The sequence below is a fragment of the Streptomyces sp. NPDC045956 genome (assembly GCF_056430705.1).
In genome coordinates this window covers 1-54,248 of record NZ_JBWKKZ010000011.1, presented here as the reverse complement: position 1 = coordinate 54,248, position 54,248 = coordinate 1, and the positions used below count along the sequence as shown (strand labels likewise).

Genomic DNA, 54,248 nt, shown 5'->3' with positions numbered 1-54,248 from the left:
CCTGCTCACCGTGGGCATCAAGGCGAAGAGCCCCTCCGTCAGCTCCGCCGGAGCGGTGGTGCTGGCCCTCCTGGTCGCGGGCCCCGCGCTGTGACCGGGAGGTGATCACGCCGTGAGCAGCAGCTCCGAACTGATCGTCTCCCACAGCGCGTCGAACCACTCCCGCGACTGCCGCACGAACGCCCCGTCGCGCAGACCACCGGTCCGCTCGAAGGCGAACAGCGTCGAACGGATGCCCTCCGCGTCGTACGTCTCCATCGGCTCGTGATCGATCTCCTGCTCGCGCCGGCCGACGGTGTAGTACGCGAGGAGGGCTTCCGTGCGGTTGAGCACGTACAGCTTCACGGGCGGCGTGAAGGGCAGCGCCCGGAAGGTCACGCGCACGTCGATGCCGTGCGTGGCCCGCAGGCTCAGCAGGTTGTGCCGGAGCACCTGCCCCTGGGCGTTGCGCATCGCCAGCCACCGCTCGTGCACCGGGTCCCCGTCCCCGCGGCCGCTCACCGCCACCGGGAACGCCAGCTCGATGTCCCGGCCCGGCAGCAGCACGCGCACGTCGATCTTGGCCGGTTTCCGTCGCCCCGCGTGGACCTCGCGCATGGCCTCGCCGAGGGCGAGGGTGAGGGAGACCGAGGTCAGGCACAGGGCGTCGATCTCGACGTGGGGGGCGGCGAAGGCCTCGGCGATCCGGGGCGCGAGGGCGGCCGTGGTGGGCATCGGCGGCGCCTCGGACCCGGTCAGGGCGCCGCGCGGGTCGGGCGCGACGGTCGCGGGGCTCCCCTTGGACACATTGGTGAGCAGACGTTCCGACTGGAGCACGCGCAGGGCCTGGCGGACGGTGCCGCGCTCCACGCCGAACTCGTCGGCCAGCTGGGCCTGGGTGGGCATGCGCCGGCCCGGCCGCAGCTCCCCGGACCTGATCCGGGCGCGCAGCTCGTCGGCCACCTCGCGCGGCGTCACCTGTGGCCGCTGCGGTCTCTTCCGTCCGTTGACGGGGGCATGTTCCGGCTCCACGACCAAACACTACAACTTCCCGCCATCTTTGGGCAGTTCAAGCGAAGGTGGTTATGAGTCGCTTCCAAGCGGAGATAAGTACAGTGAAGTTGGCAGCCAACTTGAGCAACGTGGTCGAACCTCCCAAGGGTTGGCCACCACGGTGAACAGGGGGTCCACCATGCCGCTCATCGCCCTCGTCGTCGCCGCTCTGGCCATCGGGTTCGAGCAGCTCGTGCAGTGGAAGTACGGGCCGATGGGAATCATCGCGTTCGTCGCGCTGTCCATCGGCATCAAGGCGAAGAACACCATGATCGGCGGTGTGGGCGCGGTGATCCTCGTGATGCTGCTCGCACAGTCCGGCTGAACCGGCGTACTGCTGTCCGGGCCCCCTTCCGGAGGGGAGCCGGGAGCCCGGACAGTCAGTCGGCACCACCGCACGACCGGTACCACCGCACAACCGGTACCACCGCACAACCGCACAACAACCACAACTGAAGAGCACGCGCTACGGATGCGCGCACCCACCCGTCACCGGCAGAAGGGAGCAGCTCAGAACATGTCCGGGCACCAAGGCCGCCTGGACGTACGCAGCAGGGCGTCGGCCACACGGGCGGCGCCCGCTCGTATCTCCCGGACCCGGCCCAGCGCGGCCAGCCGGACGGCCGACTCGTCGCCCAGCCACAGCGCCGCCAGCTCGGCCACGTCGAGCCCGAGGTGGGCGCTCTCGGTGGTCGGCGTGCAGGACGCCCCGTCCTCTCCCGCCTCCAGCCGCCACCGCCCGCCGGTCAGTCCCGCCCGGTCCTCGATCTCCAGCACCAGCGAACCCGACCCCTCGTACGTGCGCGCCTCCAGCGCCCGGACGACGTCCAGGATCCGCACCCACAGCCAGTCGGCCTGCGTGGTGATCCTGGCCGCGCGCGGGTCCGGCAGGAGGTGCGGGAGCAGGTCGTCGGGGGACCGCCAGCCGCTCTTCACCGTGGTGACCCAGTCGATCGAGCACAGGTAGCCCCACAGGGCGCGCTCGGCGGCCGGTGTCACGGCCAGCAGCCACAGCACGGTCGCCGTGTTCAGCGGCTGCTTGGCGTCGCCCCAGTGGTCGTCGGCCTTGTAGGCGACCATGCCCTCGACCTCGCCGTCCGCCGAGCGGTACACGGCGAAAAAGGGCTCGGTCCACGGGGAGCCGTAGGTGTTCAGCACGCCGGTCTGGATCTGCCACCACAGCTCCGCCCGGCTGACCGCGCCCGGCTGGGCCCGGCGCAGCCGCTCGTGCAGCTCGGGACCGAGCTTGCGGACGTCCTCGCCCTCGACGAGGTCGATCCGGCCGCCGTCCTCGGGGGCCGACCAGCGGGCGTCGAGTCCGGCGCGGGGCACGTCGACCGTCCACTCGGTCATGGTGGTGGCGGGGCCGAAGCCGTACCGGCCGTAGATCGGGTACTCGGCCGCGATCAGGGTCGCGAGGACGTCCCCGCGCTCCTTCGCCGCCGCCAGGTCCTGGGCCATCATGCGGGTGAGCAGGCCACGGCGGCGGTGGGTCGGGGAGACGGTGACGTTGGAGATCGCGTCGGCGGGAACGCGGGCGCCTCCGACGGCGGTGACCTCCTGGTCGAAGGACCGGAAGGTCGCCACACAGCGCTCCCCGTCGAAGGCGCCGAGCGAACGGCCGGGCACGAACAGGTGACGGCGGGCCTCCAACTGCTCCGGCGCGACGGCGGGCGGCATCAGGAACCCGGTGTTCAGGGCCCGCTGCCAGTCGGCGAACTCGGCCTCGGTGATGGGGCGTACGTCGATGTCGATGCGGCTGGTCATGCCCTCACGGTAGGTCGGCCACCCCGCCCGCGTCGCGGGCATTTCGGCCCGCCCCGGTTCTCTCAGAACGCCGCCCGGATCTCCCCCACCTCGCGCCCGCCGCCGAGCAGGGGCGCACGGCCGATGCGGTCGACCACGGGGCCGTCCACGCCCATCAGCGTCAGCGCGCGGCCCAGGACCGGTCCCAGGGCCCGGGTCGCGCCGTCCTCCACCTTGAAGGCGAGCGCGCGGCCGTCCGGCAGGGCCACCGCCTGGACGGCCTCCGCGCCCATCTTGGACAGGGTGCCGGGCACCTCGCGCATCAGCCAGGTGTCGGGGCGCCGGGTGCCGGCCACGTACTCGGGGTGGGCGCGCATCGCGTCGGCGACCCGGCGCTCCGCCGTGCCGGGCTCGGCGCCGACGAAGGAGCGGAAGGCGCGGGCCAGCCCGACCAGGCTGATCGCCATCAGCGGCGCGCCGCACCCGTCCGTGCCGACGGCGGCGACCGGCTCGCCCGCCGCGTCCTCCACGACGCCGTGGATGATCCGCTGCAACGGGTGCTCCGGGTCGAGGTACGACTCCACCGGCCAGCCCCGCTGGACGCAGACCGCCAGCATCGCGGTGTGCTTGCCGGAGCAGTTCATGGTGATCCGGTCGGGCGACGCGCCCGACGCCAGGTAGGTGTCCCGTTCCTCGGGGTCCAGGGGGAGGTCGGCCGGGCACTGGAGCAGGGCCGGGTCCAGGCCGTACTCGTCCAGCATCTTGCGGACCAGATCCCGGTGAAACGATTCTCCGGAGTGGCTGGCGGCAGCCAGCGCCAGCCGCTCCCCCGAGAGGTCGAGCCCGGCCCGCAGCACCCCCGCCGCCTGCATCGGCTTGCTGGTGGAGCGCGGGAAGACCGGCGCCGTCACGTCCCCCAGCGCCAGCTCCACCGCCCCGTCGGCGCCCAGCACGACCAGCGCGCCCCGGTGCCGCCCCTCGATGAAGCCGGACCGGACGACCTCGGCGAGGACGGGCGGTACGACGGGCGGTACGACGGACGGGGGCCCGGGCCGACGGACGTCCCCCCGCTCGGACTCCACCGGGAGCGAGGACGGGTCGGTCGGCTGGGGCGAGTGGGGGGCGGGCATCGGCGGTGGCCTTCCGGACGGGTGACCCGCCGCGGCGACGGCCCGGGGTCACCGGGCCTGCGAGGGGCGGCGTTCCGGCCGCCCCTCGTGTCACACCAGCAGGTCGTCGACTTGTGCTTCCCCCTCACGGTACCGGCGTGCGATCTCCGCGCTGCACTCGTCCGCGGTGCGCTGGAGCCGCTGCCGCCGCCGGGACACCTGCTGCTCGTAGCGCACGAGCCGGCCCGTCCCGGTGGTCAGCTCGGCGTCGGTGCGGGCCGTCAGGTCGGACAGCTCCACCTCGCCGAGCATCTCCGCGGCCAGCCGACGGCACTCCTCGCTGCGGGGCGTGCCCAGCGTCACGTGGCGCGCGGAGGACCGTTGCCGGGCCGGGGCGTCGGCCAGGATCTCCGACAGCCGCTCGACGACGGACCCCGTCGCCGCCGTGGTCACCACGGATGTGGGACCGCGCCGGGCCAGCTCCGCGCGCAGGATGTCGATCCGCCCTTGCAGCAGCCGGCGCACATAGCTGAGATCGGCCTCCTCACGCTGGGCGTCCCGGCGCAGGGTGCGCAGTTCGGGCAGGCTCAGCGCGGTCAGGTCCTGCCCGGCAGGAGCCGCGGGCAGCTCCGGGCTGTCCGTGCGCTGCACGGGTGGCCGGGGCGCCTCCAGGCCCCCCGGATATGTCAACGCGACAGTCCCAAGCGGCTGCCCCGTACTCGGTGTGCTCATTCGCCTCAACCGTCCCCTCGACCGGCGTCTGGGAGCATCGTGCCACCCCAAGTGGCCGCTATGTGACCGAGTGCCCACGATCGGCCCCAGATGGGGGGTTAGGGAGCGAAAAAAACCCCGTACGGGCCCGCGTGCCCACACCCTGGGGGCGCACGGCATCATGACGGGATGCGTGCAGTGGTACAGAGGGTGGACGGCGCGAGCGTCGTCGTGGACGGCGAGACGGTGGGGGCGATCGAGGGCGAGGGCCTGTGCGTCCTGGTCGGCGTCACGCACGAGGACACCGTGGAGGAGGCGGAGCGGCTGGCCCGCAAGCTGTGGTCGGTGCGGGTGCTGCACGACGAGAAGTCGTGCAGCGACGTGGACGCCCCGCTGCTGGTGATCAGCCAGTTCACCCTTTACGGCGACGCCCGCAAGGGCCGCCGCCCCACCTGGAACGCCGCCGCGCCCGGTGACGTGGCCGAGCCGCTCGTCGACGAGGTCGTGGCGCGGCTGCGCGCGCTGGGCGCCACCGTGGCGACGGGGCGCTTCGGCGCCCACATGCGGGTGTCACTGACGAACGACGGCCCGTTCACGGTGCTGCTGGAGGTCTAGCGCCGCGCCGGGCCGTCCGGGCACTGCGTCCTACGGCTGGACGACCGTCTCCTGTGCGGCGGCCGTGTCCTCCGCCATCAGCCGGGCGTCCACCGGGACGTTCCGCTTCACCAGGGCGAGGGCGACCGGGCCCAGCTCGTGGTGGCGTACGGACGTGGTGACGAAGCCGATCTTGCGGCCGTCCGGCCCGTCCTGCGCGAGGCGCACCTCGGCCCCGGCGGGCGGCAGGTGGACCTCGCTGCCGTCCAGGTGCAGGAAGACCAGGCGGCGCGGCGGCTTGCCGAGGTTCTGCACCCGGGCGACGGTCTCCTGCCCCCGGTAGCAGCCCTTCTGCAGGTGCACGGCGGTGCCGATCCAGCCCAGCTCGTGCGGGATGGTGCGGTGGTCGGTCTCGAAGCCGACCCGGGGGCGGTGCTGCTCGACGCGGAGCGCCTCGTGGGCGAGGATCCCGGCCGGCGGTCCGGCCTCGGCGGCGTACGCCTCCAGCTCCGCGCGCGGCAGGAAGAGGTCGCGGCCGTACGGCGTCTCCCGGACGACGGCGCTCGCGGGGGCCGCCGCGATGGAACCGGCCGGCAGGTGGACGACCGCGGTGTCGGCGGTGCGGTCGGCGACCTCGACCCGGTAGAAGAACTTCATCGACTCCAGGTAGGCGATCAGCGCCTCCTGGCTGCCGGGCTCCACGTGGGCCCAGACGGTCGTGCCGTCGTCGACCAGGTACAGGGCGTGCTCGATGTGGCCGTTGGCGGAGAGGATCAGCGCCTCGGCGGCCTGGTGGGCCGGCAGGTCGCTGACGTGCTGGGTGAGCAGCAGGTGCAGCCAGCTCAGCCGGTCGTCGCCGGTGACGGCGACCACACCGCGGTGCGAGAGGTCGACGAATCCGGTGCCGTCGGCGAGGGCACGCTGCTCGCGGAACAGGTCGCCGTAGTGGGCGGCGACGCCTTCGTCCACGCCCTCGGCGGGGACGGCGCCGGGCAGGGACAGCAGGGGACTCTTCATACGCCTAGCCTACGACTCGGTAGTTGAACCCTTACGGGAGCAGTCCTGGCACCGGCCGAAGATCGCGAAGTGCTTCATGTCGGTGTCGAAGCCGAACTGCTCGCGCAGCTTGGCGGTGAACTCGGCGGCCACCGACAGGTCGGCCTCGATCACGTGGGTGCAGTCCCGGCAGACCAGGTGGATGTGGTGGTGCCGGTCGGCGAGGTGGTAGGTGGGCGCGCCGTGCCCGAGATGGGCGTGGCTCACCAGCCCGAGCTCCTCCAGGAGCTCCAGCGTGCGGTAGACGGTGGAGATGTTGACCCCCGACGCCGTCTTCCTCACTTCGCCGAGGATGTCGTCGGGGGTCGCGTGTTCCAGATGGTCGACGGCTTCGAGCACCAGCTGCCGCTGCGGGGTCAGCCGGTAGCCGCGCTGCCTGAGGTCGCTCTTCCAGTCGGTGCTCACCACACCCAAGAGTCTAGGACTACTTGAAGAAAGCGATCCCGTCGTCCGGCATGTCGTCGGGCAGCGCCTTGGCCCAGCGCTCGACGTCCTCCGGGGTGACGACCTTCTTCAGGTGCGCCGACATGTAGGGGCGCAGCTCGACCTCGGGGGTCTGCTTCTCGCCGACCCACATCAGGTCGCTCTTGACGTACCCGTACAGGCGCTTGCCGCCGGTGTAGGGCCGGGAGGCGGCCGTGCGGGCCACCGCGTCCGTGACCAGGTCGATCTGCGGCTTCTGGTCGGCCAGCTCGCCGTACCAGATCTCGATGACGCCGTCGTCGCGGGTCATCGTGGCCTCGACCTTGCGGTTCGCGTCGATGCGCCAGAAGCCGTACTCGGACTCCAGGGGGCGGACCTTGTTGCCGTCCTGGTCCAGGACCCAGGTGTGGGACCGGTACTCCAGGAAGTCCCGGCCGTCGTGGGTGAAGGAGACCTCCTGCCCGAAGTTGCACTTCTCGGCACCGGGGAAGTCGTGCACGCCCGCGCCCGCCCAGTCACCGAGCAGGAAGACGAGCGGGACGAGGTCCTTGTGGAGGTCGGACGGGATCTCGATCATGAGCAGAACTTCCTGGCGTGGGGGATCAGCGCTGGCCCTGGTACAGCTTCTTCACGGTCAGCCCCGCGAAGGCGAGGACGCCGACGCAGACCAGAACCAGCAGGGCTTCGAAGAAGATCTCCACGGGGTGCTCCTCGGTGATGCGGAGTGCGGTGCGTGCGCTGCACGCACAGGGCCGGCCCCCAGCTTACGCGGCCATGCCCTGGCCCACCGGGCGAGGTGGGCCCGCGGTGCGGCCGTACCATGCGGCCATGGCGAAGAAGCTCGTGATCAAGGTGACGGCGGGGGCCGATGCCCCCGAGCGGTGCTCGCAGGCGTTCACGGTGGCGGCGGTGGCCGTGGCCAGTGGCGTCGACGTCTCCGTGTGGCTGACCGGCGAGTCCGCGTGGTTCGCGGTGCCGGGCCGGGCGGCCGAGTTCGAGCTGCCGCACGCGGCGCCGCTGCCCGACCTGCTGGACTCGATCCTGGCCGGCGGCCGGGTGACCCTGTGCACCCAGTGCGCGGCGCGACGGGACCTCACCGAGCAGGACGTGATCGAGGGGGTGCGGATCGCGGGCGCCCAGGTCTTCGTGCAGGAGGCGCTGGCCGACGACACCCAGGCCCTCGTCTACTGACCCTGCTGAGAAGCGTGGGCGAACGACGGAGAAGTGTCCTCGGGGCGTTCATTTGAGCGCCCCGAGGACAGCTGAGGCCGAGATGCTCACGCTCTCCAGGGGCGGTGCCGTGGGGCTCGGGTTCCCGGCACCCGTGACGGCGAGGCGTTCGTACGCGACCGCCCCGAGGCCGAGGCGCACACCTGGCGCTGTGCTCACGGTGCGCGGCCCGGGCGCGACGGGGTGGGCTCCGTTACCGGGAGTGCGGGCGTTTCTTCCCGTCCAGCTCGTCCCACCACTCGTCGGAGCGGGGGTCGCCGGAGGGATCGTCCCACCAGCGGTCGTCGGGGCCGCGGCGGTTGGCGACGATCGCGGCGAGCGGAGGGATGACCATGGCGACCAGGCACATGCCGACGGCCGCGGGGACCGACCAGAGGCGGACGACACCCCAGGCCAGGACGAACAGCGCGATGCAGATCCCCATCATCACGAAGTAGCGGTGCCGCCGCCGCGCGTACATACCTCCAGCGTAGGTCCGGGCACGGCGAAGGGCCGCACCCCGGGCGTCCAACCCGTGGGGTGCGGCCCCTCGCCGCTCGGTCGCCGTCAGACGGCGATCGCGACCTCCGCAAGTCCGCCCTGCTGGGCGACGACCGTGCGGTCGGCGCTGGCGCCCGGGACGAGTGCCCGCAGCGTCCAGGTGCCCTCGGCCGCGTAGAACCGGAACTGGCCCGTCGCGGAGGTGGGGACCTCCGCCGTGAACTCACCGGTGGAGTCCAGCAGACGGACGTAGCCCGTCACCGGCTCGCCGTCGCGGGTCACCTGGCCCTGGATCGTGGTCTCACCGGGCTTGATCGTCGAGGCGTCGGGGCCGCCGGCCTTCGCTCCGCACATGTCGTACTCCTGAGGGGTTGGGAAAGGTCGGTCGGGTGGCTTACTTCGCGGCGCCGAGCTCGATCGGCACGCCGACGAGGGAGCCGTACTCGGTCCAGGAGCCGTCGTAGTTCTTGACGTTCTCCACGCCCAGCAGCTCGTGCAGGACGAACCAGGTCAGGGCCGAGCGCTCGCCGATGCGGCAGTAGGCGATGGTGTCCTTCGCCAGGTCGACCTGCTCGTCGGTGTAGAGCTGCTTCAGCTCGTCGTCCGACTTGAAGGTGCCGTCGTCGTTGGCGTTCTTCGACCACGGGATGTTGCGGGCGCTGGGCACGTGGCCCGGGCGCTGCGACTGCTCCTGGGGGAGGTGGGCCGGGGCGAGGAGCTTGCCGGAGAACTCGTCGGGCGAGCGGACGTCGACCAGGTTCTGCGCGCCGATCGCCTGGACGACGTCGTCGCGGAAGGCGCGGATCGAGGTGTCCTGCGGCTTGGCCTTGTAGTCGGTGGCCGGGCGCTCGGGGACCTCGGTGCCGTCGACCAGCTCGCGGGCGTCCAGCTCCCACTTCTTGCGGCCGCCGTCGAGGAGCTTGACGTTGTCGTGGCCGTACAGCTTGAAGTACCAGTAGGCGTAGGACGCGAACCAGTTGTTGTTGCCGCCGTAGAGGACCACGGTGTGGTCGTTGGAGATGCCCTTCTTCGACAGGAGCTTCTCGAAGCCCTCCTGGTCGACGAAGTCGCGGCGGACCGGGTCCTGGAGGTCCTGGGTCCAGTCGATCCGGATCGCGTTCTTGATGTGGTTCTTGTCGTACGCGGACGTGTCCTCGTCCACCTCGACGATCGCGATGCTCGGGTCGTCCAGGTGGTCCTGCAGCCAGTCGGCGTCGACCAGGACGTCGCTGCGGCTCATGTTTTCTCCTCCGGGGCAGGTGCGGCGGGGCGTGCGGCGAGAGGGTGCGCGCTCATGCCGGGGCGGCGCGCGGGTGCCCTCGACGGCAGGGCGGTGAGGGGGACACGGACGGCGGCGTCGCCGTCCGCTCAGAAGGTGCGACAGAGCATGGCGGCAACGCGGCACAGGTCCACTGCCCGCCGCTTCGTGAGGTCCGCCTGTCGCTCCATAGGTCCCGATCGTAGGGAGGGTCGGCGGGCGATGTCACCGGCGTGTCGTCATATGAGACGGGATCGTCCGCAAGGTGGGACGCGAGCGGGCTTCGGGGTGGAGCCGGGCGGCGTCCGGACGGGACTTCCGGGCCGGCATCTGCGGTACGGACAGCGCTGTCTCGCCTGTCGGACGCGGGGCGTCGCGAGGGCGGACGCTCGACGTCCTACCCGGCCAGCTGGATGTTCGAACCCCGCACCGTGATCTCGACGCCGTCCCGCGCCGCCTCGACCTTGTCCAGCTCGATGCCGCCGGGCTGCTCGTCGATGCCCTGCTGGAAGTCGGTGATGGCCCGGATCCGGGACTCGGCGAGCTGCCTGCCGCCGACCGTCGGCAGTCCGTCGGCGACGACGTCGACGCGGTTGTCCTCGACCGTGACCGAGCTGAGCACGTCGACCGGCTCGGGCAGTTCCACGCCCAGCACCGTGGCCCGGAGCGACACCTTGATCTTGCCGTCGCCGCCGTCGGAGAGGCCCACCACCTTGGCGGTGATGCCGGGGCCGATGTCCGTGGGCTCGGACTTGGTGGCCTTCATCAGCTCGTCGTAGCCGACGGTCGCGGTGCCGGTGGCGGTGGCCGCCGTGGCGGAGCCGAAGCCGCTGGAGAACTCGACGCCCCGCATGGTCGCGTGCAGCTCGTCGATACGGATCTTGCCGGCGCCGTCGCCGGTGGCCGCCTCGTAGTCGCCGATGCCGATCTCGACCTCGTCGAGTTCACCGGCCGCGGCCTGGGTGAGGAAGGGGAAGCCGTTGATCGAGACGTCCGGCGTCGAGGCCAGGTTCTCGGCGGACCGGATCCTGTCCGCCGCCTCGCCCTCGGCGAAGTTGACCGCCACGCGGTCCGCGATCACGAAGAGCCCGCCGAGGATCACGACGACGATCAACAGTATTCGCAGTGCACGCATGCGGTGTTCCCCACCTGGGCGGTCGACGACGGTCCCCGACGACCGGCGGCCGTCCAGCGCGAGGGTAACGCGACCGGAACGGGCCGCCGGGGTTTTGTCGATCAGCTGTGACAGGAGGACCGGAGACCTCGGGACGGCTCAGCCGAGCGCCCTGCCGAGTACGTACACGGCGGGGGCCGCGGCCGCGAGGGGCAGCGCCACGCCCGCCGTGAAGTGCACGAACCGGGACGGGTAGTCGTAGGCCGCGGCCCGGTGCCCGATCAGCGCACACACCGCCGCGCCCGCGCCGAGCAGCGCCCCCGAGGTCCCGAAGTCCGTCATCGAACCGACCGCGATGCCCGCTCCGGCCGCCGCGAGCAGCGCGACGACCAGGGAGGCGGGCGTCGGCAGCGGCAGGGCGCGGGCCACGACGGCGACCGCCACCGCGACCGCGCCGACGGTCACCGCGTCCGCGTCGGCGGCGAGGTAGCCGCCCGCGAGGACGGCCAGGGCCGCCGCCGCGACGGTCGCCATCAGGCCGTGCATCCGCTCGTCGGGGTCGGCGTGCGAGCGCAGTTGCAGGACGAGGGAGAGCAGCACCCAGACGCCGAGCGTGCCGAGGATCGCCGCCGGGGAGCGGTCCGACACCAGCATCGCCGCGTCGGCGGCGAGGGCGCCCGCGAAGCCCAGCGCGATGCCCTGCCGGGCCGGCCACATGCCGTTCAGCCGGAACCAGCCCGCCGCGGTGACGGCCTGGAGGGCGACGAGCGGGACGAGCAGGGCGTACGTGCCGAGCGCCGCCGCGCCGGCCAGCAGCAGCCCGAGCAGCGCGGTGAGCCCGGCCGGCTGCATCCCCGGGTCGATGATGGGCGAGCGCCCCTCGGCCCGGGCGCGCTGAGCGTCGGTGACCCGCGTGTTCCCGGCGAGGGTCGCGGGGCCGTACCCGGCGGCGGGAGCCTGCGCGGCGGGCTCGTGCCGGGCCGGGGGCTCGGGTGAGGGCTGCTGCTGGGGCTGGGGCTGGGGCTGAGGAGAGTAGGCGTGCGGCTGCGGCTGTGACGGGTAGGACTGCGACGGGTACGGCTGCGGCTGGGACCCGTCCGCGTACGGCTGCGACGGATACGGCTGGGGCTGCGGCGCGTACTGCTGCGGCCCGGGCGCGTGGCCACCGGCCGTCCCGTACGGCGTGCCCGTCGGCTGCGGCTCCTGGTAGCCCTGCGGCGGCAGGTACGCCGTCTCCTCCGCGGAGACCGGCGGCTGCACCTGGGTCTCCCAGGTCTGCCCCTGCCACTGCTGGGTGTACTGGGCGGCGTCCGGGTCCTCGTACGCCGGCCGGCCCTGGTACCCCTGCTGTCCCTGGGCCTGCTGGTGTGCGGGCCACGCCTGGGCGGCGCACCCCGTCTGTCCCTCGTACCCCTCATGTCCCCCGTACGGCTGGTTCTGCCCCTGCCCGTACGAGGGGTCGTACGGCTGGTCGTACGGCTGCTGCGGCTGGTCGGTCATGCTCACCCTCCTGCGAACGGCGGGAGCACCTCGACCGTGCCGCCGTCGGCCAGCCGTACCGTCTCATGCCCGCGGGTGCCCACGGGGTCGCCGTCGACGAGGAACGAGCAGCGCAGCAGGACGCGCGTGAGTTCGCCGGGGTGCCGCTCGCGCACCGCGCCGAGCGCGTCGGCGAGCGTCGCCGCCTCGTACGGCTCCTCGGCCACCCCCGCCGCGGCCTTCGCGGCGGCCCAGTAGCGCACCGTGACCTTTGCCATCTGGATCCTTCGTCGCCGGTGCCGATCGGCGTCCGTGCCGATCGGCGGTGAACACCGCCAGGCTAGCCCGCCCGGGCCACGGCCCAGTCGCCGATCCTGTGCAGCAGCTCCTCGCCGGACGCGTGCTCGGCGTGGCCCATCCCCGGTTCCACCCAGAGTTCCCCGTGGTCACCGGCCGCATCGGCCAGCATCCGGGGGTGGTCGAGGGGGAAATAGCCGTCCCGGTCCCCGTGCACGACCAGCAGCGGCGTCGGCGCGATCCGCCCCGCGGCCTCCACCGGCGACAACGGCACCGGGTCCCAGTCCCGGTGGTGGATGCGGGTGCGCAGGCCGTAGCGGCCCACCAGGCGCCCTGTGGGCCGCATCACCAGCCAGTGCAGCCGGCGCATCGGCGCCGTCCCCCGGTAGTACCAGCGGGCGGGGGCGCTCACCGACACGACGGCGTCCGGGCCCGGCCCGCCGTCGTCGCCGGACAGGGCGGCGTGGCGCAGCACCACCGAGCCGCCCATGGAGAAGCCGACGGTCACCACGCGCGCGTGCCCGAAGCCGCGGGCCCAGGCGACCGCCGCCGCCAGGTCCAGCACCTCGCGGTCGCCGACGGTCGACCGTCCGCCGGAGGCGCCGTGCCCGCGGAAGGAGAACGTGACCACCGCGCCGTGGTGCGCGAGGGCCTCGGCGATCCGCCGAACGTGCGGGCGGTCCGCGTCCCCCGTGAACCCGTGCGCGACGACGAAGACCAGGTCGGGGGCGTCGCGACCGGCCGCGCCCGGCGCGTACACGGCGTCGATCGGCACCCCGTCGGAGGCGCGGAGGAAGGTGCGTGCGGACGTGCGGCGCGGGGTCCCGGAAAGCCCCTCGGAGGACGCCCCGGAGGGTGTCTCGGAAGGCGTCTCGGGATGTGGACGAATGGTGGGACGCGCCACATGTCCCGCCCGGCGGTTGCTCATGTCGGCTATTCTGCTGGGCAGAGGACTCGGGCAACGTAGCCCCCGGGTCCTTTTGTGCTTCCGGGAGCGTTGCACGGCGGTCGCCGAGCGATCGCCGAGCGTTCACCTCCCGGCCGTGCAGCGGGCCCCACGGGCACGGGATCCGCACCCGTACGAAGCAGTGCCGTAAACGTCCTCGCAGGGACCGAGGAGGAACCAGACGTTATGGGCGAGCGAACCGTGCACGACCGTGAGACGACCCAGGCAGGTGGGGCGCGATGAGTTCTCTGCTGCTCCTGACCAACGCCCTCCAGCCGTCGACGGAGGTGCTTCCCGCCCTCGGCCTGCTGCTGCACAACGTGCGGGTGGCACCCGCGGAGGGCCCCGCCCTCGTCGACACCCCGGGCGCCGACGTGATCCTCGTCGACGGGCGCCGTGATCTTCCCCAGGTGCGCAGCCTGTGCCAGCTGCTGCGTTCCACGGGGCTCAGCTGTCCGCTGGTCCTCGTCGTCACCGAGGGCGGCCTCGCCGCCGTCACCGCCGACTGGGGCATCGACGACGTACTGCTGGACACCGCAGGCCCGGCCGAGGTCGAGGCCCGGCTGCGCCTCGCCATGGGCCGCCAGCAGATCGTCGGCGACGACTCCCCCATGGAGATCCGCAACGGCGACCTGTCGGTCGACGAGGCCACGTACTCCGCCAAGCTCAAGGGCCGGGTCCTGGACCTGACCTTCAAGGAGTTCGAGCTGCTGAAGTACCTCGCCCAGCACCCGGGCCGGGTCTTCACCCGCGCCCAGCTCCTCCAGGAGGTGTGGGGGTACGACTACTTCGGCGGCACCCGCACGGTCGACGTGCACGTCCGGCGGCTGCGCGCCAAGCTCGGCCCCGAGCACGAGTCGCTGATCGGCACCGTCCGCAACGTGGGCTACCGCTTCGTCACGCCGGAGAAGCCCGAGAAGGCCGACAAGGCAGACAGGGCAGACAGGGCAGACAGGGCAGACAGGGCAGACAGGGCAGACAAGACGGAGAAGGCGCAGGCGGACGCGACGGCGGGAGCGGCTTCCACCAAGGTATGAACCAAGGGGTGATACGCCCTGCCCGGGGCGCATCCATCCGCGTAGACTCCGCGCGTGGCCAAGGTGACTCGGGATGACGTGGCGCGGCTGGCGGGGACTTCCACCGCCGTCGTCAGCTATGTCATCAACAACGGACCCCGGCCGGTCGCCCCGGCCACGCGCGAGCGTGTCCTCGCCGCGATCAAGGAACTGGGGTACCGGCCGGACCGGGTCGCCCAGGCCATGGCGTCGCGGCGCACGGACCTCATAGGCCTGATCGTGCCGGACGCCCGCCAGCCCTTCTTCGCGGAGATGGCGCACGCGGTCGAGTGGGCCGCCTCCGAGCGCGGGAAGATGGTCCTCGTCGGCAACTCCGACTACGTCGGCGAGCGCGAGGTCCACTACCTGCGCGCCTTCCTCGGCATGCGGGTGTCCGGCCTGATCCTGGTCAGCCACGCGCTGAACGACCTGGCCGCGGCCGAGATCGACGCCTGGGACGCCCGGGTGGTCCTGCTGCACGAGCGGCCCGAGGCCATCGACGACGTCGCCGTCGTCACAGACGACCTCGGGGGCGCCCAGCTCGCCGTGCGCCACCTGCTGGAGCACGGCTACGAGTACGTCGCCTGCATGGGCGGCACCGCCGAGACACCGTCCGTCGGCGACCCGGTCTCCGACCACGTCGAGGGCTGGAAGCGGGCCATGAAGGAGGCCGGGCTCTCCACCGAGGGCCGGCTCTTCGAGGCCCCGTACAACCGCTACGACGCGTACCGCGTGGCGCTGGAGCTGCTCGCCGGCCCGCAGCGGCCGCCCGCGATCTTCTGCTCCACCGACGACCAGGCGATCGGCCTGCTGCGCGCGGCGCGCGAGCTGCGCATCGACGTGCCCGGCGAACTGGCGGTGGCCGGCTTCGACGACATCAAGGAGGCGGCCCTGGCGGACCCGCCGCTGACGACGGTCGCCTCGGACCGGTCGGCGATGGCGCGGGAGGCCGTGGACCTGGTCCTGGACGACGGCCTGCGGGTGGCGGGCTCCCGGCGGGAGCGACTGAAGGTGTTCCCGTCGCAGCTGGTCGTACGGCAGTCCTGCGGCTGCGCGTAGGGCCCGCCCGGCGCCGTCCGGCAGGCCTTCCGCCTGTCTTTACATCGGGCATACGAGGTTCTGCCGGGCTTCTCAGACAGTACTCAGGCCGCTCTCATCAGCGGGCGGGAAGCTCATGAACATGACCGAGAGCCTCCGCCGGAACGGCGAGTACGAGCACGCGCACCCGTACCAGGGAACCCAGCAGCACGCCTCCTCTCCCGTCAGCCCCGAGTGGCCGCCCCCGCCGGCCCAGCCGCCCGCCGCCGCCTTCGCGGAGGACGGGCCGGAGCAGCCCGGACAGCCCGAGCAGCCCCGCCGCAGGCGCACGGCCCGTCGCGGCCCCGCCGCCCTGCTCGCGGCCGTGGCGATCGTCGCGGCGGCCGTCGGCGGCGGCACCGCGTACGGCATCCAGGAGCTGACCGGCGGCGACACCGTCGCCTCCAGCTCCACCAGCACCAACGTGGTGCCGTCCAGCCAGAAGGGCACGGTCTCCGGGGTCGCCGAGGCGGTCAGCCCGAGCATCGTCGAGATCAGCGCCACCTCGAACGCCGGCTCCTCCACCGGCTCCGGCGTGATCATCACGGGTGACGGCGAGATCATCACCAACAACCACGTCGTCGCCGGCGCCGACTCCGTCAAGGTCAGGACCAGCGACGGCAAGCAGTACACCGCCCGGGTCGTCGGCACCGACAGCGGCAAGGACCTCGCGCTGATCAAGCTGGAGGACGCCTCCGGCCTGAAGGCCGCGACCCTCGGCGACTCCGACGGGGTCGGGGTCGGTGACCAGGTCGTCGCGATCGGCTCCCCGGAGGGCCTGACCGGCACCGTGACCAGCGGCATCGTCTCGGCCCTGGACCGCGACGTGACCGTCTCGACGGACGAGGGGCAGCAACAGCAGCAGGGTCAAGGACAGGGGCAGGGGCAGGGCGGTGGCTGGCCGTTCGAGTTCGGCGGTCAGGAGTTCAACGGCGACACCGGCTCGTCCACCACGACGTACAAGGCCATCCAGACGGACGCCTCGCTCAACCCGGGCAACTCCGGCGGCGCGCTGATCGACATGAACGGCAACATCGTCGGCATCAACTCCGCGATGTACTCGGCGACCGAGTCCTCCGCCAGCGCGGGCAGCGTCGGTCTCGGCTTCGCCATCCCCATCAACACCGTCAAGGCCGACCTGTCCGCGCTGCGCGCCGGTGCCGACGGCTGAGCGGGCCCGCGAACGTGCGACGCTGAAGGCGTCGGCAGCCCGTACCCCATCGCATCCGAGGACCCGAGCCCATGAGCCCCGCAGAAGGCGACCGCGACCGTGAGACCCGGCGCATCCTGATCGTCGACGACGAGCCGGCGGTCCGCGAGGCCCTCCAGCGCAGCCTCGCCTTCGAGGGATACGACACCGAGGTCGCCGTCGACGGCGCCGACGCCCTCCGGAAGGCGGCGGCGTACCGGCCCGACCTGGTCGTCCTCGACATCCAGATGCCCCGCATGGACGGCCTGACCGCCGCCCGCCGGATCCGCGGCGCGGGTGACCTCACCCCGATCCTGATGCTCACGGCACGCGACACCGTCGGCGACCGGGTGACCGGCCTCGACGCCGGCGCCGACGACTACCTGGTCAAGCCCTTCGAGCTGGACGAGCTGTTCGCCCGGATCCGGGCGCTGCTGCGCCGCAGCTCCTACGCGGCCGCCGTCGACGCCGCCCACGGCAACGACGACACCCTGACCTTCGCCGACCTGACCATGGACCTGGCGACGCGGGAGGTCGTGCGGGGCGGGCGGCCGGTGGAGCTGACCCGCACCGAGTTCACCCTGCTGGAGATGTTCATGGCGCACCCGCGCCAGGTGCTCACCCGGGAGCAGATCCTGAAGGCGGTCTGGGGCTTCGACTTCGAGCCGTCCTCCAACTCCCTCGACGTGTACGTCATGTACCTGCGCCGCAAGACCGAGGCGGCGGGCGAACCGCGCCTGGTGCACACCGTGCGCGGCGTCGGTTACGTCCTGCGGCAGGGCGGCGCGGAGTGAGGAGACTGGTCCGGCGCCTGCGCACCCTGCCGCTGCGCTCGCGCCTGGCGCTGCTGGTGGCGGCGGCGGTGGCGTTCGCGGTCGCCGCGGTCTCGGTGACGTGCTGGTTCCTGGTCCGCGACCAGCTGTACAAGCAGCTGGACGACCAGCTGCGCAGCGAGCAGGTGTCCCGGGGGCTGCTGAACAGCATGCTGCGCAACTGCCAGTCCGGCACGCCGCAGGAACTTCCCCAGGTGCCGAACGCCCCCGTCGTCACCATCCTCTACTCGGACGGCTCGACCTGCGTCAATCCCGGCGACGAGGAGCTGCGCGTCCAAGGCGCGGACCTGGACGTCGCCGACGGCCGGGCGAAGGACGCGCTGCACACCGCGCGGACCACCGACGGCACCACCATGCGCGTCTTCACCCAGCGGGTCCTGGACGCGACCAGCGGCCAGGTGCAGCCGGGCATCGCCGTCTCCATCGCCAAGCCGGTCGAGGACGTGACCAAGCCCCTCTCCTCCCTGGTCTGGGTCCTCCTCATCGTCTCCGGTGTCGGAGTCATCGGCTCCGGCGCCGCCGGCCTCGCCGTGGCCCGGGCCGGTCTGCGTCCCGTCGACGAACTCACCGAGGCCGTCGAGCACGTCGCCCGCACCGAGGACCTGGCCGTCCGCATCCCCGTCGAGGACGGCGGGGAGGACGAGATCGCCCGCCTCTCCCGTTCCTTCAACAGCATGACCTCGTCCCTGGCCAGCTCCCGCGACCTGCAACAGCAGCTCATCGCCGACGCGGGCCACGAGCTGCGCACCCCCCTCACCTCCCTGCGCACCAACATCGAACTCCTCACCCGCAGCGAGGAGACCGGCCGCCCGATCCCCGAAGCCGACCGCAGGGCGCTGCTCGCCTCGGTGAAGGCCCAGATGACGGAACTGGCGGCGCTGATCGGCGACCTCCAGGAACTCTCCCGCCCCGACACCGACCAGCACGCGGGCCGCACCCGCATCCTCGCCTGGCACGAGGTCGTCGAGTCCGCGCTGCGCCGCGCCCGTCTGCGCGGCCCGGAACTGACGATCACGGCGGACGTCCACCCCTGGTACGTACGGGCGGAACCGGCCGCCCTGGAACGCGCGGTGGTGAACATCCTGGACAACGCGGTGAAGTTCAGCCCCGAGTCCGGCACCGTCGACGTACGCCTCGCCGACGGCGTCCTCACCGTCCGCGACCACGGCCCCGGCATCCCCGCCGACGAACTCCCCCACGTCTTCGACCGCTTCTGGCGCTCCCCGTCGGCCCGCGCGCTGCCCGGCTCGGGCCTGGGCCTGTCGATCGTGGCCCGCACGGTGCAGCAGGCGGGCGGCGAGGTGGGCCTGACCCCGGCGGAGGGGGGCGGTACGACCGCGACGGTCCGCCTGCCGGGGGCGCCGGTGCCGCCGCCGGAGGTGCCGTGAGGGACGGCGCCTACGCGGGCCGCCCCCGCATGCCCGCCAGGAACGCCGCCCAGGACCCGGCCCCGAACACCAGCACCCGCCCCTCCGGCACCTTGCTGTCCCGCACGGGGACGAGCCCGGGGCAGCCGTCGGCGACCTCGACGCAGTTCGTACCGCCCCCGTCGCTGTAGGAGGACTTGCGCCAGGTCGCGGCTGTGAGGTCAGGGAGTCGGTTCATGATCTGCGCTCCTCCAGAAGGCCCTTGATGAACGCCATCGACTCCACCGCAGTCAGAGCCGCGTCCCTGACCAGATCGTAGGACAGGCGAAAGGACAGGACCTTGTCCGGATCGTCGGTCAACTCGCCGAAGCCGTTGCCCTCCGCATAGGCGACCGGATCGCCGACGCGTTGCCACAGGAGCCAGAGATGGCTGTCCATGAGGTCGTGCACCCCTGCCGTGTAGGGCAGCACCTGAAGCGCGACCGAGGGGAGATCCGCCGCGTCCAGCAGGTGGGAGAGCTGGTCCCGCCACACCTTCACGTCCGGGACGCGCCGCCGCAACGCGCCCTCGTCCAGGATCACGCGGACACTCGGCGCGGGTTGGCGGTACAGCAGCTCCTGCCGCCCCAGACGCAAGGCGACCTGCTCCTCGACCGCTTCGACGTTGCCCGCCGTTGTCTGGGCGCCCGACAACCCCGACAACACGGCGCGGGCATAGTCCTCGGTCTGCAACAGACCCGGTACCCGGAGCTGGAAAAGCCACATCACCCGAGCCGTCGCCTCAAGTTCCATGAACGCCTTGTACTTGTCCTTGACGACCTCGTGGCGCGCGTCCCTCCACAGCCGGACCAGCAGGTCGCCCGTGCCGTGGTACCTGTCCAGGTCCTCCATGACCGCCTGCTTGGAGAGCCGTTCGCCCTTCTCCAGGCGGAACAGGTAACTCTTGTCGTACGACGTCTCCTCGGCGAGCTGCCCGAGCGACCTGCCCGCCTTCTCCCGCAGTATTCGAAGCGTCTGCCCGAGTTCCGCACGCCTCGATTCCCGTTCCCCGTCCGGACCTTGCGCCACTTCACTCCTCCCCGTTGTCCGGTCCGCAGGCAACCCCGGACCTCTTTCGCAGCGTACGCCGGGACAGTGACGCTTCACACACGGAAAGTGATGAACTGCTCTCGAAGGGAAACGCACCGATGAACTCATCCCTCCGCCTCCTCCCCTGGACCACCCCCGAAGGCAACCCCTGCTACCTGAGCACCGACGACAGCCACAGCCTGCTGTCCCGGATCGCCGATGACATCGAGGCGGCCCAGCTGGACTCGGGCGAGCAGGTACTCGCGGGAGCCAGGGCCGTGCTCGCCGACCGGAAGGCAGGCGAGCGGGCGGTGCGGTTCGCGCTGACCAGGGCGACGGAGTCGCTGGAGGACGTGCTGAGGGTCGCGGTCAGCCGTGGGCGGCGCATCCCCCACCCGGTCGAGTGATCCGGCCGCATCTCACCTGGTCGGCCGCGCCGGCATCCGTAGCGTGAGCGTGCTGCTTGTGGCCCGAACCCGCTCAGCCCACACTTGAGGAGGTGACGTCACCATGACCGCTCTTGCGCACGAGAGGCCCGAAATCATGCCCGAGTTCTCAACGCTGGGCCTGGACGAGGTCGTGTGGCAGGCATGGAAGGCCATGGAACTCCCCGAGGGCTACCGCGCCGAGATCATCGAGGGAGCCATCGAGGTGTCACCCACCGGTCGCCTGCCCCATGCCCGGATCGTGAACCGGCTACGGGACGCCCTGGTGCGTTTTCTGGGAGAGGGCGAGTATGCGGCCTATCAGGACGCGAACGTCGTCTTCCGGCGCAAGGTCTGGATTCCCGACCTCTTCCTCGCGCCCGAGGATCTGGAGCCCTACGCGGACGAGGACGGGCTGGGTGTCGACGCGGCGGCGGTCCGGCTGGTGGTCGAGGTGGTCTCGCCCGGCAGACTCAACGAGGACCGGGACCGCGTCAGGAAGCGCCGTGAGTACGCCCGCGCCGGTATCCCCGTCTACGTGATCGTCGATGACCACGATGCCCAGGGGACCGTCACGGTGCTCACCGAACCCCGACCCGACAAGGGCGACTGGCTGGGCGTCGTACGAGTCCCCTACGGGACGGACGCCGAGGTTCCGAAGGGACCCGCCACGGGTTTCGTGATCGGAGAGGCCGTCACCGGACCCAAGCGACCCTGACCCGGCGCGGCAGGAGGAAGCGGAAGGGGCCCGGTGACCCCGCACGGTGCTGCGGGGTCACCGGGCCCCTGGCGGAGCCGAGGTCGGCTACCGCACGATCGTGATGCGGTCGGCCGTCGGTACCGCGAGCGGGTCGGCTGCCGAGGAGTTGGCCGTCAGGTACTGCTCCAGCGCCGTCAGGTCGTCCGCGCCGACGAGTTCGTTCGCGCCCTCGCCGAGGGTCGGGAAGCCGTCGCCGCCGCCCGCGAGGAAGCTGTTCGACGCGACGCGGTAGGTGGCCGCCGGGTCGATCGGGGAGCCGTTCAGGCGGACGGAGTCCGTCACGACGCGGTCCGCGCCCGTCTTCGTCAGGTCCAGGGTGTAGGTCAGACCGGACGAGACCTGGAGGATCTTCGGGGCCGCCTCGTTCGGGCCGCTCACCTGCTCCTTGAGGACCTGCACGAGCTGGGCGCCCGTGTAGTCCTGGAGGTTCACCGTGTTGGCGAAGGGCTGGACGGCGAAGGCCTCGGCGTAGGTGACGACGCCGTCGCCCTCGCTGCCCGTGGACGCGTGGGTCAGGGATGCGCGGATGCCGCCCGGGTTCATCAGGGCCAGGTCGGTCTCCGGGTCCTGGGACCTGCCGTACGCGAGCTGCGCGTCGGCTATCAGGTCGCCGAGCGGGGACTCGGTGCCGTCACGGGATATGTCGCCGGCGATGTAGCCGATGGGGCGGTTGCCGATCGGGGCGGCGAGGGTGTTCCACCGGCCGATCAGGCGGGTCATGTCCGGCGCCTTCGGGACGTCCCGCGTCACCACGTGGTTGGCCGACTTCACCGACGTACGGGCGATGTCACCGGTGCGGCGGTCGTACGTCAGCGTCGTGTCCGTGTAGAGACGGCCGAAGGACGAGGCGGAGGTGACCATGCGGGGCTGGCCCGCCGGGTCGGGGATCGTGCAGACGTACGCGTTGTGGGTGTGGCCGGTGACCAGCGCGTCGACCTGCGGGGTGACGTTCTTCGCGATGTCGACGATCGGACCGGAGACGCCGTCGCCGGCGCCCGGGGAGTCGCAGTCGTAGTTGTAGGACGTCGATGCCGGGAAGCCGCCCTCGTGGACCAGGGCGACGATGGACTTCACGCCCTGGCGCCGGAGCACCTCGGCGTACTTGTTGATCGTCTCGACCTCGTCCTTGAAGGACAGGCCCTTGACGCCCTCCGCCGAGACGACGTCCGGGGTGCCCTCCAGGGTCACGCCGATGAAGCCGACCTTGACGCCGCCCTGCTTCCACACCCAGTAGGGCTTGAGGAGGGGCTTGCCGGTCTTCTCGTCGAGGACGTTCGCCGCCAGGTACGGGAAGTCGGCGCCCTTGAAGCGCTTGTCCGTGTAGCAGCCCTCGGTGGGGTGGCAGCCGCCGTTCTGGAGGCGGGCCAGTTCCCTGGCTCCCTCGTCGAACTCGTGGTTGCCGACGGTCGTCACGTCCAGGTCGAGGGCGTTCAGCGCCTCGATGGTCGGCTCGTCGTGGAACAGGCCGGAGAGCAGCGGGGACGCGCCGACCATGTCGCCGCCGGCCGCGGTGACGGAGTAGCGGTGGCCCTTGCGCGCCTCGCGCAGGTGGGTGGCCAGGTACTCGACGCCACCCGCGTCGACCGTCTTCGTCGTGCCGTCGGGCTGCACCTCGGTGACCCGGCCGGAGGAGCCGGCCGGCGGCTCCAGGTTGCCGTGCAGGTCGTTGAAGGAAAGGAGCTGGACGTCCTGGTAGCGGCCGGTCCCGTGACCGTGGCCGCCGTGGCCCCGCTCGCCGTCGCCCGCGTTCGCCGAGGCGGGCAGGGCCGCGGCGGCGAGCGCGCCGGCGGTGACGACGGTGGCGGCGACGGCGAGGAGACGGCTCGTACGGCGTCCGCGGCGCGGTTGGTGCGACTGTGCTGTGGCTGGCATGCGCCCCCCTGTGGGTGTGCGTGACGCGAGCCGCTGAGGAGAGGGCTCGCCGGCGCAGCAGCCTAGAGTCAACGCGCGTAGCGCGACAGGGGTTTCCGGGTTACATCCTGGTTTACCTTGCTCGTCCTCGGCTGCCGCCGGTTTGCCGCGGGCGCCCCTTACCCTCGTACGCATGACCAGCGACGACTCCGTGCGGCCCGGCCGCCCCCGCTCGATCGAGACCCTCGCCGAACTCACCCCGGAGCAGACCGACGCCGTCCTCGCCCTGCTCGCCGAGGCCGCCCGCAGGGACGGGCAGCAGGCGGTGTCCGAGCAGGGCCGGCTGCAACTGCGCGGGCCCGCGCGGGAGGGCGTCTCGCACCTGCTGCTCTCCGTGAACGGTGGCGACCTCGTGGGCTACGCCCAGCTGGAGGGCACCGACCCGATCGAGCCCCCGGCCGCCGAGCTGGTCGTCCACCCCTCGCACCGGGGGCAGGGCCACGGCCGGGCGCTGGGCGCCGCGCTGCTCGCCGCGTCCGGCAAGCGGCTGCGGGTCTGGGCGCACGGCGGCCACTCCGCCGCACGGCACCTCGCGCAGGTGCTCGGGCTGACCCTGTTCCGCGAACTGCGCCAGATGCGTCGCCCGTTGGCCGGCCTGGACCTGCCGGACCCGAAGCTGCCCGAGGGCGTGACCGTCCGCACCTTCGTGCCCGGGCAGGACGACGCGGCCTGGCTCGCGGTGAACGCCGCCGCCTTCGCCCACCACCCCGAGCAGGGCTCCCTCACCCAGCGGGACCTCGACGACCGCAAGGCCGAGGCGTGGTTCGACCCGGCGGGGTTCTTCCTGGCCGAGCGGGACGGCAGGCTGATCGGCTTCCACTGGACCAAGGTGCACCCCGAGGAGCGGCTCGGCGAGGTGTACGTCCTCGGCATCAGCCCCGACACGCAGGGCGGCGGCCTGGGCAAGGCCCTGACCACGATCGGCCTGCGGCACCTGGCGGAGGCGGGGCTGCCCACGGCGATGCTGTACGTCGACGCCGACAACAAGGCGGCGGTGTCCGTCTACGAGCGCCTGGGCTTCACCACCCACGAGACGGACCTGATGTACCGCACGGAGACCTGAGCAGGACGCCTCCGGCCGGCTCACCGGTGTGGCGCACCCGGCCGGTTCACTGGCGCCGCGAGCCCGGCCGGTCCACCGGCGCGGTGCGCTTCAGACCCGTCCACCGACGCCGCGCGCACCCGGCCGATTCACCGGCGCCACGCACCCGGCCGGTCCACCGTCGCGGTGCGCTTCGGGCCCGTCCGCCGACGCCACGCGCACCCGGCCGATGCACCGGCGCCGCGCACCCGGCCGATGCACCGTCGCGGTGCGCTTCGGGCCCGTCCGCCGTCGCCGCGCGCCCGGCCGGTTCACGGCGTGGCGCGCTGGGCCGGTCCGCCCGCGCCGCGCACCCGCCGCCCCCGGCGCCCCAGCGGCTCCGGCCCGCAGGCCGCCCCCACCGTCGCCGCCGCGGCGCACAGCACCGCCCACCGGTCGTGCCCCCGCGCCCACCCCGGGTCGTCGGGCGTCACGAAGAGCCCCCAGGTCTCCGGCGTCAGCAGCGGCGCGAGGACGGCGGCGAGCAGCAGGGCCACCGCGACGGCCCGCCCCGGACGGGCCTCGCCGGTCAGCCGTACGGCCGCCGCGGCACCGGCGAGCGCCAGGGCGCCCGTCGCCCCCGCCTCCAGGGTGATGTCGCCGGCCGGGGGCCGGGACGCGGAGGGGACGAGCAACAGGACGGCAATCCACCACAGCACCGCGCCCGGTGCGACCAGGGCCACCCGCAGCGCCTGCCGCAGCGGGCGCCGGGCCGGCACGGGAGCGGTGAGGTGCCGCGCCGGGTCGTCGAACAGGAAGGCCAGACCGAGCGCGCCGATCAGGGCGGTGCCGCGCAGCAGGGTGAGCGTCTGCCAGGGGGTGGGCTCCGCACCGGTCAGGCCCGGTACCGCGGCGACCAGCAGGCCGAGCGCACCGGCCGCGGCCAGGGCCCGCCACGGCAGCGTACGCCCCACCGGGACGACCAGGGCCGGCGTCACTCGTCGCACGAGTCGGCCTTCTCGGGCCCGGCCACGCCGAGCAGTTCGGCGACCCGGGCCGTCGTGACGCCCGGCGAGGTCAGCTCGGCCCAGTGCGTCCTCACCCGCTCCGCCACCCCGGCGGGCGGCTCCTCCAGCAGGCGCCGTACGACGTCCGTCTGGCCCTCCGTCATGGTCAGCGGGTCGGTGGGCGCCAGGACGATCGCGGAGCCCCGCACGCTGTCGTCGAGGCGGACCCGGCGCAGGGCGTCCATCGGGTCTTCCATCCAGCTGAGGGAGAGCCACATGACGGTGACCATCCGCCCGTCGCACACCTCGCTCGCCGCCTGCTCCGTGCCCGCGACGAGCACCGCGGCGACCGCGCTGGAGAACTCCGGGACCCGGTTGCCGCCCCAGGCGGTGCCGACGGTCACCTGGTCCGGTGCGGCCAGCGCGGGGATCGCGGCGTCGCCGTCCAGGCCGTACCGGGCCTCGATGCGCTGCCGTACGACGAGCGGCCGGTCGTGCGCGGAGCCGCCCGCCAGGGACCGGACCCGGTCCACGACCCCGGCCCAGGTCTCCGTCCGGGGCACCCATTCCGGGAACGCGCAGTACGTCGTACGGCCGCGCTCGACGCAGGTGTGCTCCGGCCGCACCGAGGCACGTTCGCGGGCCGCGGTCAGCTCCGGGGACGGTGCCACGCCGCCCGCCTGGAGGACACCGCCCGTGACCGCCAGCGCGAGGGCCAGGGCGGTGCCCGCCCGGACGGCGAGGGTGCGCCCGCCGGCGAGGAGCACGGCGAGGAAGGCGGCACACAGGCCGGCGCCCGCCAGGTAGAGGGCGTGCCAGGCGGCGGGCCGGCCCAGCAGGTCGGAGGGCAGGGTGTGCGAGCTGACCGCGGTGACGGCCGGGGCCAGCCACGACAGGCCGCCCTCGCCGCTGGGTCCCGTACCGAGCATGAAGGCGAACAGCAGCACCACCACCAGCAGGGGCGCGGCGAGCGGCGAGGGCAGCAGGCGGGCCGCCAGCACCCCGAGCGCTCCGAACAGCAGCACCGTCAGCGGTCCGACGGCCAGTTCGGCCGGTGACCCGTGCCCGACCGCGCCCGGCTTGAGCGCCTCCCAGGCGAACTGCCCGGCCACGCACACCGCGGTCAGCAGGGCGACCGGCACGACGGACAGCGCGTGGGCCGCCGTCCGGCGCCAGGGCTGGACGACGAGCACCCCGAAGTGGTCCTCGGTGCCGTGCCGCAGGGACCGCAGCGCCCCGAGGTTGGTGCTCACCAGGACCGCAAGTCCGACGAGCATCGGCATGCCCTGGGTGGCCCGGTCGGCGTCCTGGAGGGCCGGGTAGCCGTCCCAGGAACTGCGTCCGCGCCACACGATCCAGGCGAGGTACGCGACGAAGGCGAGGACGACGGGCACGCTCGTGAGCGTGCGGCGCGCCTCGAAGCGGGCGAGGGCGAGCACGGACCGGGCCCCACCGCGCCGCTCGGCCTCCACGGCGGGCTCCGCCGCCGTCAGCAGGGCGCTCACGCGGCCACCTCCGCGTCGGCGCCGTCGAGGACGAGCAGGTAGCCGTCCTCCAACGCGGGTTCGACCAACTCCGCTCCCGGGGGCGGATCGCCCACGTTGCGGAAGGTCCCCGCACCCGTGCGCCAGCCGGCCTTCGCGCCCGCGTCCCGCTCCCCGCTGCTCCACACGCGCCCGGCGGCCCGTGCGGTCAGTTCGGCGGGCGTGCCGTCGAACCGCACCGCCCCGGCGGCCATGACGACCACCCGGTGGCAGAGCATCGCGACGTCCTCGGTCTGGTGGGTGGACAGCAGCACGGTCCGCCCTTCCCCCGCCCCGGCGATCAGCTCCCGGAAGCGCATCCGCTGCTCCGGGTCCAGGCCGACGGTCGGCTCGTCGAGCACGAGGAACGCGGGGTCGCCCACCAGCGCGGCCGCGAGCGCGACCCGCTGCCGCATCCCGCCGGACAGCTTCTTGATCCGGCGGCCGCGGACGTCTCCCAGGTCGACCTCCTCCAGCACCCGCCGCACCTCGCGGTGCCGGGCGGAACGGTCCGCCAGCTCCTTCAGGATCGCGACGTAGTCGACGAACTCGAAGGCGGTGAAGTCGGGGTGGAAACCGGGTGTCTGCGGCAGGTACCCGAGCCGCCGCCGCACCTCCTGCCGCCCGCGTGAGGTGCCGGGATCGTGCCCGAGCACGGTGAACGCCCCCCGCTCGGGCGGCACGGCGGTGGCGAGCACGCGCAGCAGCGTGGTCTTGCCGGCCCCGTTGGGACCCAGCAGCCCGGTGACGCCCGGGGTCAGCCGCAGCGACACGTCGTCGAGGGCGCGGGTACGGCCGTAACGGAGGCTGAGCCCGGAGGCGGAGACGGTGGGGTTCATACGGTGCTCCCGTACACGAAGGAAACAAGGAAGAAGAAGAGAAGGGACGTCACACGGCACCGCGCACGGCGGTGTCGAACCGGTCGCGCACCAGCAGCAGCAGCCCGACGCCCGCCACCGCCACGGCACCGCAGACGCCCTGTCCGGCGGCGGTGAACGGCGCGAGCGGAACGTCGTCGGCCGCCCGCGCCGCACCCGCCACCGACAGCACGGCCACCCAGGCCCCCGCGACCGCGGACGGCGCGGCCACCGGTCCCAGCCGGGGCGTCAGCGCGAGCCCGGACGCGGTGAGGGCGAGCCCCGGCAGCAGCCAGGCGAGGGCGCTCAGCTCGAACCCCGGCAGGGCGAGGCTCGCCAGGGCTCCGGTGCCCAGGGCCACGACGAGCACGGCGACCGTGCGGATCATCAGCAGCCGGAAGCCGTGCAGGGGCGCGACGACCGTCATCTCGTACGTCGGGTCCAGCGCCGGCCCGTAGGCGAGCGCCACCCCGGCCAGCGGCAGCAGCGGAGCGAGCGCGAGGAAGAGGGTGGGCCGGCCGGCCGCGCCCGCCGAGAAGGCCACGACGAAGGTCGTCAGCAGTACGGTGACGACCGCGCCGAGCCAGGACCGGCGCAGCACGGGGGTCGCCGCGAGCAGCCGAGCGGTGCCGTCGTCGACCCCGCACCGCACCAGCAGGCCCTCGAACCACCCCGGCCGGGGCGCGTCCAGCTCCGCGTCGAGCCGCTCCCACCCGGCGTCCAGGGCGGCCGCGTCACCGACCCCAGCGAGCACGGCCCGGCAGTGCGCGCAGGCGGTCAGGTGGGTGTCGGCGGACCACAGCAGGGGTGCCGCCAGTTCTCCCCGGGCGTAGGCCCGCAGGTCGTCCTCGTCGACGTGCCAGGCCGCCCGGCGGTGGCTGTCCTCGTCCCTCATGCCAGCGCCTCCCGCAGCTGCCGGCGGGCGCGCATCGCCCGCGTCTTGACCGTGCCCGGCGGGATGCCGAGCAGGACGGCCGCCTCGCGGGTGGTCAACCCGTCGACGACCGTGGCCTGGAGCACCGCGCGCAGCTCCGGCGAGAGCCGGACGAGGGCGCCGGCGAGGTCCCCGTGCTCGACCCCGGCGAGCACACGCTCCTCCGCCGAGGCCTCCTCCCGGTGCCGCAGCCGCCCGAGCGCCTGCCGCAACCGGCCCCGCGCCCCGTCACCGCGCGCCGCGTCGACCAGCCGCCGCGACCCGATCCGCCACAGCCACCCCGCCACGTCACCGTCCTCCCGGTACCGCGCGCTCCCGCGCCACACCGCGAGGAACGTCTCCTGCACGACGTCGTCGACGACACCGCCGTCGGCACACCGGCCACGCATACGGGCGGTCAGCCACGGCGCGTACCGGCGGTACAACTCCTCGAAGGCTCCCCGGTCCCCGTCGTCCGCGACGGCCCGCAGCAACTCCCCGTCGCTCCTCGTCTCGCTCACACCCCCTCATCGGACGACCCCACCGGACCGGTTCACGATCTCAACGACGACTTCCACCCCGTAACCGAGGGGACGCCCCCGCGCATGGCGAGAAGTCCCGAGCCGAGCAGACGAGGCCCCGCACCCGCGCACGGCGAGAAGCAGCCCCGAGCGGGCGAGGCCCCACAGCCCCGTACGGCGAGAAGCCCCGACCCAAGCGGGCGACGCCCCACAGCCCCGTACGGCGAGAAGTCCCGATCCGAGCGGGCGAGGCCCCACAGCCCCGTACGGCGAGAAGCCCCGATCCGAGCGGGCGAGGCCCCGCACCCGCGTACGGCGAGAAGGGGCCGGGCCGGGGGGTGTCCGCCCGCAGCGGTTGGCGCGTCAACGAGGGGCACCCCGTTCCCCGACCGATTCCGCGCCGTTCCGAGGACGGACACCCCCCGGCCCGGCCCCGACCCCCCACCCACGCACCGCGCACCCACACCGCACCCCCACCGAACCCGCACAGGCCGCCGCAGGCACCCCGCACCACAACCCCAGGCACCCGCAGGCACCCCGCCCAACCGCCGGAGGCCGCCCGCCGCTATCCCACACGTCATGTCCCCGTAACCATCGATTCAGACTGCCTTGCGACCCTCACCGAATGAAGCCGACCGTGCCGGAGCAACCAGGAGCAGAGCATTCCGCGCCCTCCGACGCGCCTGTCCTGCGCGTGGCGCGGAAGAATGGGTTCATGAGGCAGCCGAACAGCCAGGCCGAGGTCCAGCACACGCAGCCCTCCGTGGGCTCCATCGCCGCGCACCGCTCGCACACCGTGGCCGCCACGGTCTCCGACCTGGAGCCCGACATCGACGCCGACCTCGACGCGTACGAGGAGTCGGAGGAGTCCCAGGCCGGCGGCGCCCAGCTCCCGCAGGGCCGCTTCCTGGACCGCGAACGCAGCTGGCTCGCGTTCAACGAACGTGTGCTCGAACTCGCCGAGGACCCGAGCACCCCCCTCCTGGAGCGTGCCAACTTCCTCGCGATCTTCGCCAGCAACCTGGACGAGTTCTTCATGGTCCGCGTCGCCGGCCTCAAGCGTCGCATCGCCACCGGCGTCGCCACCCGCTCCGCCTCCGGCCTCCAGCCCCGCGAGGTGCTGGAGATGATCTGGGCCCGCTCCCGCGAGCTGATGGCCCGGCACGCCGCCTGTTTCCAGGAGGACGTCCTCCCCGCCCTGGCCGACGAGGGCATCCACCTGGTCCGCTGGAGCGAACTCGCGGAGAAGGAGCAGGCCCGCCTCTTCACCCTGTTCCGGCACCAGATCTTCCCGGTCCTCACCCCGCTCGCGGTCGACCCGGCGCACCCCTTCCCGTACATCTCGGGCCTCTCCCTGAACCTCGCGGTGGTCGTCCGCAACCCGGTCACCGGCCACCGGCACTTCGCCCGCGTCAAGGTCCCGCCGCTGCTCTCCCGCTTCCTGGAGGCCTCCCCGGGCCGCTACGTCCCCCTGGAGGACGTGATCGCGGCCCACCTGGAAGAGCTGTTCCCGGGCATGGAGGTCCTGCAGCACCACGCCTTCCGCCTCACCCGCAACGAGGACCTGGAGGTGGAGGAGGACGACACCGAGAACCTCCTCCAGGCCCTGGAGAAGGAGCTGATGCGGCGCCGCTTCGGCCCGCCCGTGCGCCTGGAGGTCGAGGAGAGCGTCGACCGCGAGGTCCTGGACCTCCTCGTCCGCGAGCTGAAGATCAGCGAGGCGGAGGTCTACCCGCTCCCCGGCCCCCTCGACCTCACCGGCCTCTTCCGCATCCACGGCCTCGACCGGCCCGAGCTGAAGTACCCGAAGTTCGTCGCCGGGACCCACCGCGACCTGGCCGAGGTCGAGTCCGCCTCCGCGCCGGACGTCTTCGCCGCCGTCCGCAGCCGGGACGTCCTGCTGCACCACCCGTACGACTCGTTCTCGACGTCCGTCCAGGCCTTCCTGGAGCAGGCCGCCGCCGATCCGGACGTCCTCGCGATCAAGCAGACGCTGTACCGCACCTCCGGCGACTCCCCGATAGTCGACGCGCTGATCGACGCCGCAGAGTCCGGCAAGCAGGTCCTGGTCCTGGTCGAGATCAAGGCCCGCTTCGACGAGCACGCCAACATCAAGTGGGCGCGCAAGCTGGAGGAGGCCGGCTGCCACGTGGTCTACGGCCTGGTGGGCCTGAAGACCCACTGCAAGCTCTCCCTGGTCGTACGCCAGGAGGGCGAGACCCTCCGCCGCTACAGCCACGTCGGCACCGGCAACTACCACCCGAAGACGGCCCGCCTCTACGAGGACCTGGGGCTGCTCACCGCGGACCCGCAGGTCGGCGCGGACCTCTCCGACCTGTTCAACCGCCTCTCCGGCTACTCCCGCCGGGAGACCTACCGCCGTCTGCTCGTCGCGCCCAAGTCCCTGCGCGACGGCCTGGTCTCCCGCATCCACAAGGAGATCCAGCACCACCGCGCCGGCCGCCCCGCCTCCATACGCATCAAGGTCAACTCGATGGTCGACGAGGCCGTGGTCGACGCCTGCTACCGGGCGTCCCAGGCCGGTGTCCCCGTCGACGTGTGGGTGCGCGGCATCTGCGCGCTGCGCCCGGGCGTGGCGGGCCTGTCGGAGAACATCCGGGTCCGTTCGGTCCTCGGCCGCTTCCTGGAGCACTCCCGCGTCTTCGCCTTCGGCAACGGCGGCGAGCCGGAGGTCTGGTTCGGCAGCGCCGACATGATGCACCGCAACCTCGACCGCCGGATAGAGGCCCTGGTCAGGGTCGCCGACCCGGCCCACCGGGCGGCCCTCAACCGGCTGCTGGAGACCGGCATGTCCGACGGCACCGCCTCCTGGCACCTCGGTCCGGACGGCGAGTGGACCCGGCACGCGACCGACGCGGACGGCCAGCCCCTGCGCAACATCCAGGAGATGCTCATAGACGCCCGGAGGCGCCGGCGTGGCACAGCGACACCTTGACCCGACGGACCCGCCGGTGGCGGCCACGACCGCGCCCCCGGCCGCCACCGCCGCCGCGCCCGGCCGTTCGGCTCCCGGCCGTTCGGCTCCCGACCGTTCGGCTCCCGACCGTTCCGCACCCGCGGACGCGGAGGCCCTCACCGGCTACCTGCGCGCCCAGGCCACGGAGTTCCTCCGCGCCCTGCGCCTGCACCGGGAGACGGGAACCGGCACGCACGGCGGACACGGCGCACACGGAGGAACAGCCGGACCCGGCGGACCCGGCGCACAGGCCACCGAGCAGCGGCCCGCGGGCCCCGTGGACGCGTCCCGCCTCCTGCGCCGGGCGGCCCGCCGCCTCAGCGGCACGCTGCACACCTTCCAGCCCGTGCTGGACGCCGACTGGGCGGAGGCCATGCGCCCCGAGCTGGCATGGCTGTCCGGCACGCTGGCCCTGGAGCACGCCTGCGCGTCCCGCCTGGAGCGCCTCCTGGAGGCCCTGCACCGGCTGTCGGGGTCGTCGGCGTTCCCCACGCGGCAGCAGGGCCGGACTGCGGCCGTGGCGGTCACCGTGCCCGCCCCGCACCAGTCGCCCCCGGACCGCGGCAACCTCACCGTGGGCGCCGCCAAGGCGGGTGCGCTGCTCGACCGCCAGCTGACCCTGGCCCGCACCCGCGCGCACTCCACCGCCCTGCAAGCACTGGGCAGCAGCCGCTTCCACGCGGTCGCCGACAAGGTCGCCTTACTGGCCAGCGAGGTCCCGCTGAGGAAGACCACCACCCCCACCACCGACCTCCGCCCGCTGGCCGCAGCCGCGGAGAGCCGCCTGACGGACGCCGTGGCCGCCCTCCCCCTCGTCACCGCCGGCAACCCGTACAACGCCCAGGCTCTGATCCACGGCCTCTCGCCGGACCCGGTGCCCCACCCGCAGGACGCCCAGTGGCACCAGGTCCGGCTGCTGCTGCGCCTGCACCGGTACGCGCTCGAAGTGCTGTCCGGCGGGGCCGCCGGGGACGCCGGGGACACCGAGGGCCCGGCCCCCTCCCAGGACATCCGCCTTCTGGCCGCCGGCGAGGCCCTCAACCGCCACCGGGACGCCTCGGAGGCCGCCGCCGCCGCGGCCCAGGCCGCCCGCACCCCGCGTATCGCCCCGGCGACCGCGTACGCGCTCGGCGTGCTCCACGCCGACCAGCGGCATGAGGTCGAGGCGGCGAGGTACGCGTTCCAGCACAGCTGGCGCAAGGAACCGATCAGGCTGCCGTAGGACCGCCACACCGCACGGGAGGGCGAGCGCACCGTGAACCCGGCCGAGGACACCCCCGCCCCCACCGTCCGCGCCGCGGGCTGCGTCCTGTGGCGCCGCGCCCCTCGCGCCCCCGGCCTCGAGCTGTGTCTCGTCCACCGGCCGAAGTACGACGACTGGTCGCACCCCAAGGGCAAGCTGCACCCCGGCGAGGACGCGCTCGCGGGCGCCCTGCGCGAGGTCGCCGAGGAGACCGGGTACGCCGCCGCGCCGGGCACCGAGCTGCCCACCGTGCGCTACCTGGTGGACGGCCGCCCCAAGGAGGTCCGCTACTGGGCGGCGGCGGCCACCACCGGCGCCTTCACCCCCTCCGACGAGGTGGACCGCATCGTGTGGCTGGAGCCCGCGGCGGCCCGCGCCCGGCTCACCCAGCCCCGGGACCGGTCCCTCGTCGACGCGTTCCTGGCGACGCCCCCGCCCGGGACCACTCCGTGTCCTTGACGTAAGCGTTCCGTGACCTCACCGCACCGTCCTCAGGGGTTCACCCTGCGTTCATTTACGGCCATCGGCGGCTTCACCTGTTCTGCCTAATTTCGGCCTTACCGATACGGGGCGCACCTCGAAAGGGCGTCCGTGTCCCCACGTCTTCATCGCAGTCCTCGCACGCCGCCGGATTCAGGACGGCGGCTCCTGGAAGGAACTCCCTCAGTGAAGCTTCAGCGCAAGAACCGGCGGGCCCTCGCTCTCGGTGCTCTCGCCGTCTCCGGCGCCCTGGCCCTCACGGCGTGCGGCTCCGACGACACGGGCGGCAACGACAGCGGCGGCGACGCCAGCGCGGCCGCCAACAGCAACATCAAGTGCGAGGACGCCAAGGGCCAGCTCCAGGCCTCCGGCTCCTCCGCCCAGAAGAACGCGATCGACGCCTGGGTCAAGCAGTACGTGGCCGCCTGCAAGGGTGTGCAGATCAACTACAACCCGACCGGCTCGGGTGCGGGCATCACCGCGTTCACGCAGGGCCAGACCGCGTTCGCCGGTTCGGACTCCGCGCTCAAGCCCGAAGAGGTCGAGGCCTCCAAGAAGGTCTGCAAGGACGGCCAGGCCATCAACCTGCCGATGGTCGGCGGCCCGATCGCGGTCGGCTTCAACGTCCCGGGCGTCGACACGCTCAACCTGGACGCCGCGACGCTCGCCAAGATCTTCGACAGCAAGATCACCAACTGGAACGACGCGGCGATCGCCAAGCTCAACCCCGAGGCGAAGCTGCCCGACCTGAAGATCCAGGCCTTCCACCGCTCGGACGAGTCCGGCACCACGGACAACTTCACCAAGTACCTGAAGGCCGCCGCGCCCGAGGACTGGAAGTACGAGGGCGGCAAGTCCTGGGAGGCCAAGGGCGGCCAGTCCGCGCAGGGCTCCTCCGGCCTGGCCGCGCAGGTGAAGCAGACCTCCGGCGCCCTCTCGTACTTCGAGCTGTCCTACGCCAAGGACGGCATCAAGACGGTCGACATCAAGACCGAGGCCGCCGAGCCGGTCAAGGCCACCGTCGAGAACGCCACCGCCGCCATCGGCGCGGCCAAGGTCGTCGGCACCGGCAAGGACCTCGCGCTGGAGCTGGACTACACCCCGGACGCCGCCGGCGCCTACCCGATCGTCCTGGTGACGTACGAGATCGCCTGCGACAAGGGCAACAAGGCGGAGACCCTGCCCGCCACCAAGTCCTTCCTGAACTACGTCGCCTCGGAGGACGGCCAGGGCCTGCTGGCGGACGCCGGCTACGCCCCGATGCCCACCGAGATCATCACCAAGGTCCGCGAGACCATCTCGGGCCTGAGCTGACCCGAGTGCGGTCCGGCTCCCACCCCGGGGCCGGGCCGCACCGTCCGGTGCACCGCCGCCAGGAGCCCCCCGCGGGCTCCGCCCGAGCCGCCGCCCACGACGGCTCCGCAGACCGGAGAACCCGATGGACACAACTACGGACACCCACAAGCCCATACCCTCCCCCGCGCCCGGGACCACCGGCCCCGGGGACCAGCGCACCACCCGCGGCGCCACCCGCCCCGGCGACCGGATCTTCCTCGGGCTCTCCCGCGGTTCCGGCATCCTGGTGCTGGTCATCATGGCCGCCATCGCGGCCTTCCTCACCTACCGCGCGACCCTCGCGATCAGCAAGGACGAGGCCAACTTCTTCACCACCTTCGAGTGGAACCCGAGCGGTGATCCGGCCGAGTTCGGCATCGCGGTCCTGGCCTTCGGCACCATCGTGTCGTCGATCATCGCCATGGTCATCGCGGTCCCGATCGCGGTCGGCATCGCGCTGTTCATCACGCACTACGCGCCGCGCAGGCTGGGCGGTCCGATCGCCTACGTGATCGACCTGCTCGCCGCGGTGCCCTCGATCGTCTACGGCCTGTGGGGCGCGCTCGTCCTCGTGCCGCACCTGAACGGCCTCTACGGCTGGCTCGACCAGTACCTCGGCTGGACCGGGATCCTGGAGTGGAACGGCGGCGCCCCGCGCTCGCTGTTCACCGTCGGCATCCTGCTCGCGATCATGATCCTGCCGATCATCACCAACGTCAGCCGTGAGGTCTTCCGGCAGGTCCCACGCATGCACGAGGAGGCCGCCCTGGCCCTCGGCGCCACGCGCTGGGAGGTCATCCGGATGTCGGTGATCCCCTTCGGCCGCTCCGGCGTCATCTCCGCCTCGATGCTCGGCCTCGGCCGCGCCCTCGGCGAGACGATGGCCGTCGCCATGGTCCTCTCGCCGACCTTCGACATCAGCCCCAGCCTGCTCGACCCGGGCGGCGGCACCTTCGCGCAGAACATCGCCAGCAAGTTCAACGAGGCGACCGTGATGGGCCAGGACGCGCTGATCGCCTCCGGCCTGGTGCTCTTCGTGATCACCCTGGCGGTCAACGGCGCCGCCCGCATGATCATCGCCCGCCGCAAGGAGTACTCGGGGGCCAACGCATGAGCCACGCAACCCTTACCCCCAAGAGCCGCAGCTCCCTGCGCGGCGCGACCCTGCCCAAGTGGTTCCCCTGGGCGGTCGCCGGCGGCTCGGTCCTCGCGGGCCTCGGCATCAGCGCGGCGGCCGGGCTGAGCAGCAGCATCCAGTGGGCCCTGATCGCCGCGGTGCTCTTCGTCGTCGGCACGTACGCCGTCTCGGCGCGTGTAGAGGGCGTGCGCCAGGCCAAGGACCGGGTGGCGACCAGCATGGTCTGGGTCGCCTTCCTGATGGCGCTGATCCCGCTGCTCTCCCTGATCTGGGAGACCCTGAAGCAGGGCGTGAAGGTCCTCGACGGCTACTTCCTGAGCCACTCGATGGGCGTGGTCGCCGACAGCGAGCCCGGCGGCGGCATCTACCACGCCATCCTCGGCACCCTGGAGCAGGTCGGCCTCGCCACCCTGTTCTCCGTGCCGATCGGCGTGCTCACCGCGATCTACCTGGTCGAGTACGGCCGCGGCCGGCTCGCCAAGGCCGTCACCTTCTTCGTCGACGTCATGACGGGCATCCCGTCGATCGTCGCGGGTCTGTTCGTCCTCAGCCTGTGGGTCCTGATCCTCGACATGGGCCCGTCCGGCATCGCCGGTTCCTTCGCCCTGTGCATCCTGATGATCCCGGTGGTCGTCCGCTCCACCGAGGAGATGCTCAAGCTCGTCCCGAACGAGCTGCGCGAGGCGTCGCTCGCCCTGGGCGTGCCCAAGTGGCGCACGATCCTCAAGGTGGTCCTCCCGACGTCGATGGGCGGCATCGTCACCGGCGTCATGCTGGCCGTGGCCCGCATCACCGGCGAGACGGCCCCCGTGCTGCTGCTGGTCTGGGGCACCGACTTCATCAACGCGAACCCGTTCCAGGATCCGCAGGAGTCGCTGCCGATGTACATCTACCTCCAGTACAGCGCGGGCTCCGACCCGGCCTACGACCGTGCCTGGGCGGCGGCCCTGACGCTCATCGCGTTCATCATGATCCTCAACCTGGCCGCCCGCGGCATCGCCCGCTGGAAGGCCCCGAAGACCGGTCGCTGACGCGGCCAAGGCGACAACAGTCAGCGACCCGAAAGAAGCAGTGATTGCCATGGCCAAGCGCATAGATGTCAGCGGCCTCAACGCCTACTACGGCTCCTTCCTGGCCATCGAGGACATCTCGATGACCGTCGAGCCCCGCTCCGTGACGGCCTTCATCGGCCCCTCCGGCTGCGGCAAGTCGACCTTCCTGCGCACGCTCAACCGCATGCACGAGGTCACCCCCGGCGGCCGGGTGGACGGCAAGGTCATGCTCGACGACGAGAACCTCTACGGCGTCGGCATCGACCCGGTGTCCGTACGCCGCGAGGTCGGCATGGTCTTCCAGCGCCCGAACCCGTTCCCGACGATGTCGGTCTACGACAACGTGGCGGCGGGCCTGCGCCTGAACGGCAAGTACAAGAAGTCCCAGCTGGACGACATCGTCGAGAAGTCCCTCCGGGGCGCCAACCTCTGGAACGAGGTCAAGGACCGCCTGAACAAGCCGGGCTCCGGCCTCTCCGGCGGTCAGCAGCAGCGCCTGTGCATCGCCCGCGCGATCGCGGTCGAGCCGAACGTCCTGCTCATGGACGAGCCCTGCTCCGCCCTGGACCCGATCTCCACCCTCGCCATCGAGGACCTGATCGGCGAGCTGAAGGAGCGCTTCACGATCGTCATCGTGACGCACAACATGCAGCAGGCGGCCCGCGTCTCGGACCGTACGGCCTTCTTCAACCTGGCGGCCGTCGGCCAGCCCGGCAAGCTGATCGAGATCGACGAGACGGAGCGCATCTTCTCCAACCCGTCGGTCCAGGCCACGGAGGACTACATCTCGGGCCGCTTCGGCTAGGCCTGGACCCCGACCCCTCGCGGTGCTGCATGGCGGTGCCACCGCGAGGAGCACAAAGGGCCCGCCCCCGGTCTCCGGGGGCGGGCCCTCTCCGTTGCGCGCGGCCCCGTCCCGGGGCCGCTCCCGGCTACAGGAACGCCAGGTGGACCAGCCAGAACGAGCAGGCCGCCACGAGCGCGGCGGCCGGCATCGTGATGAACCAGCCCAGGATGATGTTCTTCGCGACACCCCACCGCACGGCGTTCACCCGCTTCGTGGCCCCCACACCCATGATCGCGGAGGTGATGACGTGCGTGGTGGAGATCGGCGCGTGGAAGAGGAAGGCCGACCCGAACATGATCGAGGCGCCCGTCGTCTCGGCGGCGAAGCCCTGCGGCGGGTCCAGCTCGATGATCTTGCGTCCCAGCGTCCGCATGATCCGCCAGCCGCCCGCGTACGTTCCCGCGGAGAGCATCAGCGCACAGGCGATCTTGACCCACACCGGGATCGGGTCGCCGTAGTCCTCGACGTCGGCGATGACCAGCGCCATCACCACGATGCCCATCGTCTTCTGCGCGTCCTGGAGGCCGTGCCCCAGCGCCATGCCGGCCGCCGACACCGTCTGCGCGATACGGAAGCCGCGCTTCGCCTTGTGCGGGTTGGCGCGCCGGAACATCCACATGATCGCGGTCATCACGAGGTAGCCGGCCACCAGACCGATCACCGGCGACAGGAACATCGGGATGACGATCTTGTCGACGACCCCGTGCCAGTACACGGTCGTCCCCCCGGCCAGCGCCGCCCCGACCAGGCCGCCGAAGAGCGCGTGCGAGGACGACGAGGGCAGGCCGAAGTACCAGGTGATCAGGTTCCAGACGATCGCGCCCACGAGCGCCGCGAAGAGGATGCCCATCCCCTTCGAACCCTCGGGCGTCTCGATCAGCCCCTCACTGACGGTCTTGGCGATCCCGGAGCCGAGGAACGCGCCGGCGAGGTTCATCACGGCGGCCATCGCGAGCGCCGCACGGGGCGTGAGCGCACGCGTCGACACGGACGTCGCGATCGCGTTCGCCGAGTCGTGGAAACCGTTGGTGTACGTGAAGAAGAGCGCGACCCCGATGGTCGCGATCAGAGCGAAGGTGTCCATGGAGAGGTCAGGACTCCTTGACCGCGATGGTCTCCACCGTGTTCGCCACGTGCTCGAAGGCGTCCGCCGCCTCTTCCAGTACGTCCACGATCTGCTTCAGCTTGAGCACCTCGATGGCCTCGTACTTGCCGTTGAAGAGGTGGGCGAGCAGCTTGCGGTGGACCTGGTCGGCCTGGTTCTCGAGCCGGTTGACCTCGATCCAGTACTCGGTGAGGTTGTCCATGGTGCGCAGGTTCGGCATGGCCTCGGCGGTCAGCTCGGCGGCCCGCGCCAGCACCTCGATCTGCTGGTCGACGCCCTTGGGCAGTTCCTCGACGTTGTAGAGGACGACCAGGTCGACGGCCTCCTCCATGAAGTCCATGATGTCGTCGAGGGAGGAGGCGAGGTTGTAGATGTCCTCGCGGTCGAAGGGCGTGATGAACGAGGAGTTCAGCTGGTGGAAGATCGCGTGCGTGGCGTCGTCACCCGCGTGTTCGGCGGCCCGCATACGCTCTGCGATCTCGGCCCGGGCGGATGCGTCCGCCCCGAGCAGTTCCATCAGGAGCTTGGAGCCCGTGACGATGTTGTCCGCGGAGGCGGCGAACATGTCGTAGAAGCTCGTCTCCCTGGGGGTCAGACGAAAGCGCACGTGGGGTCCTCGGGGTGCATCGGTTTCGGTCAGGCTGATGCTAGGCGCATCATCCGGCCACGGCTAACGGGCCGTCCCCCAGTGTCGCCCATCAGGCAGAGTGATGAGCAGGGGGGCGACGCCAGGGGCCGCGGCCGGGTTCCGCGAAGGCCCACCTACCCCGCAAAGTTCGTTACCATATACCCGCCAGGGGTATATGTCCGCTATCTGCTCGATGTCGGTGCACTCCACCCGCCCCGCCCCCTCATCTCCCACAGGAGGACGCGATGACGACCACAGAGGCCGGCGCAGGTGCGCCCTCCCCCGCCGTGGACGCGGTGGTGCCGGAAGGAACCGACGGGACGCGGACGGAGGGCACGGGGACGGACGTGGTGACCGACCACGACCGCGGTGTGCACGGCTACCACCACCAGAAGGACGAGCACCTCAAGCGCCTGCGCCGCATCGAGGGCCAGATCCGCGGCCTGCAGCGCATGGTCGACGAGGACGTCTACTGCATCGACATACTCACCCAGGTCTCCGCCTCCACCAAGGCCCTCCAGTCCTTCGCCCTGCAACTCCTCGAGGAGCACCTGCGCCACTGCGTCGCCGACGCGGCCGTCAAGGGCGGCGCCGAGATCGACGCGAAGGTGGAAGAGGCGACGAAGGCGATCGGCCGCCTCCTGCGCACCTGACCCGCCCCCGAGCCGGGCGACCCGGCGCCTACGGGTCGGAGCGGCGTTCCTCCGCCACGCGCAGCACCTCGTCGATGCTCTCCAGGCTGAGCCGCTCCCGGGCGGCCGACGCCGCGATGATCAGCTCCCCGCACAGCTCGATCTCGGCGAGGGCCACGTGGTCCTGAACCGCCGTACCGCCGACCGGAGCCACGCCGTCACCTCGTCTCTGCCGTCACCGACTTCCTAGAGTAGGGAGCGGCCTACACACCGCGCATGGCACGGAAGGGCTAGTTCTTGCCGTTCGTCCCGTCGCCGGCCCCGCGTCCCGGCACCCCGCCCGGCTCCGCTCCGATCCGGCCCGCGTAGATGTCGCGGTCCTCGGGCAGCCGTACGCGGACGGCGGCGCCGAAATCGTAGAGCAGCGTCGTCGAGGCGACGCCCACCTCGCCCTCGTCCCGCCCGTTGGAGAAGCTGAAGCGGTGCCGGAGCTTGCGGATCCGGCCCTCGTCGTCCACGTACGCGTCGAACGGCACCTCGATGGTCGCGAACCCCTCGGCCGCCGCGGCCAGCGCCTTCCGGTTGCCCTCCGACGCGTCCCGCGACGCCCGCGCGAGATCGGCGGTGCCCCGGTAGTGCCGCACGGCGGTCCCCGCGACCTCCGTGCGCCCCACGAACGTCGCCGTCCGCGTCCCCCGCAGCACCTCGGCGGCGGCGAGGGGGTCCGTCGCCCCGCCGGTCACCAGGTTCCCGTCGGTCAGCGAGGCGGTGTCCACCCGCACCCACTTGTCGTCGGGCACACCGGCCCCCCGGTTCTTCATGTAGAGGGCACCCGGCGAGAGCAGTTCGGTGATCGGCCGCTGCCCGCTCGTGCCGGCCGGGTCCTGCGGCAGCCGCACCTTCAGCCGCCCGAGCCGCCGCGTGAAGTCGTACACGCCCTCGCCCCGGATGGTCACCCGGGTCCCGCCGCTGGCCATCTCCATCGCGGTCCGCGTCTTGGCGCTCCCGGCGGCCACCAGGCGGTCCGCGGTCCCGTGCAGCACGGCGACCGGATCACCGGCGCCCGGCCCCGGAGCGGCGGCCCCCTGCCCCGAGCACGCGCTGCCGGCGAGGCACACGCAGACCAGGCCCTCGGCGAGGACCAGCGGACCGCCGGCCCGTCCCAGCCGCCGCTCCCGTGCCCTCCGCCACCCGACCATCGCCACCTGCCCCAGCCGTCCCGCCCGTTCCGGACCCCTGCCGTCCCGGTTAACGAGGGGTGGGTGACCCCGGTAACGTGGTCGGCGTGGCGCAGCAGGACGGTCTCGAAGCTCCCCAGGAAGTCCCGGAACACCTCACGACGACGGTCGAACAGGGCCCCTTCTGCCTGGCCCGCTGCTCCTGCGGCTGGCGGGGCCCTGCCCGCAGGGCGAGAAGCCAGGCCCGCACGGACGCCAGACTCCACATCCCGGCCTGACCCGCACCCGCCCGACGAAGCGACGCGGCCCCGGCCCCTGGCGCCAACTGAGCGCCAGTACGGCCGGGACCGCGTCCTCACCTGCCCGCGGGCGCTCCGGGCGCCCGCGCACTCCCACCGAGCCCTAGGCGGCGAGATCCCGCTCGCCCGCCTCGGCACTCTCCTTGCGCGCCCCGGGGATCACTGCGCCCTGCCCGGCGGCACCGCCTCGCCCCCGCGCGCTGACCAGCCATCCCACCCGGGGCGACCGCTCGACGGCCCGGGTCAGCGGCGTCAGCAGCGCCATGGCGACCGGCGACAGCAGCAGCGCGACCGCCGTACCGAGGGCGAAGCCCCCGATGACGTCCGTCGGATAGTGCACGCCCATGTAGACCCGGGCGAACCCGCCGAAGACGGCGAGCACGATCGCCACGAGCCCGAACTTCCGGTGGGCGACGAACAGCGCGACGGCGAGCGCCATGACGAGCGTCGCGTGGTCGCTCACGAAGGAGAAGTCGTTCTTCCCCTCGATGAGCACCTCCAGCCCGTCATGGGTCTTGAACGGCCGGGGCCGCTCCACGAAACCCCGTATCGGCACGTTGACGAGGACCGCGACGCCGGCCGCGAGCGGGGCCCAGACCAGGGCCGCCACGCTGGAGGCCGCGTCCTCGCCACCCCGCCGCCGCACGGTCCACCAGCACCACACCACCAGCAGCACGATCGCGAACAGCAGTCCGTACTCACCCACGAACTCCATGACCCGGTCGAACCAGTGCGGTGCGTCCTTGGCCAGGCCATTGATGTCGTAGAGCAGCTCGACGTCGGGGTTCGACCCGGATTCGGCGAGTCCAGCCATGGTGCTGCGGCCCCTTCGTCATGTCCTCCGGCGCACCGAACGCACGCCTCTTTCCGCCACCCCCGTGGTCGTAGATCCGCCGGCTCCGTCCGTCGCCGCACACCTACACGTCAACAGGAACGCACGGTCCCCGTTGATACGTTCCACACTCCACTGAATGATCACGCAGACGTTATCGAAGAGAAACACGTCGTCGCAGCTCAGGGCTGGGGTTGACGCTCCGTCCAAACCATGGCATTCACACCGTCGTGGGCAGCGCTTTCGCGCCATCCTCGGTCACGCGGGTGGCCCCGAAATAGTCCGGAGTGTCGATCGGGTCGAACCGGATCACGGCCCCCGTCCGCGGCGCGTTGATCATGTACCCGCCGCCGACGTACATCCCCACGTGCCGGATCGCCCGGGAGTTGGTGAGGTCGTCCGAGAAGAACACCAGGTCCCCGGGGAGCAGCTCCTCCCGACTCGGATGCGGCCCCGCGTTGTACTGGTCGTTGGCGACCCGCGGCAGCTTGATCCCCACGCTCTCGTACGCCGCCTTGGTCAGCCCCGAGCAGTCGAACCGCCCGCCCTGCTCGGCCGTCCCGTTACCGCCCCACAGATAGAGCGTGCCGAGCTTCTCCTGCGCGTAGGCGATGGCCCCGGCGGCCTGCTCGGAGGGATCGACCCGGGTCTCGGGCGCGGCGAAGCTCTTCTCCAGGGTCGTGATCACCTTGACGTAGTTCTGGGTCTCCTTGTACGGCGGGACACCCTGGTACTTGATCACCGCGTAGGCCCCCGCGTTGTAGGAGGCCAGCATGTTTTCGGTCAGGTTCCCGGGCACGTCCTTCACGTACGACGCGAGGGAGCAGTCGTAGGACGCCGCGGACGGAATGGCGTCGTTCGGGTCCCACACGTCCCGGTCGCCGTCCCCGTCCCCGTCGACGCCGTGGGTGGCCCACGTGCCGGGGATGAACTGCGCTATGCCCTGCGCCGCCGCGTGGCTCTGCGCCCTCGGGTTGAAGCCGCTCTCCTGGTAGAGCTGGGCGGCGAGCAGCGCCGGGTTGATGGCGGGGCAGAGATTGCCCCACTTCTGCACGAGCGGCTGGTAGGCGGCGGGCACCGACCCCTTGGCGAGCCTCTTCGTCCCGCCGCCGGCGCCGCCCGCGAGATCCCCGGCGACGAGGTAGACGCCCACGACGAGCAGCATCACGAACGACAGGCCGGAACCGACGACCACGGTCCCCGCGATCCACGCCTTACGCACCGTCAACCGCCCCTCGCCGTCCAGGACTCATGGCGACGCCAGTGTAGAGGCGACCCACGGTGCGGCGGTGGTCACCGGGCGAACAGGAACGCGCCTGTTCACCCGACCACCCGTCAGGATCCGCCACCGAGACGCGAAAGGGCCTAACGACCGAACCGGCCGTCAGGTTTCGCTCAGGCCTCGTTGCCCGGCGTGACCTGCTGTGATACACAGAGTGACGATACGGCACTTCGAACACCGTCCCCTGCCCGCCTGAGCAGTCGGCGTGGGGCGGTGGCAAGCTATTCGTACGAAACCCGCCAATCAATGACGCCAAGTCGACATCTCCCGGCGCCGTTGTCGGCGACAATGAGGCCTGACCTCTGCACGTCCGCAGAGGGTGCGGAACTACCCAACAGGGGCGGTGACTTACATGCTCTTTGCGGCCGACGAGGGAGACATCAACACCATCATCGGGGGGATCGCTCCGGACTGGGGCCCCTTCGGTGCGCTGGGGGCCGAGGCGAAGACGATGGTCCAGGTCGTCATGGCCGTCGCCATCCTGCTCTGTCTCGGCATCGCCATCTGGGGCGCCGCCAAGCAGCGCATCGGTGCCACCGCGCTGCGGGACACCTTCAGCGCGGAGCAGGGCAAGGGCCTGATCGTGGCGGGGCTGACGGGCGTTTTCATCATCGGCTCGCTCGGCACGCTCTTCACCATCGTGTACGGGATGGCCGTGTAGCCCGGCGCGCATCCGTCCTCCCGTTCCCCCTCCACCCCACCCGCCCGTCGTGCCAACCGGCTGAGGTTGCGTTTCCCTGATGTCGAGTCACCACACCGCGCCCGCGCGGGAACCAGCACGGCTACCGTCGTACTTCTACGGCAGGCACGACGGCGAGGGGGAGTACGCGGCATGAGTCTCGGAGACGACCACCAGTCCTCCGGCGGTTACGGCGGCACCGGCCAGACCCGGACCCGACTGCCCGACGGGGACGCCGACGGCTACGGCACCCCCCGGCGCGGCGGCCGCTCCTCGTCCCGGAGCCTGGTCACGGTGGTCGGCGTCGTCGTCCTCCTCATCGCCGCGATCGCCTTCGCGAACCGTGGAGGGGGCGATTCCGACGCCTCCGACGAGGCCGCCGACAAGCCGAAGACCTCCGCAACGGCCCCGACCGGCACCACCCCTGTCCAGTCCGGCTTCGCCCACGACGAACAGGGGGCGCAGAGCGCGGCGGCGAATTATGCGGTGGCGTTGGGGTCCGACGGCATGTTCGACAAGGCCAGGCGACACGAGATCGTGCAGGCCATTGCCGATCCCGGCTCGGTCGACCGACTCCAGTCCGGCTTCGACGCCGACTACTCAGCGTCCTTGCTGCAGAGAATCGGCCTCACCGAGGACGGTAAGGCTCCCCCAGGTGCCACTTTCGTCAACCGAACGCTGCCGGCGGGTACCAAGGTCACGTCCTTCGCCGACAGTGCCGCCAGTGTCGAAGTCTGGTGCAACGGACTCTTCGGGCTCACAGGGGAGAAGACGACCAACCCCGTGGCGAACAGCTGGTTCACGGTCACCATGAAGCTGAACTGGGACGGGAGCGACTGGAAGGTCGTAGAGACCAGCCAGAAGACCGGCCCGACCCCCGTCCCTGGGGACAATCCTGTCTCCAGCGCGGAAGAGATGAGCAAGGCGGTCCAGGAGTTCGGAGGCTTCACGTATGCCCGGTAGCCAGCACCGCGCGCTCAAAGTCACCGGAGCGGTGGCCGCCACACAGGCCTTCGCCGTCCTCCTTGCCACACGCGCTTCCGCAGAGCCCAGCCCGACCCCGACGAAGACTGACGACCCCTGTTCGCTCATCGCAGGTCCTGCCAAGAGGTACTGCGAAGACGGCGCGGCAAACGATGGCTCCGGTGGCGGCAGCGTCCGCAGCGTGCCCGACACCCTCGACCCCCTCTCCTCCCTGGCCAAGGGCTGCGCCGACGCCGCCTCCTGGACCGTCGACAAGCTCAGCGCCGCCGTCCAGGACACGGCCGACGTCGACTTCACCAACCCGAAGTTCCTCCAGCAGTACGCCGTGGTCTTCGCGGCCTCGACGATCCTCACGCTCGTCCTCTGGCTCCTCGCCGTGGCGAAGCGTGCCGTGCGCGGCGTCCCCCTCACCACCGCGCTCTCCGAGGCCATCGGGTTCCTCTGGCTCACCGTCCTGGCCTCGGCGTTCACGCCGCTGGTCCTCTACACGGTCGTCTCGGCGACCGACGGCGTCACGGACGTCCTCGCCAACACGACCGGCGACCAGACGGACACCTTCTTCGGCACGTTCTCCGGCGCGCTGAAGAAGGGCGAGGACATCGGCGGCGGCCCGATCATGCTGATCGTCGTCTCCCTGGTGTCGATCCTCGCCGCCGGCGTCCTCTGGCTGGAACTCGTCATCCGCGCCGCCCTGCTCTACGTCGGCGCCCTGCTCGGCACCGTCGTCTACGCCGGCCTGGTCGACAAGAACCTGTGGGGCCACGTCCGCCGCTGGGCGGGCATCATGATCGCCGTGATCCTGGTCAAGCCCGTCATCGTCATCGTCCTGGGCCTCGCCGGGGCGCTCTCCGCCGACGACGGACCCGACGCCTTCTCCGCCGTCGTCTCCGGCCTCGCGATCATCCTGCTCGCCATCTTCGCGTCCGCGATGATCTACCGCTTCGTCCCCGGCTTCGGCGACGAGATCGCCGGCTCCCGCAACAACCGCATCATGCAGGGTGCCGAGGGCAAGGCCGCGGCCGTGATCAGCTCCCCGGCGAACCTGGTCGCCCAGGGCATCCGGACCCACAGCACCCGCCACAACGGCGACGGCGGAGGCGGCCAGTCCGCGTCCCGTCCCTCGAACCCCGCCTCCGGCGGGGTCGCCGCGCACAGCTCGCGCCCCTCGAACGGCGGCGGCGGAAATGTCCCCTCCGCCGCACCCGCACCGCGCTCCGGCAGCCCGGTGAACACGCCCCACGCCAGCAACACCCGCAACAGCAGCACCAAGAGCACAGGAGGTGACGGGCGTTGACGACCGAGTCCCACGTGTCCCATCCGGTCACGCCCCGCCGCACGTATCTGATCGGCCGCGCCCGGCCGAACGCGATCGTCGGCCGCAACCGCGAGACCGGTGAGATCGCGCTGATCGTCGTCGGCGCGTTCCTCGGCATGATGTGCGGGCTCCTCGTCCCCGTCCTGTCCCTGCGCATCGTGCTGCTCGTCGGCTTCCCCATGCTCGGGCTGGCGGCCGTCTACGTGCCGTACAAGCACCGCACGTTCTACAAGTGGTTCGAGATCAACCGCAGCTACAAGCGGACGCTGCGCAGGGGCACCACGTACCGTTCCGGCGCCGTGGAGGCCGGCACCCGGCTCGACGGGCGGGAGATCGAGGTCGGCCCGCCGCCCGGCATCGGCCGCATCACCTGGCTGGCCGCGCCCTTCGGCCCCGACGAGATCGCCGTCCTGCTGCACGCCGACCGCAAGACGGTGACCGCCGCCATCGAGATCGAGGGCCCCGGCGTCGGCCTGCGCGACTCCGAGGACCAGGAAGCCCTCGTCGACCGCTTCGGCACCCTGCTCAAGCACGTGGCCAACGGCGACGGTTTCGTCACCCGCATCCAGATGCTCGCCCGCACCCTCCCGGCCGACCCCGACGCGCACGCCAAGGACGTCGCCCAGCGCGGCGACGACCGGGCGCTGCCGTGGCTCCAGCAGTCGTACGACCAGCTCCAGTCGATGGTGTCCACCAGCAGCGAGCAGCACCGCGCCTACCTCATCGCCTGCATGCACTACTCCCGGGAGCTGGCGGCCGAGGCCAACGCCATGGCCCGCGCCGCCCGCCCGCAGAACGGGCGCAAGCTGGACCGGGACGCGGGCCTCGCCGTCGTGATGGCGCGCGAGCTGACCGACATCTGCTCGCGCCTCCAGGAGGCGGACATCCGCGTGCGCCAGCCGCTCGGCCAGGGCCGGCTCGCCTCCCTCATCCACGCCATGTACGACCCGGACCACCCCATCGACCACATCCAGGCGATGACCAAGCGCAACGCCTGGCCGGCCGAGCTGGACGCCATGGAGCCCACCTACCTCCAGGCCAAGACCCGCGAGTCCTCCACCCGCGCCCCCTGGTGCCACGCCACCGCCTGGGTCAAGGAGTGGCCGATGACCCCCGTCGGCGTGAACTTCCTCGCGCCGCTGCTCGTCCACACCCCGGACGTCATCCGCACGGTCGCCGTCACGATGGACCTCGAACCCACCGAGGTCGCCATCGAGCGCATGCTGACCGAGAAGACCAACGACGAGGCCGACGCCTCCCGCGCCGCCAAGATGAACCGCACCGTCGACCCCCGCGACATCGCCGCCCACGGCCGCCTGGACCAGCGCGGCGAGGACCTCGCCAGCGGCGCGGCCGGCGTCAACCTGGTCGGCTACATCACCGTGTCCTCCCGCTCCCCCGAGGCACTCGCCCGCGACAAGCGGACGATAAGGGCCTCGGCCGGAAAGTCGTACCTGAAGCTGGAGTGGTGCGACCGTGAGCACCATCGCGCCTTCGTGAACACACTTCCGTTCGCCACCGGCATCCGAAGGTAGGGGCTGAGCCTGATGCGGGACCCGCTGACCGTCCTCACCGACGCCTTCACGTCCTTCCTCTTCGGGAAGGTGGAGACGACCCGCCTCCCGGTCCGCACCTCCACGGGCCAGGCCCAGGCCGTCTACCTGCCCACCGCCGCGCCGGGCCTCGGCGACTCCGGCGTGATCATCGGCCGCGAGGTCTACTCCGGCAAGGGCTACATCTACGACCCCTTCCAGCTGTACGGCCAGCAGCTCCCCGCCCCGCACTGGCTGGTGCTCGGCGAGTCCGGCAACGGCAAGTCGGCGCTGGAGAAGACGTACGTCCTGCGCCAGCTCCGCTTCCGCGACCGCCAGGTCGTCGTCCTGGACGCCCAGGGCGAGGACGGCGTCGGCGAGTGGAACCTCATCGCGGAAGAGCTGGGCATAACTCCCATCCGCCTGGACCCGGCGGCCGCCCTGGACCACGGCATCCGGCTCAACCCCCTGGACCCGGCGATCACGACGACGGGGCAGCTGGCGCTGCTGCGGACGATCATCGAGGTCGCGATGGGCCACGGCCTCGACGAACGCTCCGGCTTCGCCCTGAAGGTCGCGCACGCCTACGTCAACGAGACCATCGTCGAGCGCCAGCCGGTCCTCACCGACATCGTCGAGCAGCTCCGCCACCCCGAGCCGGAGTCCGCCGAGGCGATGAACGTCGCCATAGACGACGTACGGGCCTGGGGCCTGGACGTGGCGCTGGTCCTGGACCGCCTCGTCGACGGCGACCTGCGCGGCATGTTCGACGGCCCGACCACGGTCGGCATCGACCTCGACGCGCCCCTCATCGTCTTCGACCTGTCCCACATCGACCGCAACTCCATCGCCATGCCGATCCTCATGGCCATCGTCGGCGTGTGGCTGGAGCACACCTGGATCCGCCCCGACCGCAAGAAGCGCATCTTCCTGGTCGAGGAGGCCTGGCACATCATCAACAGCCCGTTCGTGGCGCAGCTGTTCCAGCGGCTGCTCAAGTTCGGGCGGCGCCTCGGCCTGTCGTTCGTGGCGGTGGTCCACCACCTGTCGGACGTCGTCGACGGGGCCGCGGCGAGAGAGGCCGCGGCGATCCTGAAGATGGCCTCCACCCGGACCATCTACGCCCAGAAGGCCGACGAGGCACGCGCCACCGGACGCGTCCTCGGCCTGCCCCGCTGGGCGGTGGAGATCATCCCCACCCTCACCCCCGGCATCGCGGTGTGGGACGTCAACGGCAACGTGCAGGTGGTCAAGCACCTGATCACGGAGACCGAACGCCCTCTGGTCTTCACCGACCGCGCGATGACCGAGTCCTCCGCCGACTTCAACGACGACGCCCTGCGCGCCGCCGAACTGGAGGCCGAGGAACGGGCGGCGGCCTTCGTGGAGCAGCACATCGGCGACCCGTCCGAATCGACGGTGGCGTAGGCGGAGGGGGAGGACGGAACGGATGAGACCGGACGACCGGCGGCGGGACGGCGGCATCCCGGACGGCCTGCTGCTCGGCACCCTCGCCTTCATCCTCTGCATGGCGCTGCTGGTGTGGACGGCGACGGGCCTCGCCGCCCTGCTCGCCCACGGTTCCTGGCCCGCGGGGGTCACCTTCGGCGGCACCCCGCCGGCCATGCGCCACCTCGTCGCCGAGCCGCACGACCTCGCCGGTGCCTGGCCGGACGCCCCGGAGACGGCCCTGTCCGGGTACGGCCTGTTCTGGGGCCTGTTCATCGGCCAGCTCATGGTGCTGGTCGTCCTCACCGTGTTCGTGATGGGCACGGTGGCTCGGTGGCGTGCGGTCCGCCGGCGACGGCGCACGGAGGCGCGGGCGGCAGCCCTGCAAGAGCGCACGCCCGTGGTGGCGCCGCAGGCGGCGCCCGAGCCGGAGCGCACGCGGCGGCAGGCGCCCGTACCGGTGCACGAGGTACCGACCCCGAGGGCGCCGCGGCGGGAGGAGCCTCCGGGGGCGCCCCCGGAGGAGGAGCCCTCGGAGGAGAAGCCCCTCCCCGCAGCGGCCGGCGGCGGGCGGATCGGCGTCCGGCACACCCACCGACCCGAGCCCGCGGTGCACTACGGTCCCTCCGACCTCCGCCTCTCGACCGCCGCGAACGCCCTGCGCGAAGCGGAAGGCGCGGCCCTCGTCATCACCTCCGGCCCGGCCCTCTGGGCGGCGACCAAGGACGCCCGCGCGAAGCTCGGTCCCTGCCACCTCTACGACCCGGGCCACCTCTGCGACACCCCGGCCCGACTCCACTGGTCCCCCACCGCCGGATGCGAGGACAGGCCGACGGCCACGACCAGGGCGGCCGCCCTCCTCGCCCCCGTCCGCCCCACCGCCCGGCTCGACCAGGCGGTCGGCGACACCGCCGAGTTGCTCCTGCGCAGCTATCTCCACGCCGCCGCCGTCGACGGCCGCACCGTCCGCCACGTCCACCGCTGGTCCCAGGGCGTCCAGGTCCAGGACGCCGTCCGCATCCTCCGTACCAGTCCCAAGGCCGCGGCGGGTGCCGCGGGCGAGCTGGAGGGCGCCCTCACCGCCCATCCCGAACGGCGGGACATGGCCCAGCAGCTGACCGCCCGGGCCCTGGCCGCCCTCTCGACGGTCAACATCCGTGAGGCCTGCACCCCGAACCGAACTGATGCCCTCGCCCTGGATTCCTTCGTCCACGAACAGGGAACGCTTTACGTGGTGGGTGAATCCATCGAGGACCCCCGTACGAGCCCGGGCGCGATGCCGCTGCTGACGGCGCTCGTCTCCAGCGTGGTCGAGCGCGGCCGGCGCATGGCCGAACGGTCATCCTCCGGTCGCCTCGACCCACCACTGACGCTCGTCCTGGACGATGTCGCGGCCGTCGCTCCGCTCCCCCAGCTCCCCGAGCTGCTGGCCACCGGCGCGGACCGCGGCATGCCGGCCCTGGCCCTGCTCCGCTCCCGCGAACAGGGCCGCGCCCGCTGGCCGCACGCCCAACTGCCCGTCTAGCGCTCGAGCACGAACTCCAGCTCGACCTCTCCGGGGCCCGGACCCATCAGCGGCACCGTCCGCCCGCTCGGCGCGAACCCCGCCTTCCGGTAGGCGCCCTGGGCGCGCTCGTTGTCCGGGTGCACGATGAGCCGCATCCGCTCCAGGCCGTTCGCCCACGCCCATTCCAGCCCCGCGTCGAACAGCGCCTTGGTCAGCCCGCTCCCCCGCCACTCGGGACGCACGAACACCCCGACCACGTGTCCCTGCCGACGCTCCACCGGGAACCCGGCCCAGTCCGTCGTCCCGGCGTCCTCCACCAGCACGGTCAGCGTGCCGAGCCACGTCCCGCCGGGCACCTCCGCGACGAACTGCCGCGCCCCGGCTGCTCCGTCGGCCGCCAGGGCCGCCCGCTCCCGCCAGTAGGAGTCGGGCCGCGCGGCGGCTTCGTCGTACGTCTCCAGGTACGCGAGGTGGGCCAGCGGGTCGCGCAGCGCGCGCAGCCGCAGCTCCTTCACGGCGGGCCACTCGTCGGCACGTATGGAGCGGATCACGTAGTCACCGGGGACCGAGGCACTCATGCGGGCCACCGTAATACCCGGGTACTACGGCGCTCATCCGATATACCGGCCCAAGGACGGACGCCCTGCCTCCGCGCAGCCCCGACCATGGTCGGATGGAGCCCGTGGAACCCCCGCCGCAGGACCGCGCGGCGGAGCCCCTCACCGAGTACGTGCACCGCGTCACCCGCCGGGTACGCGCCTTCGACCGGCGTCGGCCCCTCGTCTGGGACCTGCTCCTCACCGGCTTCTGGGTACTGGCCGCCCTGATCGACGCCGCCGGCGGCTGGCGGAACGTCGCCCACGACGCCGATGTGCCCGCCGGCCTGGTCCTCGCCCTGAGCCTCGCCCTCACCGTCCCCCTCCTCTGGCGCCGCGCTCACCCGCGGGCCGCTCTCCTGGTGACGATGCCCGCGGCCCTGCTCAGCAGCTGGTCGGGCGCCGCCCTTCAGGCGGCTCTGCTCCAGCTGCTCCTCCTCCACCACATCGCGCTGCGGCTGCCGTTGCGCAGTCTCTGGTGGGCGGTGGCCGTCGTGACGGCCCCGGCCTGCGTCACGGCGCTCCGCCACGGCGACGACGCGGGCTCCTGGAACCAGCAGCTCGGCTCGCACCTCCTGTCCGCCGGCGTGGCGGTGCTCATCGGCGTCACGGTCCGCACGCGCCGCGACTACACCGAGGTGCTGGAGGACCGCGCCCGTCGCCTGGAGACCGAGCGCGACCAGCAGCTCCGGCTCGCCGCCGCGGCCGAACGCGCCCGCATCGCCCGGGAGATGCACGACATCATCGGCCACAACCTCTCCGTCGTCACCGGCCTCGCCGACGGTGGCCGCTACGCCGCCGCCAAGTCCCCCGAGCGCGCCGCCCAGGCCCTGGAGTCCATCGCCACCACCAGCCGCCAGGCGCTGGGCGAGCTGCGCCGCCTGCTGGACGTCCTGCGCGACGAGGACCGGGCAGGCTCCCGGGCGGAGCTCGCCCCCCAACCCGCCCTCACCGACCTCGACCGACTCCTCACCGGCGTACGCGGCGCCGGGCTCCCGGTCCGTACGACCGTCCAGGGCCGGGCCACCCTCCCCGAGGGCCGCCAGCTCACGGTCTACCGCGTCATCCAGGAGGCCCTCACCAACACCCTCAAGCACGCCGGTCCCGACGCCACCGCCCACGTCGACCTCTCCTACGAGGCCGGTGGCGCCGTCGCCCTCACCGTCACCGACACCGGCCGCGGCGGCCCGTCCCCCGCCGCGTCGGAAGGCCGGGGCTTGACCGGCATGCGTGAGCGCACCTCCCTGTACGGCGGCACACTGGAGGCCGGCCCACGGCCACGCCCCGAGCGGGGCTGGCGCGTCCACCTGCGTCTCCCGGAGGAATCCGCCCAGTGACCACCGTGCTCATAGCCGACGACCAGCCGCTCCAGCGTTTCGGCTTCCGGATGCTGCTGGAGAGTCAGGACGACATGACGGTCGTGGGGGAAGCCGCGAACGGCGCCGAGGCCACCCGGATGACCGCCGGCCTCCACCCGGACGTCGTTCTCATGGATGTCCGTATGCCGGGCCTGGACGGTATCGAGGCGACCCGCCGCATCGTCGCCGCCGGCGGGCGCACCCGGGTCCTCATCCTCACGACCTTCGATCTCGACGAGTACGCCTACGCCGGCCTGCGCGCGGGTGCCTCGGGTTTCCTGGTCAAGGACGCCCAGCCGGAAGAGCTGCTCTCCGGCGTCCGGGCGGTGGCGACGGGAGACGCCGTGGTGGCTCCGAGCCTGACGCGCCGTCTGCTCGACGCCTACGTCCACCACCTGCCGGCGTCCACGGCACCGGACGGCGCCCCCGACCCGCGTCTGGCCACTCTCACCGACCGCGAGAGCGAGATCCTCAGAGTCATGGGTCAGGGCTGGACCAACACGGAGATAGCCGAGCGTCTGCATCTGGCGGAGTCGACGGTGAAGACCCATGTGGGCCGCATCCTCGCCAAGACGGGCTCACGCGACCGCGTACAAGCGGTGATCCTGGCCTACGACACGAAACTCGTGACACCGACCTGAGCCCAAGGAGAAGAAGGACGCGCTAAACGCAGAAAACCCCGCACCGTTCCCGGTGCGGGGTCTTCTCGCAATGATTGTTCGGCGGCGTCCTACTCTCCCACAGGGTCCCCCCTGCAGTACCATCGGCGCTGAAAGGCTTAGCTTCCGGGTTCGGAAT

General features: G+C 72.1%; 59 protein-coding genes and 1 rRNA gene (1 of these 60 running past the window's edge). 29 read left to right on the top strand and 31 right to left on the bottom strand.

What is annotated here, in order from left to right; genetic code table 11:
• A protein-coding gene (locus tag AC07FV_RS26565) for a hypothetical protein (RefSeq protein ID WP_432881522.1) crosses the window boundary here: on the top strand, window positions 1-94 show its 3' end. 95 nt of this gene lie to the left of the window's left edge; 94 of the gene's 189 nt are visible here — the last part of the coding sequence; its start codon lies off the left edge, out of view; its stop codon occupies window positions 92-94.
• An 11-nt stretch (window positions 95-105) separates the two neighbouring features.
• Here the strand turns inward: AC07FV_RS26565 and AC07FV_RS26560 are convergent, their stop codons facing one another.
• Entirely contained in the window at window positions 106-1,017 is a 912-nt protein-coding gene (locus AC07FV_RS26560; protein ID WP_479089766.1) for a winged helix-turn-helix domain-containing protein, read from the bottom strand.
• A gap of 154 nt (window positions 1,018-1,171) precedes the next feature.
• Between AC07FV_RS26560 and AC07FV_RS26555 the strand changes: the two genes are divergently transcribed.
• Window positions 1,172-1,357, top strand: coding sequence for a hypothetical protein (locus AC07FV_RS26555; protein WP_053133286.1), 186 nt, complete (start codon window positions 1,172-1,174; stop codon window positions 1,355-1,357).
• A gap of 185 nt (window positions 1,358-1,542) precedes the next feature.
• Here the strand turns inward: AC07FV_RS26555 and AC07FV_RS26550 are convergent, their stop codons facing one another.
• The 3 genes from AC07FV_RS26550 to AC07FV_RS26540 all read right to left on the bottom strand — a co-directional run bounded on the left by AC07FV_RS26550 (window position 1,543) and on the right by AC07FV_RS26540 (window position 4,619).
• Window positions 1,543-2,799 (bottom strand): GNAT family N-acetyltransferase, encoded by a 1,257-nt coding sequence (locus AC07FV_RS26550; RefSeq protein ID WP_479089765.1) that lies wholly within the window; start codon window positions 2,797-2,799, stop codon window positions 1,543-1,545.
• Window positions 2,800-2,861: 62 nt separating this feature from the next.
• Window positions 2,862-3,908, bottom strand: a complete 1,047-nt coding sequence (locus AC07FV_RS26545; RefSeq protein WP_479089763.1) for an asparaginase — start codon at window positions 3,906-3,908, stop codon at window positions 2,862-2,864.
• Between the two features lie 90 nt (window positions 3,909-3,998).
• On the bottom strand, window positions 3,999-4,619 hold the full coding sequence (locus AC07FV_RS26540) for an RsiG family protein (protein ID WP_479089761.1): 621 nt from the start codon (window positions 4,617-4,619) through the stop codon (window positions 3,999-4,001).
• Window positions 4,620-4,787: 168 nt separating this feature from the next.
• Here AC07FV_RS26540 and dtd point away from each other — a divergent pair, with 168 nt between their 5' ends.
• Window positions 4,788-5,213 carry a D-aminoacyl-tRNA deacylase gene (gene dtd / locus AC07FV_RS26535; protein ID WP_391971338.1) on the top strand — a complete coding sequence of 142 codons (426 nt, stop codon included), beginning with the start codon at window positions 4,788-4,790 and terminating at the stop codon, window positions 5,211-5,213.
• 30 nt (window positions 5,214-5,243) lie between these two features.
• Here dtd and ygfZ read toward each other — a convergent pair whose 3' ends face one another.
• The 3 genes from ygfZ to AC07FV_RS26520 are packed head-to-tail and all read right to left on the bottom strand — an operon-like array spanning window position 5,244 to window position 7,248.
• Window positions 5,244-6,209, bottom strand: a complete 966-nt coding sequence (ygfZ, locus tag AC07FV_RS26530) for a CAF17-like 4Fe-4S cluster assembly/insertion protein YgfZ (RefSeq protein ID WP_479089759.1) — start codon at window positions 6,207-6,209, stop codon at window positions 5,244-5,246.
• Between the two features lie 9 nt (window positions 6,210-6,218).
• Complete coding sequence (locus AC07FV_RS26525; RefSeq protein WP_356608608.1) at window positions 6,219-6,656, bottom strand: Fur family transcriptional regulator; 438 nt, start codon at window positions 6,654-6,656, stop codon at window positions 6,219-6,221.
• Between the two features lie 16 nt (window positions 6,657-6,672).
• Window positions 6,673-7,248: a heme-binding beta-barrel domain-containing protein gene (locus AC07FV_RS26520; protein WP_356608610.1), complete on the bottom strand. Its 576-nt coding sequence runs from the start codon at window positions 7,246-7,248 to the stop codon at window positions 6,673-6,675.
• 251 nt (window positions 7,249-7,499) lie between these two features.
• On the opposite strand from AC07FV_RS26520, the gene AC07FV_RS26515 reads away from it, so the two are divergent.
• Window positions 7,500-7,862, top strand: coding sequence for a DsrE family protein (locus tag AC07FV_RS26515; protein WP_356608612.1), 363 nt, complete (start codon window positions 7,500-7,502; stop codon window positions 7,860-7,862).
• A gap of 232 nt (window positions 7,863-8,094) precedes the next feature.
• Here AC07FV_RS26515 and AC07FV_RS26510 read toward each other — a convergent pair whose 3' ends face one another.
• The 8 genes from AC07FV_RS26510 to AC07FV_RS26475 all read right to left on the bottom strand — a co-directional run bounded on the left by AC07FV_RS26510 (window position 8,095) and on the right by AC07FV_RS26475 (window position 13,457).
• Window positions 8,095-8,361 carry a DUF3099 domain-containing protein gene (locus AC07FV_RS26510; protein WP_384695845.1) on the bottom strand — a complete coding sequence of 89 codons (267 nt, stop codon included), beginning with the start codon at window positions 8,359-8,361 and terminating at the stop codon, window positions 8,095-8,097.
• A gap of 86 nt (window positions 8,362-8,447) precedes the next feature.
• Complete coding sequence (locus AC07FV_RS26505; protein ID WP_053133316.1) at window positions 8,448-8,735, bottom strand: DUF1416 domain-containing protein; 288 nt, start codon at window positions 8,733-8,735, stop codon at window positions 8,448-8,450.
• A 40-nt stretch (window positions 8,736-8,775) separates the two neighbouring features.
• A complete protein-coding gene (locus AC07FV_RS26500; RefSeq protein WP_384695848.1) occupies window positions 8,776-9,621 on the bottom strand; it encodes a sulfurtransferase in 846 nt (281 codons plus the stop codon).
• A gap of 128 nt (window positions 9,622-9,749) precedes the next feature.
• Window positions 9,750-9,830, bottom strand: coding sequence for a putative leader peptide (locus tag AC07FV_RS26495; RefSeq protein ID WP_361019091.1), 81 nt, complete (start codon window positions 9,828-9,830; stop codon window positions 9,750-9,752).
• Between the two features lie 206 nt (window positions 9,831-10,036).
• A complete protein-coding gene (locus AC07FV_RS26490) occupies window positions 10,037-10,774 on the bottom strand; it encodes an LmeA family phospholipid-binding protein (RefSeq protein ID WP_479089758.1) in 738 nt (245 codons plus the stop codon).
• 138 nt (window positions 10,775-10,912) lie between these two features.
• The gene (locus tag AC07FV_RS26485) at window positions 10,913-12,253 is read right to left on the bottom strand and encodes a hypothetical protein (RefSeq protein ID WP_479089757.1); all 1,341 of its coding nucleotides are present in this window, start codon (window positions 12,251-12,253) and stop codon (window positions 10,913-10,915) included.
• Window positions 12,254-12,255: 2 nt separating this feature from the next.
• Window positions 12,256-12,510, bottom strand: a complete 255-nt coding sequence (locus tag AC07FV_RS26480; RefSeq protein ID WP_053133327.1) for a MoaD/ThiS family protein — start codon at window positions 12,508-12,510, stop codon at window positions 12,256-12,258.
• Window positions 12,511-12,572: 62 nt separating this feature from the next.
• Window positions 12,573-13,457 (bottom strand): alpha/beta hydrolase, encoded by an 885-nt coding sequence (locus AC07FV_RS26475; RefSeq protein WP_479089756.1) that lies wholly within the window; start codon window positions 13,455-13,457, stop codon window positions 12,573-12,575.
• A 257-nt stretch (window positions 13,458-13,714) separates the two neighbouring features.
• Here AC07FV_RS26475 and AC07FV_RS26470 point away from each other — a divergent pair, with 257 nt between their 5' ends.
• The 5 genes from AC07FV_RS26470 to AC07FV_RS26450 all read left to right on the top strand — a co-directional run bounded on the left by AC07FV_RS26470 (window position 13,715) and on the right by AC07FV_RS26450 (window position 19,017).
• Entirely contained in the window at window positions 13,715-14,512 is a 798-nt protein-coding gene (locus AC07FV_RS26470; protein ID WP_479089754.1) for a response regulator transcription factor, read from the top strand.
• 54 nt (window positions 14,513-14,566) lie between these two features.
• The gene (locus tag AC07FV_RS26465; protein WP_383650414.1) at window positions 14,567-15,589 is read left to right on the top strand and encodes a LacI family DNA-binding transcriptional regulator; all 1,023 of its coding nucleotides are present in this window, start codon (window positions 14,567-14,569) and stop codon (window positions 15,587-15,589) included.
• A 121-nt stretch (window positions 15,590-15,710) separates the two neighbouring features.
• Window positions 15,711-16,778: a S1C family serine protease gene (locus AC07FV_RS26460; protein ID WP_479089752.1), complete on the top strand. Its 1,068-nt coding sequence runs from the start codon at window positions 15,711-15,713 to the stop codon at window positions 16,776-16,778.
• Window positions 16,779-16,849: 71 nt separating this feature from the next.
• Window positions 16,850-17,590 carry a response regulator transcription factor gene (locus tag AC07FV_RS26455; RefSeq protein WP_479089750.1) on the top strand — a complete coding sequence of 247 codons (741 nt, stop codon included), beginning with the start codon at window positions 16,850-16,852 and terminating at the stop codon, window positions 17,588-17,590.
• Complete coding sequence (locus AC07FV_RS26450) at window positions 17,587-19,017, top strand: sensor histidine kinase (RefSeq protein ID WP_479089748.1); 1,431 nt, start codon at window positions 17,587-17,589, stop codon at window positions 19,015-19,017. The genes AC07FV_RS26455 and AC07FV_RS26450 overlap by 4 nt, the downstream gene beginning before the upstream one ends.
• 10 nt (window positions 19,018-19,027) lie before the next feature.
• Here the strand turns inward: AC07FV_RS26450 and AC07FV_RS26445 are convergent, their stop codons facing one another.
• Together AC07FV_RS26445 and AC07FV_RS26440 are read right to left on the bottom strand one after the other, a co-directional pair.
• Entirely contained in the window at window positions 19,028-19,234 is a 207-nt protein-coding gene (locus AC07FV_RS26445; protein WP_479089746.1) for a DUF397 domain-containing protein, read from the bottom strand.
• Window positions 19,231-20,064, bottom strand: a complete 834-nt coding sequence (locus AC07FV_RS26440) for a helix-turn-helix domain-containing protein (protein WP_479089744.1) — start codon at window positions 20,062-20,064, stop codon at window positions 19,231-19,233. Before AC07FV_RS26440 ends, AC07FV_RS26445 begins: the two co-directional genes overlap by 4 nt.
• 119 nt (window positions 20,065-20,183) lie before the next feature.
• Between AC07FV_RS26440 and AC07FV_RS26435 the strand changes: the two genes are divergently transcribed.
• Complete coding sequence (locus AC07FV_RS26435; RefSeq protein ID WP_479089743.1) at window positions 20,184-20,471, top strand: hypothetical protein; 288 nt, start codon at window positions 20,184-20,186, stop codon at window positions 20,469-20,471.
• Window positions 20,472-20,607: 136 nt separating this feature from the next.
• Window positions 20,608-21,207 carry a Uma2 family endonuclease gene (locus tag AC07FV_RS26430; protein ID WP_458418313.1) on the top strand — a complete coding sequence of 200 codons (600 nt, stop codon included), beginning with the start codon at window positions 20,608-20,610 and terminating at the stop codon, window positions 21,205-21,207.
• Between the two features lie 87 nt (window positions 21,208-21,294).
• On the opposite strand, the gene AC07FV_RS26425 is transcribed toward AC07FV_RS26430, so the two are convergent.
• Window positions 21,295-23,121: a bifunctional metallophosphatase/5'-nucleotidase gene (locus AC07FV_RS26425; protein WP_479089742.1), complete on the bottom strand. Its 1,827-nt coding sequence runs from the start codon at window positions 23,119-23,121 to the stop codon at window positions 21,295-21,297.
• 172 nt (window positions 23,122-23,293) lie between these two features.
• Between AC07FV_RS26425 and mshD the strand changes: the two genes are divergently transcribed.
• Window positions 23,294-24,223, top strand: coding sequence for a mycothiol synthase (gene mshD, locus AC07FV_RS26420; RefSeq protein WP_479089741.1), 930 nt, complete (start codon window positions 23,294-23,296; stop codon window positions 24,221-24,223).
• 290 nt (window positions 24,224-24,513) lie between these two features.
• Here mshD and AC07FV_RS26415 read toward each other — a convergent pair whose 3' ends face one another.
• The 5 genes from AC07FV_RS26415 to AC07FV_RS26395 are packed head-to-tail and all read right to left on the bottom strand — an operon-like array spanning window position 24,514 to window position 29,002.
• Window positions 24,514-25,188, bottom strand: coding sequence for an ABC transporter (locus AC07FV_RS26415; protein ID WP_479089740.1), 675 nt, complete (start codon window positions 25,186-25,188; stop codon window positions 24,514-24,516).
• Window positions 25,176-26,693 (bottom strand): ABC transporter permease, encoded by a 1,518-nt coding sequence (locus tag AC07FV_RS26410; protein ID WP_479089739.1) that lies wholly within the window; start codon window positions 26,691-26,693, stop codon window positions 25,176-25,178. Before AC07FV_RS26410 ends, AC07FV_RS26415 begins: the two co-directional genes overlap by 13 nt.
• Window positions 26,690-27,550 carry an ABC transporter ATP-binding protein gene (locus AC07FV_RS26405; RefSeq protein ID WP_479089737.1) on the bottom strand — a complete coding sequence of 287 codons (861 nt, stop codon included), beginning with the start codon at window positions 27,548-27,550 and terminating at the stop codon, window positions 26,690-26,692. Before AC07FV_RS26405 ends, AC07FV_RS26410 begins: the two co-directional genes overlap by 4 nt.
• Before the next feature lie 49 nt (window positions 27,551-27,599).
• Window positions 27,600-28,463 carry a cupin domain-containing protein gene (locus AC07FV_RS26400; RefSeq protein WP_479089735.1) on the bottom strand — a complete coding sequence of 288 codons (864 nt, stop codon included), beginning with the start codon at window positions 28,461-28,463 and terminating at the stop codon, window positions 27,600-27,602.
• The gene (locus AC07FV_RS26395) at window positions 28,460-29,002 is read right to left on the bottom strand and encodes an RNA polymerase sigma factor (RefSeq protein WP_383650439.1); all 543 of its coding nucleotides are present in this window, start codon (window positions 29,000-29,002) and stop codon (window positions 28,460-28,462) included. Before AC07FV_RS26395 ends, AC07FV_RS26400 begins: the two co-directional genes overlap by 4 nt.
• A gap of 715 nt (window positions 29,003-29,717) precedes the next feature.
• Between AC07FV_RS26395 and AC07FV_RS26390 the strand changes: the two genes are divergently transcribed.
• The 7 genes from AC07FV_RS26390 to pstB all read left to right on the top strand — a co-directional run bounded on the left by AC07FV_RS26390 (window position 29,718) and on the right by pstB (window position 38,032).
• Window positions 29,718-31,958, top strand: a complete 2,241-nt coding sequence (locus tag AC07FV_RS26390; protein ID WP_479089734.1) for an RNA degradosome polyphosphate kinase — start codon at window positions 29,718-29,720, stop codon at window positions 31,956-31,958.
• Window positions 31,939-33,201: a CHAD domain-containing protein gene (locus AC07FV_RS26385; protein WP_479089732.1), complete on the top strand. Its 1,263-nt coding sequence runs from the start codon at window positions 31,939-31,941 to the stop codon at window positions 33,199-33,201. Before AC07FV_RS26390 ends, AC07FV_RS26385 begins: the two co-directional genes overlap by 20 nt.
• A 33-nt stretch (window positions 33,202-33,234) precedes the next feature.
• Window positions 33,235-33,681: an NUDIX hydrolase gene (locus AC07FV_RS26380; protein WP_479089730.1), complete on the top strand. Its 447-nt coding sequence runs from the start codon at window positions 33,235-33,237 to the stop codon at window positions 33,679-33,681.
• Window positions 33,682-33,888: 207 nt separating this feature from the next.
• The gene (pstS, locus tag AC07FV_RS26375) at window positions 33,889-35,016 is read left to right on the top strand and encodes a phosphate ABC transporter substrate-binding protein PstS (protein WP_479089729.1); all 1,128 of its coding nucleotides are present in this window, start codon (window positions 33,889-33,891) and stop codon (window positions 35,014-35,016) included.
• Between the two features lie 124 nt (window positions 35,017-35,140).
• The gene (gene pstC / locus AC07FV_RS26370) at window positions 35,141-36,151 is read left to right on the top strand and encodes a phosphate ABC transporter permease subunit PstC (protein ID WP_479089728.1); all 1,011 of its coding nucleotides are present in this window, start codon (window positions 35,141-35,143) and stop codon (window positions 36,149-36,151) included.
• The gene (pstA, locus tag AC07FV_RS26365) at window positions 36,148-37,206 is read left to right on the top strand and encodes a phosphate ABC transporter permease PstA (protein WP_479089726.1); all 1,059 of its coding nucleotides are present in this window, start codon (window positions 36,148-36,150) and stop codon (window positions 37,204-37,206) included. The genes pstC and pstA overlap by 4 nt, the downstream gene beginning before the upstream one ends.
• 49 nt (window positions 37,207-37,255) lie before the next feature.
• The gene (gene pstB, locus AC07FV_RS26360) at window positions 37,256-38,032 is read left to right on the top strand and encodes a phosphate ABC transporter ATP-binding protein PstB (RefSeq protein ID WP_479089724.1); all 777 of its coding nucleotides are present in this window, start codon (window positions 37,256-37,258) and stop codon (window positions 38,030-38,032) included.
• Between the two features lie 127 nt (window positions 38,033-38,159).
• Here the strand turns inward: pstB and AC07FV_RS26355 are convergent, their stop codons facing one another.
• Together AC07FV_RS26355 and AC07FV_RS26350 are read right to left on the bottom strand one after the other, a co-directional pair.
• On the bottom strand, window positions 38,160-39,158 hold the full coding sequence (locus AC07FV_RS26355; protein WP_053133398.1) for an inorganic phosphate transporter: 999 nt from the start codon (window positions 39,156-39,158) through the stop codon (window positions 38,160-38,162).
• Window positions 39,159-39,165: 7 nt separating this feature from the next.
• A complete protein-coding gene (locus tag AC07FV_RS26350; protein ID WP_053133402.1) occupies window positions 39,166-39,786 on the bottom strand; it encodes a DUF47 domain-containing protein in 621 nt (206 codons plus the stop codon).
• 266 nt (window positions 39,787-40,052) lie between these two features.
• On the opposite strand from AC07FV_RS26350, the gene AC07FV_RS26345 reads away from it, so the two are divergent.
• Window positions 40,053-40,460, top strand: coding sequence for a metal-sensitive transcriptional regulator (locus AC07FV_RS26345; protein WP_479089722.1), 408 nt, complete (start codon window positions 40,053-40,055; stop codon window positions 40,458-40,460).
• Between the two features lie 28 nt (window positions 40,461-40,488).
• Here AC07FV_RS26345 and AC07FV_RS26340 read toward each other — a convergent pair whose 3' ends face one another.
• A complete protein-coding gene (locus AC07FV_RS26340) occupies window positions 40,489-40,653 on the bottom strand; it encodes a hypothetical protein (RefSeq protein ID WP_356608670.1) in 165 nt (54 codons plus the stop codon).
• 76 nt (window positions 40,654-40,729) lie between these two features.
• On the bottom strand, window positions 40,730-41,638 hold the full coding sequence (locus AC07FV_RS26335; protein WP_479089720.1) for an SCO4651 family lipoprotein: 909 nt from the start codon (window positions 41,636-41,638) through the stop codon (window positions 40,730-40,732).
• Window positions 41,639-41,724: 86 nt separating this feature from the next.
• Here AC07FV_RS26335 and AC07FV_RS26330 point away from each other — a divergent pair, with 86 nt between their 5' ends.
• The gene (locus AC07FV_RS26330) at window positions 41,725-41,895 is read left to right on the top strand and encodes a hypothetical protein (RefSeq protein WP_479089719.1); all 171 of its coding nucleotides are present in this window, start codon (window positions 41,725-41,727) and stop codon (window positions 41,893-41,895) included.
• A 124-nt stretch (window positions 41,896-42,019) separates the two neighbouring features.
• Here AC07FV_RS26330 and AC07FV_RS26325 read toward each other — a convergent pair whose 3' ends face one another.
• Together AC07FV_RS26325 and AC07FV_RS26320 are read right to left on the bottom strand one after the other, a co-directional pair.
• A complete protein-coding gene (locus AC07FV_RS26325) occupies window positions 42,020-42,730 on the bottom strand; it encodes a phosphatase PAP2 family protein (protein ID WP_479089718.1) in 711 nt (236 codons plus the stop codon).
• 238 nt (window positions 42,731-42,968) lie between these two features.
• Window positions 42,969-43,976 carry a C40 family peptidase gene (locus AC07FV_RS26320; RefSeq protein ID WP_356608678.1) on the bottom strand — a complete coding sequence of 336 codons (1,008 nt, stop codon included), beginning with the start codon at window positions 43,974-43,976 and terminating at the stop codon, window positions 42,969-42,971.
• A gap of 406 nt (window positions 43,977-44,382) precedes the next feature.
• On the opposite strand from AC07FV_RS26320, the gene AC07FV_RS26315 reads away from it, so the two are divergent.
• The 6 genes from AC07FV_RS26315 (at window position 44,383) to AC07FV_RS26290 (ending at window position 51,514) form a co-directional block, all read left to right on the top strand.
• Window positions 44,383-44,691: a hypothetical protein gene (locus AC07FV_RS26315; RefSeq protein ID WP_356608680.1), complete on the top strand. Its 309-nt coding sequence runs from the start codon at window positions 44,383-44,385 to the stop codon at window positions 44,689-44,691.
• 171 nt (window positions 44,692-44,862) lie between these two features.
• Window positions 44,863-45,672 (top strand): DUF8175 domain-containg protein, encoded by an 810-nt coding sequence (locus tag AC07FV_RS26310; RefSeq protein WP_479089717.1) that lies wholly within the window; start codon window positions 44,863-44,865, stop codon window positions 45,670-45,672.
• The gene (locus AC07FV_RS26305; protein ID WP_479089715.1) at window positions 45,662-46,987 is read left to right on the top strand and encodes a hypothetical protein; all 1,326 of its coding nucleotides are present in this window, start codon (window positions 45,662-45,664) and stop codon (window positions 46,985-46,987) included. The genes AC07FV_RS26310 and AC07FV_RS26305 overlap by 11 nt, the downstream gene beginning before the upstream one ends.
• Window positions 46,984-48,543, top strand: coding sequence for an SCO6880 family protein (locus tag AC07FV_RS26300; protein ID WP_479089714.1), 1,560 nt, complete (start codon window positions 46,984-46,986; stop codon window positions 48,541-48,543). Before AC07FV_RS26305 ends, AC07FV_RS26300 begins: the two co-directional genes overlap by 4 nt.
• 12 nt (window positions 48,544-48,555) lie before the next feature.
• Entirely contained in the window at window positions 48,556-49,968 is a 1,413-nt protein-coding gene (locus AC07FV_RS26295) for an ATP-binding protein (protein ID WP_479089713.1), read from the top strand.
• 22 nt (window positions 49,969-49,990) lie between these two features.
• The gene (locus tag AC07FV_RS26290) at window positions 49,991-51,514 is read left to right on the top strand and encodes a type IV secretory system conjugative DNA transfer family protein (protein ID WP_479089712.1); all 1,524 of its coding nucleotides are present in this window, start codon (window positions 49,991-49,993) and stop codon (window positions 51,512-51,514) included.
• Here AC07FV_RS26290 and AC07FV_RS26285 read toward each other — a convergent pair.
• Window positions 51,511-52,074 carry a GNAT family N-acetyltransferase gene (locus AC07FV_RS26285; protein WP_479089711.1) on the bottom strand — a complete coding sequence of 188 codons (564 nt, stop codon included), beginning with the start codon at window positions 52,072-52,074 and terminating at the stop codon, window positions 51,511-51,513. The two genes, AC07FV_RS26290 and AC07FV_RS26285, sit on opposite strands and share 4 nt — an antisense overlap.
• Window positions 52,075-52,169: 95 nt before the next feature.
• On the opposite strand from AC07FV_RS26285, the gene AC07FV_RS26280 reads away from it, so the two are divergent.
• Entirely contained in the window at window positions 52,170-53,429 is a 1,260-nt protein-coding gene (locus AC07FV_RS26280; RefSeq protein ID WP_479089710.1) for a sensor histidine kinase, read from the top strand.
• On the top strand, window positions 53,426-54,091 hold the full coding sequence (locus AC07FV_RS26275; protein WP_479089709.1) for a response regulator: 666 nt from the start codon (window positions 53,426-53,428) through the stop codon (window positions 54,089-54,091). Before AC07FV_RS26280 ends, AC07FV_RS26275 begins: the two co-directional genes overlap by 4 nt.
• A gap of 76 nt (window positions 54,092-54,167) precedes the next feature.
• Here AC07FV_RS26275 and rrf read toward each other — a convergent pair.
• Window positions 54,168-54,248, bottom strand: a 5S ribosomal RNA gene (gene rrf, locus AC07FV_RS26270); the annotation flags it as partial.

Excerpts from the sequence above, each read along its gene's own strand:
- AC07FV_RS26555 (WP_053133286.1), top strand. The coding sequence starts at position 1,172 with ATGCCGCTCATCGCCCTCGTCGTCGCCGCTCTGGCCATCGGGTTCGAG.
- AC07FV_RS26550 (WP_479089765.1), bottom strand. The coding sequence starts at position 2,799 with ATGACCAGCCGCATCGACATCGACGTACGCCCCATCACCGAGGCCGAG.
- AC07FV_RS26545 (WP_479089763.1), bottom strand. The coding sequence starts at position 3,908 with ATGCCCGCCCCCCACTCGCCCCAGCCGACCGACCCGTCCTCGCTCCCG.
- AC07FV_RS26540 (WP_479089761.1), bottom strand. The coding sequence starts at position 4,619 with ATGAGCACACCGAGTACGGGGCAGCCGCTTGGGACTGTCGCGTTGACA.
- dtd (WP_391971338.1), top strand. The coding sequence starts at position 4,788 with ATGCGTGCAGTGGTACAGAGGGTGGACGGCGCGAGCGTCGTCGTGGAC.
- ygfZ (WP_479089759.1), bottom strand. The coding sequence starts at position 6,209 with ATGAAGAGTCCCCTGCTGTCCCTGCCCGGCGCCGTCCCCGCCGAGGGC.
- AC07FV_RS26520 (WP_356608610.1), bottom strand. The coding sequence starts at position 7,248 with ATGATCGAGATCCCGTCCGACCTCCACAAGGACCTCGTCCCGCTCGTC.
- AC07FV_RS26515 (WP_356608612.1), top strand. The coding sequence starts at position 7,500 with ATGGCGAAGAAGCTCGTGATCAAGGTGACGGCGGGGGCCGATGCCCCC.
- AC07FV_RS26510 (WP_384695845.1), bottom strand. The coding sequence starts at position 8,361 with ATGTACGCGCGGCGGCGGCACCGCTACTTCGTGATGATGGGGATCTGC.
- AC07FV_RS26505 (WP_053133316.1), bottom strand. The coding sequence starts at position 8,735 with ATGTGCGGAGCGAAGGCCGGCGGCCCCGACGCCTCGACGATCAAGCCC.
- AC07FV_RS26500 (WP_384695848.1), bottom strand. The coding sequence starts at position 9,621 with ATGAGCCGCAGCGACGTCCTGGTCGACGCCGACTGGCTGCAGGACCAC.
- AC07FV_RS26495 (WP_361019091.1), bottom strand. The coding sequence starts at position 9,830 with ATGGAGCGACAGGCGGACCTCACGAAGCGGCGGGCAGTGGACCTGTGC.
- AC07FV_RS26490 (WP_479089758.1), bottom strand. The coding sequence starts at position 10,774 with ATGCGTGCACTGCGAATACTGTTGATCGTCGTCGTGATCCTCGGCGGG.
- AC07FV_RS26485 (WP_479089757.1), bottom strand. The coding sequence starts at position 12,253 with ATGACCGACCAGCCGCAGCAGCCGTACGACCAGCCGTACGACCCCTCG.
- AC07FV_RS26480 (WP_053133327.1), bottom strand. The coding sequence starts at position 12,510 with ATGGCAAAGGTCACGGTGCGCTACTGGGCCGCCGCGAAGGCCGCGGCG.
- AC07FV_RS26475 (WP_479089756.1), bottom strand. The coding sequence starts at position 13,457 with ATGAGCAACCGCCGGGCGGGACATGTGGCGCGTCCCACCATTCGTCCA.
- AC07FV_RS26470 (WP_479089754.1), top strand. The coding sequence starts at position 13,715 with ATGAGTTCTCTGCTGCTCCTGACCAACGCCCTCCAGCCGTCGACGGAG.
- AC07FV_RS26460 (WP_479089752.1), top strand. The coding sequence starts at position 15,711 with ATGACCGAGAGCCTCCGCCGGAACGGCGAGTACGAGCACGCGCACCCG.
- AC07FV_RS26455 (WP_479089750.1), top strand. The coding sequence starts at position 16,850 with ATGAGCCCCGCAGAAGGCGACCGCGACCGTGAGACCCGGCGCATCCTG.
- AC07FV_RS26445 (WP_479089746.1), bottom strand. The coding sequence starts at position 19,234 with ATGAACCGACTCCCTGACCTCACAGCCGCGACCTGGCGCAAGTCCTCC.
- AC07FV_RS26435 (WP_479089743.1), top strand. The coding sequence starts at position 20,184 with ATGAACTCATCCCTCCGCCTCCTCCCCTGGACCACCCCCGAAGGCAAC.
- AC07FV_RS26430 (WP_458418313.1), top strand. The coding sequence starts at position 20,608 with ATGCCCGAGTTCTCAACGCTGGGCCTGGACGAGGTCGTGTGGCAGGCA.
- AC07FV_RS26425 (WP_479089742.1), bottom strand. The coding sequence starts at position 23,121 with ATGCCAGCCACAGCACAGTCGCACCAACCGCGCCGCGGACGCCGTACG.
- mshD (WP_479089741.1), top strand. The coding sequence starts at position 23,294 with ATGACCAGCGACGACTCCGTGCGGCCCGGCCGCCCCCGCTCGATCGAG.
- AC07FV_RS26405 (WP_479089737.1), bottom strand. The coding sequence starts at position 27,550 with ATGAACCCCACCGTCTCCGCCTCCGGGCTCAGCCTCCGTTACGGCCGT.
- AC07FV_RS26400 (WP_479089735.1), bottom strand. The coding sequence starts at position 28,463 with ATGAGGGACGAGGACAGCCACCGCCGGGCGGCCTGGCACGTCGACGAG.
- AC07FV_RS26390 (WP_479089734.1), top strand. The coding sequence starts at position 29,718 with ATGAGGCAGCCGAACAGCCAGGCCGAGGTCCAGCACACGCAGCCCTCC.
- pstC (WP_479089728.1), top strand. The coding sequence starts at position 35,141 with ATGGACACAACTACGGACACCCACAAGCCCATACCCTCCCCCGCGCCC.
- pstA (WP_479089726.1), top strand. The coding sequence starts at position 36,148 with ATGAGCCACGCAACCCTTACCCCCAAGAGCCGCAGCTCCCTGCGCGGC.
- pstB (WP_479089724.1), top strand. The coding sequence starts at position 37,256 with ATGGCCAAGCGCATAGATGTCAGCGGCCTCAACGCCTACTACGGCTCC.
- AC07FV_RS26355 (WP_053133398.1), bottom strand. The coding sequence starts at position 39,158 with ATGGACACCTTCGCTCTGATCGCGACCATCGGGGTCGCGCTCTTCTTC.
- AC07FV_RS26345 (WP_479089722.1), top strand. The coding sequence starts at position 40,053 with ATGACGACCACAGAGGCCGGCGCAGGTGCGCCCTCCCCCGCCGTGGAC.
- AC07FV_RS26335 (WP_479089720.1), bottom strand. The coding sequence starts at position 41,638 with ATGGTCGGGTGGCGGAGGGCACGGGAGCGGCGGCTGGGACGGGCCGGC.
- AC07FV_RS26325 (WP_479089718.1), bottom strand. The coding sequence starts at position 42,730 with ATGGCTGGACTCGCCGAATCCGGGTCGAACCCCGACGTCGAGCTGCTC.
- AC07FV_RS26315 (WP_356608680.1), top strand. The coding sequence starts at position 44,383 with ATGCTCTTTGCGGCCGACGAGGGAGACATCAACACCATCATCGGGGGG.
- AC07FV_RS26310 (WP_479089717.1), top strand. The coding sequence starts at position 44,863 with ATGAGTCTCGGAGACGACCACCAGTCCTCCGGCGGTTACGGCGGCACC.
- AC07FV_RS26305 (WP_479089715.1), top strand. The coding sequence starts at position 45,662 with ATGCCCGGTAGCCAGCACCGCGCGCTCAAAGTCACCGGAGCGGTGGCC.
- AC07FV_RS26295 (WP_479089713.1), top strand. The coding sequence starts at position 48,556 with ATGCGGGACCCGCTGACCGTCCTCACCGACGCCTTCACGTCCTTCCTC.
- AC07FV_RS26290 (WP_479089712.1), top strand. The coding sequence starts at position 49,991 with ATGAGACCGGACGACCGGCGGCGGGACGGCGGCATCCCGGACGGCCTG.
- AC07FV_RS26285 (WP_479089711.1), bottom strand. The coding sequence starts at position 52,074 with ATGAGTGCCTCGGTCCCCGGTGACTACGTGATCCGCTCCATACGTGCC.
- AC07FV_RS26280 (WP_479089710.1), top strand. The coding sequence starts at position 52,170 with ATGGAGCCCGTGGAACCCCCGCCGCAGGACCGCGCGGCGGAGCCCCTC.